Origin of the sequence: Barrientosiimonas endolithica (genome assembly GCF_030296655.1) — a bacterium.
GTDB classification, from domain to species: domain Bacteria; phylum Actinomycetota; class Actinomycetes; order Actinomycetales; family Dermatophilaceae; genus Barrientosiimonas; species Barrientosiimonas humi.
Window position 1 is genome coordinate 2878039 of the sequence record NZ_AP027735.1, and the last position, 56966, is coordinate 2935004.

Genomic DNA, 56966 nt, shown 5'->3' on the forward strand with positions numbered 1-56966 from the left:
CGCGGTGGTGACGCCGGCGTACGGCCTGATCGTGCTGCGCCCCGGACCCGGCGCGGACGTGCTGCGAAGATAGGCCGCACCGCCCGCACGCGAGAGGAGACCGGCCATGCCCACACTCGCCGCGGCCACCTCCGTGGGCATCACCGACCGGCTCACCACGCTGCTGCTCATCGGTTCGGTGGTGCTGCTGCTCGGCGTGGCGGCGGTGCGGCTGGCCAACCGGTCGGGGCTGCCGACGCTGCTGCTCTACCTCGGCATCGGCATGGCGCTCGGCAGCAGCGGCCTGGGCATCTCCTTCGACGACGAGGCGATGGCGCAGGCGCTCGGCTACGCCGCGCTCGTGCTGATCCTCGCCGAGGGCGGGCTCACCACCGACTGGTCGGCGATCCGCGGGTCGGTGGGGGCCGCGGCGATGCTCTCGACCGTCGGCGTCGTGGTGTCGGTGCTGGTCGTCGGCGTCGCGGCGAACCTGCTGCTCGGGGTGCCGTGGAACGTCGCGCTGCTCGTCGGCGCGGTGCTCAGCTCGACCGACGCCGCCGCGGTGTTCTCGGTGCTGCGCCGGGTGCCGCTGCCGGCCCGGCTGAGCGGCGTGCTCGAGGCCGAGTCGGGCTTCAACGACGCGCCCGTCGTGCTGCTCGTCGTGGCGCTCGCGGCGCAGGCGACCCCGGGTTCGAGCAGCACAGCTGGGCCTTCGTCGCCGGCGAGGCGATCCTGGAGCTGGCCGGCGGCGCGCTCATCGGGTTCGTGCTCGGCCAGCTCATCGGCCGGCTGCTGCGCTGGGGCGCCCCGGGCTCCTCAGGCCTGTTCTCGATCGCCGTGGTGGGCGTGACCGTGCTGGCGTACGCCGTCGCGGACCTGGTCTCCACCAGCGGCTTCATCGCGACCTACGTCTGCGCGCTGGTGCTCGGCAACCTGCGCCTGCCGCACCGGCAGGCCGTGCGCGGCATCGCCCAGGCGTTCGGCTGGCTGGCCCAGATCGGGCTGTTCGTCATGCTCGGCCTGCTCGCCTTCCCCGAGCGGCTGCTCGCCCAGGTGGTGCCGGCGCTGGTGCTCGGCACGGTGCTGCTGCTGGTCGCGCGGCCGCTGTCGGTCGTCGCGAGCGTCGCGGCCTTCGGCTACTCCTGGCGCGAGCAGGTGTTCCTGTCCTGGGCCGGCCTGCGCGGCGCCGTGCCCATCGTGCTCGCGACCGTCCCGCTGATGCTCGGCACGCCCGGCACCGAGTGGATCTTCGACATGATCTTCGTGCTGGTCATCGTCTTCACGATCGTGCAGGCCCCGACGCTGCCGTGGATCACCCGGCGGCTCGGGCTCGCGCAGGCGGCACCGACGTACGACGTCGAGGTCGAGGCCACCCCGCTGGAAGACCTCGACGCCAACCTGCTGCAGGTCACGATCGGGCAGGAGTCGCGGCTGCACGGGGTCGAGGTGTTCGAGCTGCGGCTGCCGCCCGGCGCCGACATGACCCTCGTGGTGCGCGACGGCACCTCGTTCGTGCCGCACCGGCGCACCGTGCTGCGGCACGGCGACCAGGTGCTCGTCGTCGCGACCGCCGAGGCGCGCGGCGCGGTGGTGGAGCGCATCCAGGCGGTCAGTCGCGCGGGGCGCCTGGCCGGCTGGAACGCCGCCGACGCGGGCTGAGCCGCGGGGTAACCTGGGCCCGCGCCGGTGCCGTCGCCCCGGCACCGTTGCTCCTCGAGCGCCTCGCGCGCACGTCCCACGAAGGTCGAGATGCCCACCTACCCCTACGCCTGCACCGAGTGCGGCCACCAGTTCGAGAAGTACCAGTCGTTCCACGACGACCCGCTCACCGAGTGCCCCGAGTGCGGCGGCAAGCTGCGCAAGGTCTGGGGTTCGGTCGGCGTGGTGTTCAAGGGGTCGGGGTTCTACCGCAACGACAGCCGGTCGGGGTCGGGATCCTCGGGCTCGTCGTCGGGGTCGGGGTCGTCGTCGTCCGACGGTGGCTCGGGGTCGGGCGAGAAGTCCGGGTCCGGCGAGAAGTCGGGCACCAAGAAGGCCGAGGGCAAGAGCGACTCCGGGTCGAGCTCGACCACCTCGTCGGGGTCGTCCGGCTCCGGGGCTGCCTGAGCGGGGCCGTCCTTTCCACAGGGCTGCGCGCGCGGCGCGGGATGCACAGGGGCGGGGCGCGGCCTGCTGGGCGCGGTGCCGCCTCGGTAGTTTCGCCGCATGAGCGCTGCTGCAGCCCCGACGCGTGAGCCGCTCGCCGACATCGGCGTGATCGGCGGCTCCGGTTTCTACTCCTTCCTGTCCTCCCCCGAGCGGCACCGGGTCGAGACGCCGTTCGGCGACCCCAGCGACGAGATCGCGGTGGGCGAGGTCGACGGGCGGCGGGTGGCGTTCCTCGCGCGGCACGGTCAGGGGCACGTGTTCCCGCCGCACCAGGTCAACTACCGGGCGAACCTGTGGGCGCTGCGCAGCCTCGGGGTGCGCCAGGTGCTCGCGCCGTGCGCGGTGGGGTCGCTGCGGCCCGAGCACGGCCCGGGCACGCTCGTCGTGCCCGACCAGGTCGTCGACCGCACGTGGGGGCGGGCGCACACGGTCTACGACGAGCCGGGGCCGGTGGTGCACGTCGCGTTCGCCGACCCCTACTGCCCGCGCGGGCGCGCGGCGGTGCTGGGGGCGAGCGCGGGGTCGCGGCTCGACGCGGTCGACGGCGGCACCCTGGTCGTGATCAACGGGCCGCGCTTCTCCAGCCGCGCCGAGTCGCAGTGGCACCGGGCCGCCGGCTGGTCGGTCGTCGGCATGACCGCGATGCCCGAGGCGAGCGTCGCCCGCGAGCTGGCGATGTGCTACTCCAACGCCTGTCTGGTCACCGATCACGACGCCGGCGTCGAGGGGCAGGAGGCGGTCACGCACGAGGCGGTGCTGCAGCAGTTCGCGCGCTCGATCGACGACCTGAAGGGCCTGCTGCGCGAGGCGATCGCGCGGCTGCCCGAGCCGGAGCCCGACGACACCGCCCGCTGCGCCTGCCGCCGCTCGCTCGACGGCTTGACCCTGCCGTTCGAGCTGCCATGAGCGCTCGAAGCAGGTCGAGTAGGCCCGCGAGGGACGAGCGGGCCGTATCGAGACCCCGCGCCCAAGCCGGTCGAGCCCAAGCCGGTCGAGTAGGTCGCGCCCAAGCCGGTCGAGCAGGTCGCGCCCAAGCCGGTCGAGTAGGTCGCGAGGAACGAGCGACCGTATCGAGACCGCTGGACAGGTCGAGCAGACCCTCCCGCCGCGAGGCCACCCGCCGCCTCCGGCTGCGCCGCGTGCTCACCGCCGCCCTGGCAGCGCTGGCCGTCACGGTGGGGCTGACGGCGATGCGGCCGGCCCCCGAGCCGACCCGTCCGGTGCCGGTGGCGGCGCGCGACCTCCCGGCCGGTCACCTGCTGCGGGCCGACGACGTCGAGACGGTGCAGTGGCCGGCGCGGCTGGTCGAGCAGGTGGCGGGCGAGGGTCAGCCGACCGCGGCCTCGCTCGCCGGTCGCCGCGTGGTGGGTCCGGTCCGCGGCGGCGAGCCGGTGACCACCGCCCGGCTGCTGACACCGGCCACCCTGCCCGGCACGTCCGCCGGCGACGTGGTGCTGAGCCTGCCGTCCGACGACGCCGCCCTCACCGAGATGCTGCGCCCCGGCGACCGGGTCGACGTCTTCGACCAGCAGGGCACCCCGGCCGCGCGCGGCGTGCGGGTGCTGGCCGTGGTGCCCGCCGGCGACGAGGCCGGACCACGGGCCGCGGCGTCGGTGCTGGTGGCGGTGCCGCGGACGTACGTCGGGGCGGTGGCGAGCGCCCGCAGCGGCGGGCCGGGCGGCACCGCGCCGGTCGTCCTGGCGCTGGACGCCGGATGATTGGCCCGCCAATAGCACAGACACGCCGCAGATGCGCAGGGTTTGGTCATACCCGGGGGCTGAAATATCGCTACAGTCGCGGGCGATCACCCCCTAGACCAAAGGAATCACCCCATGAAGGGCTTCAAGGAGTTCCTCTTCCGCGGCAACGTGGTCGAGCTCGCCGTCGCGGTCGTCATCGGCTCCGCGTTCGCGGCCGTCGTCGACAAGTTCGTCTCCTCGATCATCACCCCGCTGCTGAACTCGTTCGGCGGTGCGAACACGCAGGGCCTCGGTTTCCGCATCAAGTCGGGTCAGGCCAACACGTTCGTCGACCTGTCGGCGATCATCAACGCCCTCATCGTGTTCCTGCTGACCGCCGCGGTCGTCTACTTCCTGCTGATCCTGCCGATGAACAAGCTGCAGGAGCGCCGCAAGGCCGGCGTCGAGGACCCGATCGAGCCGACCGAGCTCGAGCTGCTCGCCGAGATCCGCGACGAGCTGCGCGCCCGCCGCTGACCGACCTGCTGCACCGCTGACGAACGGCGGCTCCCTCACCGAGGGAGCCGCCGTTCGTAGTTTTGACGGGCCTAGCGCCCCCAGTGCGGCGGACGCTGCTCGCGCAGCCAGCGGGTGCGCTCGTCGTCGCGCTCGCCGCCCCGTTCGGGCTCCACGTCGTCGCTGGTCTGGTCGGGCCGGCCGCCGCGCTGCTCGACGCCGCCGGTGGCCTCGCGGGTCGCGCGGCGGTGGCGACGCGCGGGGCGCGCGCCGCTCACGACGTACGCCCTCGTCGCCGGGCCTGGGCTCGCTCCAGCGACACCCGCTGCACCGTGTTCTGGATGCGGGCGACGTCGCGGGCCGGGTCGCGGAAGACGTCGACGGTCCAGACCCGCTCGTAGGCCCAGCCGAAGCGGCGCAGCAGGTCGGGGCGCAGCCGGTCGCGGTCGCGCACGCCGGAGATCGAGGCATAACCGGGCCCGTCGGTCTCGACGGCCACGATCGGCTCGTCCGGGTGCGCGGGGTCGTGCACCACCAGGTCGATGGGCAGGATCGACCGGCCGTAGCCGGTGCTGACGACGAGTCCCTTGTCGCGCAGGCGTTTCGCGAGGTCGGAGACGACCGGTGACACCGGACGCTGCGCGGGTCGCGGCGCCACCTGCTGGTCGACCACGCTGCCGGTCGAGGCGACCCTGCGGCGGCGACCGCCGATGCGCGCGACGCCGCGCGGCACCTCCTGGTCCTGCGGCTGCTGGTCGCCGCCGACCGAGGCGAGCAGGCTGCGCAGCAGCTGGGCTCCCTTGGAGCGCAACCGGTTCGGGGCGAGGTCACCGGCCGTCACGGTCGACACGACGGTGAGCCGGCGGCGGGCGCGGGTGGTCGCCACGGCGAGCAACCGTTCGCCGCCGGGCGCACCCAGCCCGGCGACGTCGTACGTCACGGCGCCGTCGGCGCCCCGGCCGAAGCCGACGGTGAGGATCACCGCGTCCCACTCCTCGCCCTGAGCGTCGGTGACGTCGCGCACCGACACCGCCGCAGCGACGGCCGGATCGAGCGCCGCCCGCAGCGCCGCGTCGACCTGCTCGGCGTGCGGGGCGCTGAGCGAGACGACGCCGACCGACTCCTCGGCGTGCTCGCGCAGCTGGGCGAGCACCAGGTCGACGACGCGCTGCACCTCGGCGGGGCTGGTCGTGCCGTCGCCGTGCGCGCCGTCGACGCGCTCGAAGCCCACGACCTCCTCGGCCCCGGGCGAGGGCAGCGTGACGAGGGTGCCGCCGTAGACCTCGGCGTTCGCGAACGAGACCAGCCGCTCGTCGGCGGAGCGGTAGTGCCAGGTCAGCGGCTGCTGCGGCAGCAGCGGGCCGAGCACGTCGATCACCGAGTCGCCGGTGCCGACCGCGGCGGGGCGCTGGTCGTCGGCGGTGACCGTGAACGGCTGCGGCCGCAGCTGCTGCGGGTCGCCGCTGAGCACGACCTGCTCGCCGCGGGCGATGGCCGACACGGCCTGGGCGGGACTCACGAGCGAGGCCTCGTCGATCACGACCACGTCGAACCACAGGCCCGGCGGCACGTGCTCGGCGACGGTCAGCGGGCTCATCGCCCAGCACGGCCGGACCGAGGTCATCAGCTCCGGCGCGGCCGCCAGCAGCTCGCGCCACGGCATCGCCTGGTCGCCGCGCGCCGCCTGCTCGCGCAGCAGCTGCACCTGGTCGGGGAAGTCCTGGGCGACCCGGCGCACCTGGCGGTCGAAATCGGCGCGCGCCCGCCGCCGCGACCGCTCCAGCTGGGCCTGGTCGTCGTCGGCGAACTGCTCGGCGGCGCGGCGCAGCTCCTCGCCGTCGTGCCGGGCGTACGCCTCGTCGCGGGTCTTGATCTCGTCGAGCACCGAGCTCCACCAGACGAAGTCGAGCTCTTCGGGCACCCGCTCGACCGGCAGGTGGCGCGCCGCGAAGTCGTCGACGAGCGGGCCGAGGTGCTCGCGGCGCAGCTCGTCCACGCGGGTGACGGTCGCGGCCGTGGCGGTCAGCCGGTCGTCGTGGGCGGCCAGGTCGTCGAGCCGGGCCTGCAGGTCGTCCAGGTCGAGCCGGACCAGGTCGCCGCCGTCGCGCGTCGGCTCCAGCCGGGCGCCGAGCCACTCCAGCTCCTCGCGGAAGGTCTCCTGCTCGCGCTCGACCTCGGGCACCTCGACCGGTGCGCTGGGGCGCGAGCCGGGGCCGCTCTGCTCGTTCCACTGCGCCTTCTGCGCGGCGGCGAGCACGAGCACGCCGTGCAGGTCCTTGGGCGGCGGGCCGGGCCGCAGCAGCTCGCGGGCCTGGCTGCGCAGCCGGCGACGCTCCAGCAGACCGACGTCGTCGCCGCGCTCCTGCTCGGCCCGCTCGCGGCGGGAGGCCGTGGCGCGCACGAGCTGGTCGAGCGGTGCCTCGAAGATCTCGGGGCGGAAGATCTCCAGCGTCGAGAAGACCCGGCCCATGAGGTCCAGCTGCTCGTCGGCCTCGAGCACCGTGCGCGGGCGGCGCAGACCGACCTGGGCGGCGAGATCGCCCACGCGAGAACGGTATTCGGCCAGCCCCCACCCGACAGGCGCTGCACCAGCTCGCGCGTGCGTCGGGTCTGGTCCTCGCCGACGACGCGGGCGGCGTACCACGGGTCGGGGCCGGGCTCGCTGGACCAGGCGCCGGCGCGGGCCAGCTCGACCAGCCGCTCCGACACCTCGCCGCGACGCTCGTCGGGGATGCGGTGCAACCGGCTGCCCACGAGGCGTACGCGCGAGTGCGGCGGGTGCTCCAGCGCGGCCAGCTCGGCGATGCGGGTCTGCGCCTCGTCGGCCGACACGCCCCACGGCTCGCGGGCCTCGTGCATGGCGCGGCGGTGCTCGGCCAGGCGGTCGCGGGCGGCGCTCAGCGTGGAGCCGGAGCTCTCCGCGCCCGAGGCGGCGTCGGACGGGGCGGTGTCCGACTCGGCGTCCGCAGCGTCCGGGGCGGTCTCCGGCTGGGCGAGCGCCCGGTCGATGGTGGCGACCAGGTCGGCGGGTGTCGCGCGGTCCACGTCGAGCACGAGCTCGGCGAGGCCGTGCTCCCCCAGTCGGGCGCGGACGTCCTGCAGCGCGCTGCGCTTGGGCGAGGTGAGCAGCACGCGGCGGCCGCGCGAGGACAGCGTGGCGATGAGGTCGACGATCGTCTGGGTCTTGCCCGTGCCGGGCGGACCGTTCAGCAGCAGGTGCGAGCCGGCCTCGACGGCGTCGATCGCGGCGCGCTGGCTGGCGTCGGCGTCGACGACGATGCGCTCCTGCTCCAGGTCGGGGTCGGCCTCGGCCGGCGGCGCCGTGGCGCCGACGTGGGCGACGGCCTCGGGGTCGCCGATCATCGCCGCGACGGCCGGGTGCGCCGCGAGGGTCATGCCGTTGTTCGCCAGGTCGCCGATCATCGGGGCCTTGGCGGTGGAGAAGGTCGACAGCACCAGGCTCGGGCGCACGTCGAACCCGGGCAGCCCGGCGCACTGCGAGCGCAGCCAGGCGTAGGCGCCCTCGGGCGAACCGTGTCCTCGACCGGCGGCGGCGACCAACCAGTCGGCGGTGATGTCGACGCCGCGCTCGCTGCGCAGGTAGTCCAGCAGCACCGGGTTGGCGACCAGGGAGGAGGCGACGTCGAGCAGCACGTCGCCGCCGCGGGCGTCGGTGGGGCGCAGCGTGACCCGGCGCAGCAGCACGGGGGCGACCGGCCGGCGGGGATAGCTCGGGGGCACGTCCCACGACGCGAGTCCCATGGCGACGTACGTCGTGCGCAGCCCGTGCTCGCGCTCCAACCGGTCGGCGTGCCGCCAGATCGCCCGGACCCGGCGCAGCGACTCGGCGAAGGCGTCGGCCGAGCGCACCAGCTCGGAGAGCCGGACGGGGTTGCCGGCGAGCAGCTTGGCGACGCCGGCGGGGTGGGCGGTGGTCAGGTCGAGCGAGCCCGACGGGGTCGGCTCGAACCACAGCAGCGGGTTGCGCCCGCCGAGCTCGACCAGCTCGCGGCGCCAACCGTCGAGGACGGCGGCGAACCCGTCCTGGGTCTGCGGGCGCATGCCGTCGCTCGAGGGGCTGGTCACGCCGCCGAGGTTAGTCGGCCGGGGTCGGCGAGCGGTGCAGGACCGGTTCCCACCCGATCGCAGGTGTGCCGCGGAGGCGACACGGGGTGAACGAGCACCTCCTGGAGCGCGCGGAGGGCGTACTCCTGGAAGATGGGCGCAACCTGATCGGGAGGTCCCGCATGCCACGCCGCACCGTCGCGCAGCAGACCGACTCGCCGCCCACCCGCGCCGCCGTCATCGGCGACGGCGTGAAGTGGACGGCGAGCTGGGCGCTGCGCATCGCCGTCATCCTGCTCTCGCTGTGGGTGCTGATGAAGGCACTCGCCCCGCTGTGGATCGCGATCCTGCCGATCCTGCTCGGACTGGTGATCGCCACCGTGCTGTGGCCGCCGGTGCGCTGGCTGCGCAGCAAGGGGTGCCCCGGCGCTCGCCGCGGCGCTGTCGCTGCTGCTGGGCTTCCTCATCATCTTCACAACCGGGGCCATGATCGGCCGCTCCGTGGCCTCGCAGGCGCCGGAGCTGGCGAGCCAGGCGAGCGCCGGTGTGACGCGCGTGCAGGACTGGCTGGAGGGCCCCCGCTGAACATCCGCCCGCAGGACATCGACTCCGGCGTGCAGGCCGTCACCGGCAAGCTGACCGAGAGCGGCAGCCAGATCGCGAGCGGCGTGCTCGGCGGCGTCTCCTCCACCGTGTCGGTGCTGGTGAGCCTGGTGCTGGCGCTGATCCTGGCGTTCTTCATGGTCAAGGACGGCCCGAAGTTCCTGCCGTGGACCCGCCGGGTGTGCGGCGAGCGCGCCGGCGGCCACCTCACCGAGCTGCTGTCGCGCATGTGGAAGACCCTCGGTGGCTTCATCCGCGCGCAGGCGCTGGTGTCGCTGGTCGACGCGGTCTTCATCGGCCTGGGGCTGTTCTTCCTCGGCATCCCGCTGTGGCTGCCGCTGGCCGTGATCACCTTCTTCGGCGGCTTCATCCCGATCGTCGGTGCCACGGTCGCCGGCGCCCTGGCCGTGCTGGTGGCACTGGTCTCGACCTCGCTGACCAAGGCGCTGCTGGTGCTGCTGCTGGTGCTCGCGGTGCAGCAGATCGAGGGCAACGTGCTGCAGCCGATCCTGCAGTCGCGCACCATGTCGCTGCACCCCGGCCTGGTGATCCTCAGCGTGACCGTCGGCTCGAGCATGCGCGGCGTCATCGGCGCCTTCCTCGCGGTGCCGGCCGCGGCGCTGCTGGTCGTGCTGCTGCGCTACCTGCAGGAGCAGATCGACCTGCGCAGCGGCGAGAAACGCGCCGACGAGCTGGACTACCTGACCGAGGAGGGCCAACAGGTCGCCCAGGTGCAGCAGTCGAACGCGGTGGCGTCGCAGGGTTGAGGCCACGGCGCCCGCGCGGGCGGTCGAGCGCACGGGCGGTCGAGCGCGCTGCCGGTCCTCGGCGGCGGCTTTACTCTGGGGCGCCTGGTGCGCCACCGCCCGCCCGGCCAGGCGACGGGCTGCATCGGTGACTCGGATCGGTGACCAACCGTGCGCTCTGCCGCACGTTTCCTCACCGATGCAGGTCACCTATCCAGCCGGCGAGGGCGTACGTCGGCGCAGCCACTCCCCCGCCCTCACCTAGACTCGTGCCGCCCCGCCCTCGTAGCTCAGGGGATAGAGCACCGCTCTCCTAAAGCGGGTGTCGGCAGTTCGAATCTGCCCGAGGGCACCACGCAGGACTCCCCGGCCCACGGACCCTCAACCGGCCTCGGACGGCGCTCCGTTCCTGCGCTGCCACCAGTGACGAACGGCGTCGGGGACGAACCAGAACATCAGCGCCGCGGCGGCCGTGATCGCCCCCACCATGACGGCGAAGGGGAGGAGGTCACCGCCGCTCGGAGGGTCCACCGCCACGTCTGTCCCGCCATCTCCCTGCCGCGCCAGGAGCACCGACTCCCCGCGGACGTAGTTGTCGGGACAGCTGCGGACCTCCACGGTCGATGGCAGACCGGGGCGAGGAGATTCCACCCGCAGCGTGGCGACCTCTTCGTCAGTGCTGTCGAACAGATCGCGCCCGCATGACGTTTGCTGACCGCTGAGCTCCACCGCGACGACCTCGGCGCGTTCCCGCGGGACGTCCCGCGCGGCGGCGTAGTCGATCCCGATGAGGACCAGACCGAGCAACGCCCCGAAGACGAAGAAACCGGCGCTCTTGAGCAGGCCACTGAACCACCAGGGTTCTTCGTCGTCCGAGTTCGGCTCCGCGTCGCGCGGGACCCAGCGTTGCGCCTCCTCCACGCGCTGACTGTATGCGTGTGGGCCGCGGCGCAGCGCCGAGTAGACCCCCACCGAGCCAGAATCGGCCCCGCCCGGAAGGTGGAGACCGCCGGAAGCCTCGGGGAAGCCCCGGGGCCGGCCCGTCCCCTGTGGTTGCATATTGAGGTGGCCACGTCCATCCGCGCTGCAACGGCAGACGACATCGACTCGCTCGTAAATCTGGAGTCTCGACTCTTTGAGTCGGACGCAGGCGTCCACGATCCCGCCGTCGACAAGACGTGGCCGCAGCGAAAGGGGCGGGCCGACTTCGAGAATCTCCTGTCAGAGACCAAGTCGCTAGTCCTAGTCGCCTCAGACGGACCTGACGTATACGGCCACCTTGTCGGCTGGGTCAGCAAGAGCAGCGATGTACGGCGCGGACAGGTCATCGGCTATGTGCGCAGCCTGTTCGTGGATGAACACTTACGACGCCGCCATCTGGCTCACGACTTACTAGATTAGTTCATGAAGTGGTCAAAGCGGGAGCACGGAGCCGCGTCAATATCAGTGACCGCCTACGCAGGAAATCACGCCGCCCGGGCGTTCTACGCCGCCCTTGGTTTCAAGACCCTCAACGTCGTCCTGACAAACGAAGAACAGCACGGGCCCCAGACCGTGGACACGCCGCGTGCCTAGTACGCGCGCGGCTCCGAGTCACGCGGCCAGCGCGACGGATCTGAACAGATCCGGGAGCAGCATTTCGCAGAACTTCGCCCTACCGTCCGGCGGTTTCGAAGAAGGTGGTGCACGCCCGGGCGATCGCGCCGCCTGCTGGGACACCGCGGCTCCACTGTGACGCACGCCTCACCAGCCAGCGAGGGGCCACCACGGACCACGAACCCGCAGGTCAGAGGCCCTTCTCACCGCCCGCCCACACCGCCTGTGAGCACCCCGTCACCTCGGTGAAACACGAGGCGGCGGCGGGCGAAACACGGCGTTCCTAACGTCCCCGCATCCGCTCACCGCACGGGTGGGCCGAAGCGGAAGGCGCCACGCCATGACCTCTGAGCTGGCAGCGCGCAGCGCGATCACGCTCGACCGCCCCGTCGAGACCCCGACCGGCATCGCCGAACGACCGGGCCGCTGGATCGACGGGTGGAACCCCGAGGACCGCGAGCAGTGGACGACGTACGGCTCGCGGGTCGCCCGGCGCAACCTCGTCGTCTCCGTCTTCGCCGAGTTCCTCGGCTTCGGCGTCTTCGCGCTGTGGAGCATCGTGGTGCCGCAGCTCAATGCGGCCGGGTTCTCCCTCACCCTGAACCAGCAGTTCTGGCTCGTCTCGATCCCGGTGCTGGTGGGCGCGACGCTGCGCGTGCCGTACAGCCTGGCCGTGCCGCGCTTCGGCGGGCGCAACTTCACCATCGCCTCGGCCCTGCTCCTCCTGCTCCCCGCGCTCGGTCTCGCATGGGCGGTCTCCGACCCGCAGACACCCTTCGGCGTGCTGCTGCTGGTCGCCTCGCTCGCCGGGCTCGGCGGGGGCAACTTCGCCTCGTCGATGACCAACATCTCCTTCTTCTACCCCAACGCGGAGAAGGGAAAAGCGTTGGGGCTCAACGCTGCTGGCGGCAACCTCGGCACCGCCGCCGTGCAGCTCGCCGTGCCGCTGGTCATCACCGCAGGTGCCGGCCTCGCCCTCGACCGCGCCGGTCTGATGTTCGTCCCGCTCGTCGTCCTCGCCGCCGTGCTGGCCTGGCGGCTGATGGACAACCTGTCGGCCGCGACCAGCAACCGCGAGAGCTTCACCGCCGCGCTGCGGATGCGCCACACGTGGGTGCTGTCGTTCGTCTACCTCGGCACGTTCGGCTCGTTCATCGGATTCAGCGGCGCCTTCCCGACCCTGCTGAAGTCGCAGTTCCCCGACGTCTCGCTGTCCCTGGCCTTCCTCGGCGCCCTGGTCGGCTCGCTCAGTCGTCCCGCCGGCGGCTGGTTCGCCGACCGCGTCGGCGGCGCCCGCGTCACGGTCGTGGCGCTCGGCGCGATGGCGGCCGGTGCGCTCGGGGCGATCGCCGGGCTGCAGCAGGGCAGCCTGCCGATCTTCTTCGGCTCGTTCCTGCTGCTGTTCGTGTTCACCGGCGTCGGCAACGGCTCGGTCTATCGGATGATCCCCGTCGTCTTCCACCTCACGGCCGCTGACCGCAGCCCCGCCGGCATCGCGGCGGCGCGTGCCGTCGCGGGCGGCGCCATCGGCATCGTCGGCGCGATCGGGGCGTACGGCGGCTTCCTCATCCCCCGCGGTTTCGCCGTCTCGCAGAGCGCGACCGGCGGGCTGGCCGCCGCCCTGCTCGTCATCGTGGGTGCGTACGTCGTCATGGCCGGCGTCACCTGGCTCGCCTACGGCCGCAGCAGCAGCGAGCTCGGACGGGCCCGGGTCTGATGAGCGAGCGCACCGAGACGCACTGCCCCTACTGCGCGCTGCAGTGCGGCATACAGCTCACCCCCGCCGACGGCACCGTCTCGGCGGAGCCCCGCGACTTCCCGACCAACCGGGGCGGCCTCTGCCAGAAGGGATGGACCGCCCCCGCGCTGCTGCGCGCGACCGACCGGATCACCACCCCGTTGGTGCGCGACGCGTCCGGTGAGCTGCGCCCCACGAGCTGGGAGCAGGCGTACGGCCGGATCGTCGACGGGGTCCGGGCCGCCCAGGCCCGGCGTGGTCCGGACGCTGTTGCGGTGTTCGGAGGCGGCGGCCTGACCAACGAAAAGGCTTACAGCTTGGGCAAGTTCGCTCGCATCGCGCTCGGCACCCGGCTCATCGACTACAACGGCAGATTCTGTATGTCGTCGGCGGCTGCGGCCGGCAACCGCGCCTTCGGGCTCGACCGGGGTCTGCCGTTCCCGCTCACCGACCTCGACGGGGCCGACGCCGTGCTGCTCGTCGGGAGCAACCTCGCCGAGACGATGCCGCCGTCCGTGCAGCACCTGTCCGGGCCGCGCTCCCGCGGCGGTCTCGTCGTCATCGACCCGCGGCACACACCCACCGCCGCGCTGACCGACGACGGCGCCGGGCTGCACCTGCAGGCCCTCCCCGGCACCGACCTGGTCGTGCTCCTGGGCCTGCTGCACCTGGCGATCCAGGGCGAGGCCGTCGACGCCCGCTATCTCCGGGATCGCGTCACCGGCTGGGACGGGGTCGCCCGGGCCGCCGTGCAGTGGTGGCCCGAGCGCGTCGAGCGGGCCACCGGCGTGCCGGTCGAGCAGCTTCGGCGGGCCGCCGAGATCCTTTGCGCCGCAACGCCGTCAGCCGGAGGACGCGGTGCCTACGTGCTGACCGGACGCGGCGCCGAGCAGCACGCCCACGGGACCGACACGGTCACCGCTGCCATCAACCTCTCGCTGGCGCTCGGCCTCTGCGGACGCGAGGGCAGCGGATACGGGTGCATCACCGGGCAGGGCAACGGCCAGGGCGGTCGCGAGCACGGTCAGAAGGCCGACCAGCTTCCGGGGTACCGCCGCATCGACGACCCCGACGCGCGGGAGCACGTCGCGCAGGTGTGGGGCGTCGACGCCAGCTCGATCCCCGGCCCCGGCGTCCCCGCTGTCGAGCTGCTGCGCAGCCTCGGCACCACGAGCGGGCCCAGCGTCCTGCTCGTCCACGGCGCCAACCCCGCCGTGAGCGCACCCGACCTCACCGCGGTGCAGGAGCGGCTGCGGTCGCTCGACCTGCTCGTCGTCTGCGACTTCGTCCCGTCGGAGACCGCACAGCTCGCGGACGTGGTGCTCCCCACCACCCAGTGGGCCGAGGAGAGCGGCACGATGACCAACCTCGAGGGCCGGATCCTGATGCGGCGCAGGGCAGTTCGACCGCCGGACGGTGTCCGCGACGAGCTGCGCATCTGGCACGACCTGGCGGCCCGGCTCGGCTGCGCGGCGACCTTCGCGACCGACCCGGCGCAGGTGCTCGACGAGCTCGCCCGCGCCAGCGCCGGCGGCATCGCGGACTACGGCGGCGTCAGCTGGGAGCGGCTGCAGGCCGGCGAGGCGATCCACTGGCCCTGCCCCCGCCCGGACCACCCCGGCACCCCGCGCCTGTTCCTCGACTCCTTCGCCACGGCGGACGGCCGCGCCCGGATGGTCCCGGTCGACGCCGCGCCCGTCGATGACGACCTGCGCCCCGGGGCCCCGCTCTACCTGATCACCGGCCGGCTGCTGCAGCACTACCAGTCCGGCGCCCAGACCCGCAGGATCGGCCAGCTCACCCGTGGCGCGACCCAGGCGTTCGTCCAGCTCCACCCGATCACAGCCCAACGGCTCGGTGTCGAGGAAGGCACCGACGTCACCGTGACCTCCGCCCGCGGCTCGGCCACCGCGCCGGCGCGGCTGTCGCGGACCCTGCGACCCGAGGTGGTGTTCATGCCGTTCCACTTCGCCGGGACCCAGGCGGCCAACAACCTGACCAACCCGGCCACCGACCCGATCAGCGGCATGCCCGAGTTCAAGGTGTGCGCCGTGGATGTCGTTGCCGCTCGGTCGATCCCGCTGACGGAGGAGGCGTCGTGACCGCCGCGCACCGCGTCGTCGTCGTCGGCCACGGGATGGTCGCCGCGCGGTTCGTCGACCTGCTCCTGACGTACGCCGACCGCACCGGCACTGCCGTCTGCGCCACCGTGCTCGGGGACGAACCGCACGAGCCCTACAACCGCCTGATGCTGTCCGAGGTGATCGCCGGGCGGGCCTCGCTCGGCGGGCTCGCCCTCCCCCGGCACGACGAGCGGGTCACCGTGCTCACCGGTGTGACCGGCACCGTGCTGCACCGCGCCCGGCGTCGCCTCACGACCGACCAGGGTCACGAGATCCCTTACGACACAGTGGTGCTCGCCACGGGCGCCGAGCCGGCCTTCCCCGGCCCGGCACTGACTCCCGGTGGTGGTGTCCGCTCGCTGCGCACGCTCGACGACTGCCGCGACCTGCTGGCCGTCGTCAGCCGACGGGCGCACGTGACGGTGGTCGGCGGGGGCTGCTGGGCCTGGAGCTCGCGTGCGGCCTGCGCACGCGAGGGGCCGAGGTGGCGCTGGTGCACCTGGCCCCCACCGTCCTCGAGCGCCAGCTCGACACGAACGCCGGCCACACCGCCGGGCAGGTCGTGCGTGATCTCGGCATCGCGCTGCACACCGGCACCCAGGTCGAGCAGGTGCGCCACCGCGACGGGCACGTCGCCGGCCTCACGCTCGCCGACGGCACGACGCTGGCGACCGACCTGGTCGTCGTCTGCGCGGGCGTACGCCCTCGTGCCGGGATCGCCGCCGCCGCAGGCCTTCTCGTCGACCGAGGGGTCGTGGTGGGCGACGACCTGCGCAGCCCGTCCGACGCGACCGTGGCCGCGATCGGCGACTGCGCGCAGCCTTCCGAGGGCTGGACCGGCCTGCTCGCCCCCGGTTGGGCGCAGGCGGACCGCCTCGCCCGCGACCTCGCCGGCCTGCCGGCCGCCGAAGCACCGACGGCCGGTGAGGTCGTCAAGCTCAAGGCCGTCGGGCTCGAGGTCACCACCATGGGTCAGGCAGCGCCGGCGGATCCCTACGCCGACCCGGCGCTGCGTGTGCTGACCCTCCACGATCCCGCCCGGCGTCGACACGTCCAGGCAGTGCTCCGCGAAGGTCGGGTCGTCGGGGCCTCCTGCGTCGGCGCCGGGCGGACCGCCGCAGACCTGACCCAGGCCTTCGAGCGCGAGACCCCGGTGCCGGCCGACCCGGCGGCACTGCTCCTGCCCTATCCCGACCACACCCCCGCGGCCGGCGCCGACGACCCGACCAGGCTGCCCGACGCGACCACGGTCTGCCGCTGCAACGGGGTGACGAAACGCGACGTCGTGCAGGCCCATCTGGACGGCGACCGCACGGTCGAGCAGGTCGCCGCTCGCACCCGCGCGACCACCGGCTGCGGCGGCTGCCGCGGCCAGGTCCTGGGGCTCCTGGAGTGGATGTCGCGGTCCGAGCCTGCCGCCGACGACACCGCCCCCGCGGAGCAGAGAAGTTTTCACGCCCGAAACACGGCGGCGCAGCCGGAGAAACACGCGCTGCCTAGCGTCACGTCTACCGAAGCCCGAGGAGCAGTGTCATGAGCGAGCCCCAGCACGTCGTCGTCGTGGGAGGCGGCATGGTCGCGCACCGCTTCGTGGAGGCTCTGCGCGAGCGCGACACCGACGGCCGGTGGCGGGTCACCGTTCTCGCCGAGGAGCCGCGCCCGCCGTACGACCGGGTCGCCCTGACGACGTACTTCACCGGCCGCGACCCCGAGGACCTCAACCTCGGCGAGGCCCACCTGTGGGCCGACCCGCTGGTGCGGCTGCGCAAGGGCGTGGCCGCGACGTCGATCAACAAGGACAGCAAGCAGATTCGGCTGTCGACCGGCGAGACGCTCGCCTACGACCACCTGGTGCTCGCGACCGGTTCGTTCGCCGCCGTGCCGCCCGTGCGCGGCACCGACCACCGCGGCTGCTTCGTCTATCGCACCATCGACGACGTCGCCGACCTGCGCGGCTACGTCGAGCAGCTGCGCGCGGACCGGCCCGACCACGTCGTCCGCGGCCTCGTCGTCGGGGGCGGACTGCTCGGGCTCGAGGCCGCTGGCGCCCTTCAGGCGCTCGGTGCCGAGTCGACCGTCGTGGAGTTCGCGCCGCGCCTCATGCCGCTGCAGGTCGACCCGGCCGGCGGCGAGGCGCTCGCCCGGCTCATCGGACGGCTCGGGGTGGACGTGCGCGTCGGCGCCGCCACCGAGGCCGTGCTGGCCAAGCAGGGGGCCGTCAGCGGCGTACGGCTGGCCGGCGGGGAGCGGATCGCGACCGACGTGGTCGTCTTCGCCACCGGCGTACGCCCTCGCGACGAGCTCGCGAGGGAGGCCGGTCTCCCGGTGGGCGAGCGCGGCGGTGTCGTCATCGACGGCGCTTGTGCCACAGACGATCCCGCGATCTCAGCCATCGGTGAGGTCGCCTGCGTCGAGGGTGCGGTCTGGGGGCTCGTCGCACCCGGTTATGCCATGGCCGAGGTCACCGTCGACCGGCTGCTGGGCGGGTCGGGCACCTTCCCCGGCGCCGACGCCTCGACCAAGCTCAAGCTGCTCGGGGTCGACGTCGCAAGTTTCGGCGACGCCTTCGCCACGGCTCCGGGGGCGCTGGAGGTCGTGTGGTCCGACTCGGTCGCCGGCGTCTACAAGAAGCTCGTCGTGTCCGACGACGCCCAGACCCTGCTCGGCGGCATCCTCGTCGGCGACGCGGCGGCGTATGCGGCCCTGCGCCCGATGGTGGGGCGCCTCCTGCCGGGCGACCCGTCGTCGTACATCGCTCCGGAAAGCACCGGCGCACAGGTCGATTCGGCCGACCTGCCCGACGACGTCGGCGTGTGCTCGTGCAACAACGTCACCGCCGGTGCCGTGCGCGCCGCGGTCGCCGAGCAGGGCTGCTGCAGCCTCACGGAGGTCAAGGCGTGCACGAAGGCCGGCACCAGCTGCGGCTCGTGCCTGCCCCTGGTCAAGAAGCTCGTCGAGACCGAGCAGCGCAGGGCCGGCATCGAGGTCAGCACCGCGCTCTGCGAGCACTTCGCGCTGAGCCGCGCCGAGCTGTTCGACGCCGTGCGGGTGACCGGCCTGACCTCGTTCACCGACATCGTGGATCGGCACGGCGTCGGCGGAAACGGTTGCGACATCTGCAAACCCGTCGTCGCCTCGATCCTCGCGAGCCTCGGCTCCGGGCACATCCTCGCCGGCGAGCAGGCTGCGCTGCAGGACACCAACGACCACCTGCTCGCCAACCTGCAGAAGGACGGCACCTACTCCGTCGTGCCACGGGTGCCCGGCGGGGAGATCACCCCCGACGGCCTCATCGTCATCGGCGAGGTCGCGCGCGACTTCGGCCTCTACACCAAGATCACCGGCGGCCAGCGCATCGACATGTTCGGTGCCCGCGTCGACCAGCTCCCGCTGATCTGGCGCCGCCTCGTCGACGCCGGCTTCGAGTCCGGCCACGCCTACGGCAAGTCGCTGCGCACCGTGAAGTCGTGCGTCGGCCAGACCTGGTGCCGTTACGGCGTGCAGGACTCGGTCGCCATGGCGGTGCTGCTGGAGCTGCGCTATCGCGGCCTGCGCTCGCCGCACAAGCTCAAGCTCGGCGTCTCCGGCTGTGCCCGCGAGTGCGCCGAGGCGCGCGGCAAGGACGTCGGGGTGATCGCGACCGAGAACGGCTGGAACCTGTACGTCGGTGGCAACGGCGGATTCACCCTCGCCACGCCGACCTGCTGGCCGAGGACCTCGACGACGACACCTTGGTGCGCACGATCGACCGGTTCTTCATGTACTACGTGCGCACCGCCGACCGCCTGCAGCGCACCGCGGCCTGGCTGGCCGACCTCGACGGCGGTGTCGAGCAGCTGCGCCGGGTGGTGCTCGACGACGCGCTCGGCATCGCGGCCGACCTCGACGCGGCGATGGAGGCCCACGTGTCCACCTATTCCGACGAGTGGCGCGACGTGCTCGAGGACCCCGAGAAGCTCGCTCGCTTCAGCTCGTTCGTCAACGCGCAGGAGACGAGCGACCCCTCGTTGCAGTACGTCCTCGAGCGCGGTCAGGCGCGCCCGGCCACGGCCGACGAGCGGGTCGCGGCTGCCCGCGGCGAGGTCGAGCTGGTCGACTCCGAGCGACGGCCCGTGGTCATCGCCGGCGACCGGATCCCGGTGCGGTCATGAGCTTCTCGCGCGTCTGCGCGCTGACGCAGCTGACCCCCGGCCGGGCCGTCGCCGCGCTCGTGCACGGCGCCCAGGTGGCGGTCGTGCGGGTGGCGGCCGACGAGGTCTACGCCGTCGGCCACCACGACCCGTTCAGCGGCGCCAACGTGATGGCCCGCGGGATCGTCGGCAGCACCACCGTCGACGGCGAGCCCGTGCCGACCATCGCCTCCCCGATGTTCAAGCAGGCCTTCGACCTGCGCACCGGGGTCTGCCTCAGCGACCGCACGGTCTCGCTCGGCTCCTGGCCGGTGCGCGTCGTCGACGGGCAGGTCGAGATCGGGCCGGCGCACGAGGTCCCCAGGACCACCGACGAGGAGGCATCGTGAGCCACCCGACGTCCATCACCCCACCGCGCCCCCGCGGCGAAGGCGCCTCCACCGGCCGGGTCGTCCTGGTCGGCGGCGGCCCCGGGGCCGAGGACCTGCTCACCGTCCGCGCCCACCGCCACCTGGCGCGGGCCACCGTCGTCGTCACCGACCGGCTGGCCCCGCGCGGCGTGCTGCGCGACCTCGGCCCGCACGTCGAGATCGTCGACGTGGGCAAGACGCCCTACCACCACCCCGTCCCGCAGCACGAGATCAACCGGCTCCTGGTGGAGCGAGCCCGGGCAGGTGACTACGTCGTACGTCTGAAGGGCGGAGACCCCTACGTCTTCGGCCGCGGCGGGGAGGAGCTGGCCCACTGCCGCGCAGCGGGCATCGAGTGCGAGGTGGTGCCCGGGGTCACCAGCGCGTTCGCGGCTCCCGCAGCCGCCGACATCCCGGTGACCCACCGCGGGGTCTCCACGGGTGTGCTGCTGGTCAGCGGGCACGACGAGCTGTCGCCGCAGGTGCTCGCGGACTGGCCGCACACTGTCGTGGTACTCATGGGCATGGGCAGGTTGCGAGAGCTGTGCGCCGCGCTGGTCGCCGCGGGACGCCCCGCCAGCACGCGGGTCGCCGTGGTGCAGCAGGCCTGGACACCCGACGAGCGCACCGTGCGCGGAGACCTCGCGAGCATCGCCGATCTCGTTCTCGCAGAACGGATCACGAATCCCGCGACGATCGTCGTCGGCCCCGTGGTCGACGCCCTCCCGCTGGGCGACGCGCACGCCGCCCACGCCGTCCCGGTGAGCGTCTGAGCTCCCATGGCTGGTTCGCAGGAGCTCTCCGGTTGCCACATCGTCCTGACCGCTCAGCGCCGCGCGGCGGAGCTCGGTGCGGCCCTGGAGCGGCGCGGCGCCGAGGTGACCCACGCCCCGACCCTGTCGATCGTCCCGCACGTCGACGACCCCGAGCTCGTCGCGCGCACCGAGCTGCTGATCGCCGACCCGCCCGACACCGTCGTGGTCACGACCGGTGTCGGGCTCACCGGCTGGCTCGAGGCCGCCGACGCCGCGGGGCTCGCGGTCGACCTGCTCGACCTGCTCCGCGACGCGCGCGTGGTCGCCCGCGGCCCCAAGGCGCGCGGGGCGCTGCAGGCGGCCGGGCTCACCGCCGACTGGGTCGCCGAGTCCGAGACCAACGCCGAGATCCGCGACCTGCTGCTGCGCGAGGGCGTGGCGGGCCGTCGGATCGCGGTGCAGCACCACGGCGCCGGGTCGGACGGGCTGGACGAGGCGTTCCGCGCCGCCGGGGCTCAGGTGGACTCCCTGGTCGTCTACCGCTGGGGCCCGGCACCCGACCCCGAGGCCGTCGCCGCGAGCGTGCGCGCGGTCGCCGACCGGGCCTGCGACGCGGTGGTGTTCACCTCGGCACCCGGCGCGGCCGCCTTCCTCGACGCCTGCGGCTCGGCCGACCTGCTGACCAAGGTCGTCGAGGCCTGCTCGGACACCGACCACGGGGTGCTGGCGGCCGCGGTCGGCGACACCACCGCCGCTCCCCTGCGCGACCTGGGCATCGAACCGCTGGTGCCCGACCGGTTCCGCCTCGGGGCCCTCGTGCGCGCGCTGGTGCGCGAGCTGGCCGAGCGGCGCGGTCTGCGGGTCGAGCTGGCCGACGGAGAGCTGCGCGTGCTGCGCTCGGCCGCGGTGCTCGACGGCAGGATCCTCGCGCTGTCCCCCGCCAGCCTCGCGGTGCTGCGGCGCCTCGCGGTGGCCGACGGCGACGTCGTCTCCCGCGAGGAGATCCTGCAGGTGCTGCCCGGTGCGTCCACCGACCTGCACGCTGCGGAGGTCGCGGTCGCACGGCTGCGCGAGGGCATCGGTCGACCGGGCGTGGTGGCCACCGTCGTCAAGCGCGGATATCGCCTCGCGGTCACCTCAGCCTGATCCCAGCCGCCCCCGGCAGGATCGCCCCATGGCAGACACCACCGCCCTCGTGCTGTGCGCGCACGGGACCGCCGACCCCCGGGGCCAGCAGACGGTGCTCGACCTCGCCGACGCCGTACGCCAGCAGCGGCCCACCACGACCGTCGCCGTGGCCTACGTCGACGTCCAGGAACCCTCCGTCGACGAGGTCGTGGAATCCCTTGTCACGCAAGGATTTTCGGTCATCGTCGTCCCCCTGCTGCTGTCCGGCGGCTACCACGTGCAGGTCGACATCGCCCGCGCGGTCGCGCCGCACCCGGGCCGCGCGTCGGCGACCGCGGCGCTCGGCCCGCACCCCGACCTCGGCGAGCTGCTGCTCACCCGCCTGCGCGAGGCGGGGGCCGCGCCCGACGCGGGGGTCGTGGTGGCCGCCGCCGGCTCCAGCCGTCCCGACGCGTCGCGCGACGTCGAGGAGGTGAGCGATGTCGTACGCCAGGGCTGGGCCGGTCCGGTCGTCACCGGCTACGGCTCGGCCGCTGCCCCGGACGTCCCGACCGCGGTCGCGCAGCTGCGCGAGCAGGGCGCGCGCGAGGTCGCGATCGCGGCCTATCTGCTCGGCCAGGGTCACTTCCACACCCGGCTCGAGGCCGCCGGCGCCGACCTGGTGACCGCGCCGCTCGGTGCCGACCCGGTCGTCGTGCGCCGCATCCTCGACCGCGCCGAGACCCCCACCCCGGATAACGCCGAGCCCCCACCCCGGGCATGAAACCGGGTTACGTTCGTCTGACCTCAATGCATCAGGGTCAAACGCACGTAACCCGGTTTCATGCGTGGGAGCGGGGCCGGGACCGACCAATGTGACGAACCTCTCGCGCATCCGCTTACGACACAGTAAGTTGGCTCGGCATGAAGATCGAGCTGAGCTGGTCCCTGAAGTCCACCCCCGAGCAGGTCTACGAGGACGCGATCGACACCGACTACCAGGACGACAAGTGCCGGGCGGCCGGTGCGTTGGAGTTCTCCAGCCGCGTCGAGCCCACGGCTGAGGGTCACAAGGTCGTCGTCCAGCGGCTCATGCCGTCGGGGTCGGTGCCCGAGCTGGTGAAGAAGGTCGTCGGCAACAAGGTCGACGTCACCGAGACGATCGACTGGGGCCCCGCGCAGGCCGACGGCTCGCGCACCGGGCAGCTCGACGTCGCGATGAAGGGTCAGCCCATCACGATGAAGGGCATCACCTACATCCGGCCCGAGGGCGGCGGCACCCGCGTCGGCGTCGAGGCCGACCTCAAGGCCAAGATCCCGGTCGTCGGCGGCAAGATCGAGAAGCTCGGCTCGCCCGAGATCATCAAGGCCATCGAGGCCGAGGAGCGCACCGCCCACGAGTGGGACGACCGCCGCCAGGCCGGCGGCTGACCTCACCGCCTCCGCGGCGACGAGCCAGCAGCTGCCGGAGGAGGAGCCGCGGCAGAAGGACCGATCCGCTTCAGCGCCTCCCGTCGCGACAGGGGTGACAACCGCCCCTCGCGCTCGGCCACGAACGCCCGCACCCAGTCCGGCGCGGTGGTCGACAGGTCGCGCAGCGCCCACCCGATCGCCTTGCGCACGAAGAAGTCCGGGTCGCCCAGGTTGGCGTCGACGACGTCGCGCAGCAGGTCGGCGTCGGTGCGGTCCTTGGCCCGCAGCTGACCGATGATCGCCGCCCGGCGCAGCCACCGGTCGGGGTCGCGCGCCCACTCCCGCAGCCGGGCCGCCTCCCCGACCGGGTCGCGCAGCCGCACCTCGGCGACCACGTGCGCGGCGTCGTCGACCAGGTCCCACCAGGCGCCCGTCACCACCAGGTGGCGCACCAGCGGCATCACGCCGGGGTCGCGCCAGGCGCGGTACGCCCGGTGCCGCAGCAGGCCCAGCGCGGCGTAACGCTCCTCGCGGAACCGGGCACCGTCGTACAGCAGCCGCACCGCGCGCTCCCACTCCGCCCGGTCCCCGACCGGCACCGCGAGCGCCGGCCGCAGCAGAGTGCGCAGCTGCGGGGAGGTGATCCCCCGGAACGGCATCGACGAGCGCATGTACGCCTGCTGCGCCGCCGCGCGCTCGGCGTCGCCGGCGGCGCGCACGAGCCCGCGCACCTGCGCCACGACCTGCGGATCGCCCACCACCCCACGGTAGGTGCGCGCGACCTCGCGGAGCATCACGACTAGCGTGACGACCGAGGCCGAGCGGAAGGAATCGTATGGACCTGCAGCACCAGGTGGTCTGGGTCGTCGGCGCCTCCACCGGCATCGGCGCGGCGCTCGCCCGCGAGCTGCAGGCGCGCGGCGCGAAGGTCGCCATCACCGCCCGCTCCGAGCAGCGGCTGCAGGAGGTGTCCGGCGGCGCGATGCTCAGCCTCGCGGCCGACGTCACCGACCCGGCCGCCCTCGACCGGGTGGCCGAGCGGATCACCGCCGAGCTCGGCCCGGTCGACATCCTGCTGATGACCGCCGCCGACCCGCGCCCGATGGACGTCACCCGCTGGGACCGCGACGCGTTCGCCGAGGTGGTGAACGTGTCGCTGGTCGGCGCGAGCAACGCGATCGGGGCGGTGCTGCCCGACATGCTGCGCCGCCGCGCGGGCACGATCGTGGGGTTCATCGCGCCGGTGGCCTATCGCGGCTTCCCGGCGCAGGAGGCCTACGGCGCGGCCAAGGCCGGGCTGCGCAACCTGCTCGAGGCGCTGGACGTCGACGCCCGCCCGCACGGCATCCGGGTCACGACCGTCTCGCCGGTGGGGGTGCGCTCGTTCGCCGGGCGCAGCCTGCCCGGCATCCCGCAGACCATCGACCCCGACACCGCGGCCCGCGCGGTCTGCGACGGGCTCGAGCGCGAGCGCGGCGAGATCGCCTTCCCCGGCCGGCTCGCGACCCCGGTCAAGCTCACCCGGCTGGCGCCGCGGGCGTTGTGGCCGGTGCTGGCGCAGCGGATCAGCCGCCGCCCCTGACCCGGGGCCCGCCCCCGCGGTCGACGTACGCCCACCCCACCCGACGCACGACACCTCACCCGACGCACGAGGGCCACCGACCCGGCATGGGTCGGTGGCCCTCGGTGGCCTACGGCTGGATCACATGACCCGGCCGTAGCTGATGTTCGAACCCCACATCTTGTGCACCTGGACCGTCTTGCCGGGGCTCGGCGAGTCGATCACGAGGCCGTTGCCCACGTAGATCATCACGTGGGTCGCGGGGTAGTTGTAGAACACCAGGTCGCCCGGACGGGGGCTCGAGGTGCGGGTCGCGAACGCCTGCTGGGCGCGCGCGGTGCGGGGCAGCTCGATGCCGATCTGGCGGTAGACGTAGCTGGTGAAGCCCGAGCAGTCGAAGCCGCTCGGGGTCGAGCCGCCGTAGACGTACGGCGTGCCGATGTAGCGCTTGGCGATCTCGACGACCTGCGCGCCCTTGGACGAGGCCGGAGCGGTCGGCGCGGGCGCCGGCTCGGTCTTCGGCGCCTCCGGACGCTCGGTGGAGCGGCTCGTCGTGCGGGTCGGAGCCTCGTCGCGGTCGGTCGTGGTGCGCCGCTCGGGGGTGCTGGTCGCGTGCGAGTGCTCGGTGCGCTCGCGCTTCTTGCGCTCGGTGCGCTGCGGCTGGGCCGAGCGCTCGGAGCGGAACTCGCGCTTGGGCTCGCTCTTGGTCTCGCTCTTGCGCGCCTTCTTGACGATGATCAGGTCGTCGGCGAACTCGATGCGGGGCAGCGTGACGCGGCCGTGAGCGATCGCGCCGGACGCGGCGACGGAGCCGACGGGCGGGGCGGCGACGGGAGCAACCGGGGCAGCCGGAGCGGCGACGGGAGCGGCCGGAGCGGCGCCCGGGACGACGGTGCCGACCGCGGTGGCGGCGTCGGCAGGTGCGGCGACCGCAGCCACCAGACCGCCGGAGACGGCCACGGCCGCCGAGACGCGCGCGGTCGAGGAGACGGCGGATGACAGACGGCTGGGAGCGCGGTGACGACCGCGCGGGGTGTGCTGAGACACGGGTGAACCTCTCGGGCGCCTACGAGGTGAGCTGTCGGGTTCGGGTGGGAGGAAATCACCCGGCCAGCGCTGCTGGCTTCACCCCGAGGACGACCGTGGTCGACCAGAAGTGGGTCCCCCGCTCCTGCCTTGCGGATCTCTCACTCCCGGGCGGCTGGCAGGACTCGGCGATGCCACCCAGGGGCCCTCCCTTTGAGAGCCGTGACCACGGTACACACCGGGTTGGGGTATGTCACACGAAGGTCACAAATGCCCGCGACCGGGAACTTCCGCGCGCTGCCGGGCCTCGCGCCAGCCGCGGAACGGCGTGCGCGGAACGGCATGGGCGCACTCGCGTACGCCCGCGCCGGCCGTCCCCGCTCGACCCGGCCCGGTCCGGCTCAGCCCTGGGCCACGAACACGTGCGCCGCCATGTCCTTGGGCAGCGACGCGCCGTCGGCCTCGGGCCGGTCCTTGGCGACCACGAGCACCCGCTCGCCGTCGGTGCGCAGCAGCACGGTGACCCCCGGGCGCACCCCGGCGCCGGTGAGCACCGCGAGCGCGTCGGAGTCGGCCTGGGCCGGCTCGCCGATGCGACGCACCAACGCCTCGCGCGGCTCGGCGGTGGCGATCTCGGTGAGCGCCACCACCCCGGCGCGGAAGTCCTCAGGCTCCTCGTCGTCACCCAGCTCGTCGAGGCCGGGGATCGGGTTGCCGTACGGCGAGAGCTTGTGCTCCTCCAGCAGGCCCAGGATCTTGCGCTCGACCCGCTCGCTCATGACGTGCTCCCAGCGGCACGCCTCGTCGTGGACGAACTGCAGCTCCAGCCCGATGACGTCGACCAGCAGCCGCTCGGCCAGGCGGTGCTTGCGCATCACCCGGGTCGCGAGCGAGCGCCCCTTCTCGCTGAGCTCGATGTGCCGGTCGCCGGCGAGGGTGAGCAGGCCGTCGCGCTCCATGCGGGCGACCGTCTGGCTGACCGTGGGCCCGGAGTGCCCCAGACGCTCCGCGATGCGCGCGCGCAGCGGCACGATGCCCTCTTCCTCGAGGTCGTAGATCGTGCGGAGGTACATCTCGGTGGTGTCGATCAGGTCGCTCACAGGCACCAGCCTGCCACCTCACCCCGACACCGCGCCGACCAGTGCCAGGTAACCCTCACCCCGCTTGCCAGGTCGGCGCGTCATAATGCGGCTGCCCGACAGCCTCAGCGATCAGGGACCTTCATGACTGACGACGACAGCACCACCACGCGCGACCACGAGCGCGACGACGAGGTGGTCTCCTCCCGGGCGAGCGCCCAGGACCGGCTCGCCAAGGTGCAGCGCCAGCAGCGCCGCAGCTCGCACAAGGGCACGGTCATCGGCGTGGTGGCGGCACTGTTCGTGGTGGCCGCGCTCGGCGGTGGGGCGTTCTGGCTGATCAAGCGTGAGCGCGACGCCCAGCAGGCCGCCGCCGGCAACGTGACGGTCGGCGAGGTGAAGACGTACAACAACCTCTCGCGCGAGCACATCACCAGCGGCTACAACTACCCGCAGACCCCGCCCGTCGGCGGCAACCACAACGCGGTGTGGGCCAACTGCGGGGTGTACGACCGCGAGGTCCCCCGCAGTACGCCGTCCACTCCCTCGAGCACGGCGCCGTCTGGATCACCTACAAGGACTCGCTGCCCGAGGGCCAGGTCAACCTGCTGCGCAGCAAGGCCGGCCAGCAGCAGGGCTACATGCTTGTGTCGCAGCAGAACGACCAGGCCACGCCGATCGTGCTCACCGCCTGGGGCAAGCAGCTGCACCTCAACAGCGCGAGCGACCCCAAGATCGACACCTTCATCCGCGACTTCCTGCAGGGTCCGCAGACGCCTGAGAAGGGCGCGTCGTGCTCGGGCGGCTACGACCCGAACACCGGCCAGATCGCGGGCGGCATGTGAGTCGGGACGACCTGACCCACGAACCGACCGACCCGACCGTCGACGACCGCAGCGCCGACGCGGACGGGCCCGCCGACGACACCGTCCGCGCCGAGCGCAGCAGCGGACCCGGCCTGCGCCGGGTGCTCCTCGGGGTCGGCGCGCTGCTCGCCGCCGCGCTGCTGTTCGTCGCCGGCTGGTTCGTCGGCCGCCCGTCGTGGCCCGACGACACCAGCGCCGACGCCGGGTTCGCCCGCGACATGCAGGTGCACCACGCGCAGGCGGTCAACATGTCCCTGACCGTGCGCTCGGCCGGCGTGGGCTCCGACGTCCAGACGCTGGCGTACGACATCGCCACCACCCAGGAGAACCAGCGCGGCCAGATGCGTGGCTGGCTGGAGACCTGGGGGCTGCCCGTGGCGCGCAGCGAGGCCCCGATGGCCTGGATGGAGCGCGCGGGTCACGGGCACAGCAACGGCGAGCCGATGCTGATGCCCGACGGGCGGATGCCCGGCATGGCCAGCAAGGCCCAGCTGGACCGGCTGAGCTCGCTGCGCGGCGACCCCGCCGAGGTGCTGTTCCTGCAGCTGATGATCACCCACCACCGCTCCGGCGTCACGATGGCGCAGGCCTGCGTGAGCTCCTGCCAGCAGCCCGACGTGGTCGCGCTCGCGCGCACCATGGTCGAGGGGCAGCAGTCGGAGATCCGGCTGATGACCGGCATGCTCCGCGAGCGTGACGCGCCGGTGCCGTCGGCCTGATTCCGGGCATGAGACAACCCGTGGGTTCCGCTGGCGGGGCCAACGGGCGCACGATGGACGAGTCGTGCTCCCACGGGTTGCGGTGACCGGCTGGGATTGCCGGCGCCGTCCTAGGTCGGGCACCGGAGGTGCCGACGGATGGTCAGCGCTAGCGCGCGGCCACCTCACGCGTCCTTGAAGAATTCACTCCTGGACCACCTCCTCTCTCGTGTGCCTGCACGGTAAGTCGCTCGCCCCCGCCGACTCAAGAGGTTTAACCGCCCCACACCGACCACCACCCGCGACACGAACTTTTTCCACCCCTGAAGCGGTCGAAGGAACACCCCGGGTAGCGCTAGCGTTGTGCAGGTAGCGGCGGTTTCCTCCCCCTGAGATCCGCCGCCCGCCCCAAACCCCCTGTTGGGGCGCAGCGCCTTCGGGCGCAGGCCGGTTGGCGCGTTCCCCCTGTCCGCGCCAACCGGCCGTCTCATGTCCTCTTGTTCGGCTCCTCGCCGGTTCCACCTCGCGAGCTCGGTGGTCCCGGGTCGTCGCCGAACTTCCGTCCACGTTCCGGTGCTCCACCGTCGAGACGGGACCACCGCCGCGCTACGGCTGGAGGCGGGAGAGCTCCCAGCTGGTGGGGTCGGCGAGGTCGCCGTCGCCGACGCGCACGTAGCGGAAGCGGTCGTGCAGGCGGCTGCGGCGCCCGCCCCACAGCTCCACCTCGTCGCAGTGGATGAGGTAGCCGCCCCAGAAGTCCGGCACCGGCACGTCGTCGGGGTTGCCGTGGTCGGGCCACTTCTCGGCGTACGCCGCGTAGGCCTGCTCCAGCGCCGCCCGGTCCTCGACCGGCTGGGACTGCGCCGAGGTCCACGCGCTGATCCGCGACCCCCACGGCCGGCTGCGGAAGTACGCCTCGACCGTCTCGCGCGGCAGCTGCTCGGCGCGCCCGAACACCCGGATCGCCCGGAACATCGCGGGCCAGGTGAGCGAGGCGGCCACCGCGGCGTTCTCCGCGAGGTCGCGCCCTTGCGCGAGCCGAGGTTGGTGAAGAAACCGAACCCGTCGGGCCCCAGGTGGCGCAGCAGCACGGTGCGCACCCGCGGCCGCCCCGACGCATCGGCCGTCGCCACCGAGAGCGCGTCCGGCTCGGGCACGTCCGCGCGCTCGCGCGCGGCCTCGCGCGCCTCGGTGACCCACTCCTCGACGAACGGCCAGGGCGCGGGCGGCATCACCCCGTCCTCGAGCCCGTGTCCGTCGTAGTCGGTGCGCAGGACCTCGTTCACGAGCGCCAGCGTACGTCGGCCCCGGCCCCGCCGGGCCGGTCACCGGACCTCTTGCCCGGCCGGATCTATATTGCTAGCATTCCGGCATGGTCGAACCCGCGAGCAGCACCAAGGCGCAGTTCAACGTCTATCTGCCGAAGCCGCTGATCACCCGCATCAAGCACCTCGCGATCGACGAGGAGCACAGCCTCAGCGCGCTGGTCGAGAAGGCGCTGACCGAGTACGCCGACCGACAGGAGCAGAAGAAGTGACCTCCGCACTCACGATCGCAGGCATCCGGTTCTCCGACGACGTGCCGGCCATGCGGCGCTACCTCGAGGCGATCGGCCTGGCGACCACGACCACCCGCGGCGAGGACTGGGCGGTGCTGCGCGCCGGCGCCGGACAGGTCTGGCTGCACTCGGCCGCGTCCAGCGACATCGGCGCCCCGCCCGGGTCGACCGGGTTCAGCGGCCAGATCGACGACGTCGAGGCGCTGGCCGCCGCCGCGGTCGCGGCCGGCTTCCCCGCGAGCGTCGTCGACGAGGCCTTCGGCCGGTCGGTCGAGATCACCGACCCACTCGGGGCGCGAGTGACCGTGCACGACCACTCCGACGACTACGGCTACCAGCAGCACGACGCCCGGCCCGACCCCGGCATCACCGTCTCGCTGTGCCGGTTCACCGACCCGCAGGGGGCGTACGCCGGTTTCGCCGAGGCGCTCGGGCTGCGGCGCGAGGGCGAGCCGAACGCGTTCTACGTCCCCTACTCCGCGGGCGCCGGCATCCTCGGCCTGCACCACGACGACGGGTCGGCGCGGCTGGCCCCGACGCCGGAGGCCGAGGTGACGCTCGGGCTCACCGCGACCACCCCGCTGGAGCAGGTCCAGCAGCGGCTGCGCGACGCCGGCTTCGCGCCCGGCGAGATCGTCACCGAGGAGCACGGCGCCCACCTGCCGACCACCGACCCCGACGGCGTCGAGCTGATCGTCCACGCGGCCTGACAGACTCGGTCGGGTGAGCGACCCAGGCACCCTGCGCATCCCGGCCGAGCTGCTGCCCCGCGACGGACGGTTCGGCAGCGGGCCCTCGAAGATCCGCCCCGAGCAGCTGGAGCACCTGGCCGGCCTCGGCCGCAGCGTGCTCGGCACGAGCCACCGGCAGGCGCCGGTGAAGGGCCTCGTCGGCGAGGTGCGCGAGGGGATCGCGCAGCTGTTCGGGCTGCCCGACGGCTACGAGGTCGTCCTCGGCGTCGGGGGCGCCTCGGCGTTCTGGGACATCGCGACGTTCGGCCTGATCGAGCAGCGCGCCCAGCACCTGGTCTTCGGCGAGTTCTCCGCGAAGTTCGCCGCGGCCACCCGCAAGGCGCCCTTCCTCGACGAGCCGCACCTGGTCGACGCCCAGCCCGGCTCGGTCGCGACCCTGTCGGCGCGGGTCGAGGTCGACACCTACGCCTGGCCGCACAACGAGACCTCGACCGGGGCGATGGCTCCGGTGGAGCGGGTGCAGGGGCCGACCCCGACGCGCTGATGCTCGTCGACGCGACCTCGGGCGCGGGCGGCCTGCCGGTCGACCTGACCGAGACCGACGTCTACTACTTCGCCCCGCAGAAGGGCTTCGCCAGCGACGGCGGTCTGTGGCTGGCCACCTTCTCCCCCGCCGCTGTCGAGCGCGCGCTGCGCCTCGCCGACAAGCGCTGGGTCCCGGCGTTCTTCGACCTGCGCACCGCGATCGAGAACTCGCGCAAGGACCAGACGGTCAACACCCCCGCGGTCGCGACCCTCGCGCTGATGGCCGACCAGCTGCGCTGGCTGGAGTCGCTGGGCGGGCTCGAGGGGGCCGTACGCCGGACGACCGACAGCAGCAACCGCCTCTACTCCTGGGCCGAGAAGTCTTCGTTCGCAACGCCGTTCGTCACCGAACCGCGGCACCGCTCGCTCGTGGTCGGCACCATCGACCTCGACGACGCGATCGACTCCACCGCGGTGACCGCCGCGCTGCGGGCCAACGGGGTGGTCGACCTCGAGCCCTACCGCAGCCTGGGTCGCAACCAGCTGCGCGTCGGGATGTACCCCGCGGTCGACCCCGACGACATCGAGGCCCTTACTCGCTGCGTCGATTTCGTCGTCGAGCGCCTCGCCTGACGATCCGCGCGCGAGGCACCCGGGCCGGGTGGTTGACTGGCTCACCGTGACCTCCACCGCGAACCTGACCCGTGAGGAGTGCGCCCAGCGCGCCGCCGCCGTCGAGCCCGAGGCCTACCGGCTGCACCTCGACCTGAGCACCGCGCCCGACGCCACCGCCGAGACGTTCACCAGCACGAGCACCATCGTGTTCGCCGCCACCGGGGACCAGACCTGGGTCGACGTGATCGCCGACGAGATCGAGCGCGCCACGCTCAACGGCGAGGACCTCGACGTCAGCACCTACGACGGCGCCCGGCTCCCCGTGCCCGGACTCCAGGAGCGCAACGAGCTCGAGGTCGTCGCGCGCTGCCGCTTCAGCCGCACCGGCGAGGGGCTGCACCGGTTCACCGACGCCGAGGACGAGAACACTTATCTCTACACGCATTTCGAGCCCACCGACGCGCGGCGCATGTTCGCCTGCTTCGAGCAGCCCGACCTCAAGGCCCGCTTCACCGTCCGGGTCACCGCGCCGGCCGAGTGGGTCGTGCGCTCCGGCCAGGCCGAGGTCGAGCGCGACGAGACCTACCTCGCCTCCGGCTCGACCGCGACGGTCACCTTCGGCCCCACCCCGCCCCAGTCGACCTACCTCGTCGCGCTGGCCGCCGGTCCGTACCACGTCGCCGAGGACGAGTGGAGCGTCAGCCGCGACGACGGCACCGAGCAGATCGTGCCGCTCACCCTGCTGTGCCGGCAGGCGATGGCCAAGCACCTCGACGCCGACGACATCTTCGAGGTCACCAAGCAGGGGCTGACGTTCTTCGACGAGACGTTCGGGTTCCCCTACCCGTGGGGCAAGTACGACCAGGTCTTCGTCCCGGAGTACAACCTCGGCGCGATGGAGAACCCGGGGCTGGTCACCTTCACCGAGGACTTCCTGCACCGCGGTCGCTCGACGGCGCAGCAGCGCGAGGCGCGCGCCGAGGTGATCATGCACGAGATGTCGCACATGTGGTTCGGCGACCTCGCGACGATGCGCTGGTGGGACGGGCTGTGGCTCAAGGAGTCCTTCGCCGACCTGATGGGATACCACGTCGCGTCCGCCGCCACCCGCTACACCGACGCCTGGACCGCGTTCGTCGCACGCAAGTCGTGGGCCTACCGCGCCGACCAGCTGCCGAGCACGCACCCGATCGTCGCCACCATCGACGACCTCGAGGCGGCGCGGCAGAACTTCGACGGGATCACCTATGCCAAGGGGGCGTCGGTGATCAAGCAGCTGATGGCGTACGCCGGTGCGGACGCGTTCTTCGCCGGCGCCCGGGAGTACTTCGCCCGGCACGCGTTCGGCAGCACCGAGCTGGACGACCTGCTGGTCTGCCTCGAGGAGGCCTCCGGCCGCGACCTGCAGACGTGGTCGCGGCTGTGGCTGCAGACCGCGGGCATCTCGACGCTGCGACCCGAGGTGACCCGCGACGAGTCCGGGGCGATCACCCGGCTGGTCGTGCGCCAGGACTCGACCGACCCCACCACGGGCGAGCAGGTGCTGCGGCCGCACCGCATCCGCATCGGGCTCTACTCCCCCGCCGGCGACGGCCTGGAGCGCACCGGCCTGCTCGAGGTCGACGTCGACGGCGCCGAGACCGAGGTGCCCGAGGCGGTCGGGTCGACCGCCCCGCTGCTCGTGCTCAACGACGACGACCTGACCTTCGCGAAGGTGCAGCTCGACGAGGGGTCGCTGGCGGTGCTGCGCGAGCGGCTGTCGGCGCTGCCGGAGACGCTCACCCGCGCGCTGGTCTGGTCGGACGTCTGGAACGCCACGCGCGACGCCGCCCTGCCCGCCGCCGACTTCCTCGACCTGGTGATCGCCCAGGCGCCGCGCGAGCCCGAGGGTGCGCTGCTGCGCACGGTGCTCGAGCGGGCGCTGGTGGCGCTGCGCGACTACCTCCCGGCCGACCGTCGCCCGGCCGCCGCCGAGCGGCTGGTCACCGCGCTCGACGCCGGGATGCGCGCGGCCGAGCCGGGCTCGGACCTGCAGCTGATCTGGGCGCGGGCCCTCGCCGGCGCCGCCGGCGACACCCCGGCGGGCTCCCCGCTCGCGCGGGCGCTGCTCGACGGGGGCGCCCCGGAGGGGCTGGAGATCGACGACGACCTGCGCTGGGCGCTGTGGACCGCACTGACCGCGCAGGACGCGGCGACCACGGACGAGCTCGAGGAGCAGCTGCGGCGCGACCGCTCGATGAGCGGGCGGACGGCGTACGTCCGGGCCACGGCCAGCCGCCCGACCGCCGAGGCCAAGCAGTGGGCCTGGCAGCGGATCACCACCGACGAGAAGCTGACCAACGACGAGCTGCGCTCGCTGATCCTGGGGTTCATCGCCCCGTCCGGCGCCGCCGAGACCACCCGGTTCGCGGACGACTACTACGCCTCGCTGGTCGACTGGTGGCGCGCGCGCACCCAGACGATGGCGCTGATCCTGGCCGTCGGGCTGTTCCCGAAGCAGCCGCTGCAGGCCGGCCAGGCGCCGGAGGACAACCCGGCCGCCGCGGCCGCGAGCGCCTGGCTGGAGGCCAACGCCGACGCGCCGGCCGGCCTGCGGCGCAGCGTGCTGGAGAGCCGCGACGACCTGCTGCGGGCGCTGCGCGCCCAGGAAGCGGGGGCGACGACCACCGGCACCCCCGGCGCTGAAGGCGACCCTGCGCGGATCAGGGCAGGATCGAGGTCAGCGCACCCAGGACGCTCACGCCGACCAGGGCCACCAGGGCGACGATGACGATCCACCGCCGGAAGCGCGGCGACATCACGCGACCTGCTCCGGGGTGACGGCCTCGGCGGCCTCGCCGCGGCGCATCACCTGCAGGTGCGGCCGCTCGTGCAGGCGGTAGCGGACTCGAAGGTCGTCGGTGCGCATGACGTACATCGTCGCAGCCACCACCGCGACGGCCGTCGCCACACTGCCGATGCCGATGGTCCAGCGGGCGCCGTACTCCGCGCCGATCCAGCCGATCAGCGGCGCACCGATCGGGGTGCCGCCGAGGAAGATCGCCATGTAGAGCGCCATGACGCGCCCGCGCAGGTGCGGCGCGACGCTCAGCTGCACCATCGTGTTGGCGGTCGGCAGCACGGTGAGCGCGGTCAGCCCGACCGGGATGAGCCACAGCGCGAACAGCTCGTACGTCGGCGCGGTCGCCGCGCCCGCGCTCGCCACGACGAACCCGGCCAGCGCCCCGAGCAGCACCCGCAGCCGGGGCTGGCTGCGCCGGGCCGACAGCAGCGCCGCGCTCAGCGACCCGATCGCCATGATCGAGCCGAGCAGGCCGAACTCCGTGGCGCCCTTGTGGAACACGGTCGTGGCCATCAGGGCGGTGGTGATCTGGAAGTTCATCCCGAACGTGCCGAGCATGAAGACGATGGCCATGATCAGCATCAGGTCGGGCCGGTGCCGGACGTAGGCGAGGCCCTCGCGCAGGCCGCCGCGCCCTTGCCGCGCGGCGCCGGGTGCAGCTCGTTGCCGCGCATCATCTGCAGCGCCACGAGCACGGCGACGAACGAGAACGTGTTGACCACCAGCGTCCACCCGGTGCCGACCCAGGCGATGAGCAGGCCGGCGACGGCGGGGCCGATCAGCCGCGCCGCGTTGAAGCTGGCGCTGTTCAGGCCGACGGCGTTGCCGAGCCGCTCGGGCGGCACCATCTCCGACACGAACGCCTGCCGCGCCGGGTTGTCGGCGGCGGTGAAGAAGCCCTGCAGCGCCGCGAGCAGGTAGACCTGCCACAGCTGCACGACGCCGGTCAGCGTGAGCAGCGCGAGCAGCGCCGCCGTCACCGCGAGACCGGTCTGGGTGATCGCGAGCACGCGCCGCTTGCGGAAGCGGTCGGCCAGGGTGCCGGCGACCGGGGCGAGCAGCACGACGGGCGCGAACTGCAGCGCGGTGACGATGCCGAGCGCGGTGGAGTCGTGGTCGGTGAGCTCGACCAGCACCAGCCAGTCCTGGGCGACCCGGCCCATCCAGGTGCCGACGTTGGACAGCAGCGCCCCGGTGAAGTAGATGCGGTAGTTGCGGATCGACAGCGACGCGAACGTGGGGCTCACCGGGCCGCCACCCGGGTGAGGATCTCGCGCGCCTCGTCGAGCACGCGCAGCTCCTCGTCGGTCAGGTCCTCGATGCGGCTGATCATCCACGCGTCGCGTGAGCGGCGGACCGTGCGTAGCACCTCGCGGCCGGCGTCGGTCAGGCTGAGGATCGCGGCGCGCCCGTCCTCGGGGTCGGGCGCGCGGTCGACGTATCCCCGTCGACCAGCGAGCTCACCGTGCGGGTCATCGACGGGGCGCTCACGCACTCGGCCCGCGCGAGCGCGCCCGGCCGGTCGATCCCCTTCTCCAGCTGGTTGAGCACGGAGAACTGGTGCGGCGCCAGCTCCTGGGTGTTCTCGAACCGGGCGCGACGGCTGATCCGCATGCACACGTGGCGCAGATCGGTCGCGAGCCGGCGACGGGCGGCCGGGCTCATCCGGCGGGGCGGGGCGGTCATGGTCTCCTGCGAGGACGTACGATCACGAATAGTTAGCCAGAGTAATAAGCATACCTCAGGATCGGGCCGGCGCCGCTCGCTCGCGGGCGCGGCGGACGTACGAGATCAGCCAGTTCCCAGGAAACGTCCAGCGATCCGTCGCACAGTGGTTCCATGACCACCACCAGTCCCGAGGCTCGCCTGCTCGTCGTCGAGGACGAGACCAACATCCGCGAGCTGCTGGCCACGAGCCTGAAGTTCGCCGGGTTCGAGGTGCACGCGGCGGCCGACGGGCAGCAGGCGCTCAGCCTCGCCGAGCAGAACCCCCTCGACCTCGCGGTCATGGACGTGATGCTCCCCGACATGGACGGCTTCACCGTGACCCGGCGGCTGCGCGGCAACGGCCACGACATGCCCATCGTCTTCCTCACCGCGCGCGACTCGGTCGACGACAAGGTCAAGGGGCTGACGGTCGGCGGCGACGACTACGTCACGAAGCCGTTCAGCCTCGAGGAGGTCGTCGCCCGCATCCGCGCGGTGCTGCGCCGCACCCAGTCGCTGCAGGACGAGGTGGGCGCGGCCCTGGTCGTCGCCGACCTCGAGCTCGACGAGGACTCCCACGAGGTGCGCCGCGGCGGCAAGGTCATCGACGTCTCGCCGACCGAGTTCAAGCTGCTGCGCTACCTCATGCTCAACTCCGGGCGCGTGCTGTCCAAGGCGCAGATCCTCGACCACGTCTGGGACTACGACTTCCGCGGCGAGGCCGGCATCGTCGAGTCCTACATCTCCTACCTGCGGCGCAAGATCGACACCCAGGGCGAGCCGCTGATCCACACCAAGCGCGGGGTCGGCTACGTCCTGCGCGAGCCGAGGAGTGAGCGCGGCCCATCCGTTGCGCGGCCCCGTCAGCGACGCGCTGCACGAGGTCCCGCTGCGGCTGCGACTCGTCGCGGTCACCGTCGGTCTGCTGATCACCGCCCTGTCGGTGGCCGGCCTCGCCGCGTCCTACCGGCTCGACTCGTTCGTCGTCAGCCAGAAGTCCGACGAGCTGCACGCCGCCGCCCCGCAGGTCCTCGACGAGGTCTACTCCAGCCTGCTGCAGATGCCGACCGAGCCCGCGACGGTGCCCTACAACGTCTACGTCGTGACGATCATGCCGGGCGGCAGCGCGCCCGAGGCCGGCAGCCCGAGCCAGCCGGCGATCCCCTCGATCGCCCGCGACCACCCGTACGTCGCCACGCACCAGTCCTTCATCGTCAACTCCTACGACGGCAGGTCGCGCTGGATCGCCGCCGCCTATCCGGGGCCGACCTCGAGCTCGACGGTGACCGTGGCGATCTCGCTGTCGGCCGCCGACGAGACGGTCGAGCGGATGCGCTGGTCGACGGTCGTGATCAGCATCATCGCCGCGGTCGTGTCGGCGGTGCTCGGCTGGTTCCTGATCCGGCGCGCGTTCCGGCCGCTGACCCAGATCGAGGACACCGCGCAGGCCATCGCCGAGGGCGACCTGACCCGGCGCGTGCCCGACACCACCACCCGCGACGAGATCTCCAGCCTGGCCTCCTCGCTCAACGTCATGCTCAGCCGCATCGAGCAGAGCTTCGCGGTGCGCACCGCCTCGGAGGACCGGATGCGCCGGTTCGTCGCCGACGCCTCGCACGAGCTGCGCACCCCGCTCGCGACGGTGCGCGGCTATGCCGAGCTGTACCGCCAGGGCGCGGTCACCGACCCCGACGACATCGGCGCCGCGATGCGCCGCATCGAGGGCGAGGCGGTGCGCATGAGCGCCCTGGTCGACAACCTGCTGCTGCTCACCCGGCTCGACCGCAGCGACCGCGAGCCCGACGACAAGCCCGCCGTGCGCGAGCCGGTCGACCTCACCGTGCTGGCCGCCGACGCGGTGCAGGACGCCCAGGCCCGCGACCGGACCCGGCCGATGCGGCTGCAGGGCTGGGACGACCAGGCGGTCGAGCCCACGACCGTCGTCGGCGACGAGGCCCAGCTGCGCCAGGTGCTCACCAACCTGCTCGCGAACGCGCTGCGCTACACCCCCGAGGGATCGCCGGTCGAGGTGCTCGTCGGCTCCGGCCCGCAGGGGGCGCTGCTGGCCGTGCGCGACCACGGGCCGGGCATCCCGGCCGAGCAGCGGCACAAGGTGTTCGAGCGCTTCTACCGCGGCGATTCCTCGCGCAACACCGCGCTCGGCGGCAGCGGTCTCGGGCTCGCGATCGTGCAGGCGATCGTGGGGGCCATGGGCGGCGACGTCTCGGTCGAGGAGACTGCTGGTGGAGGTGCGACGTTCGTCGTCCGGCTCCCACAGCCACCGCACAGGTCCGCGCCAGAGGATCGCCAGTCCGACCCGGTCAACTGATCATCAACGGCGCGACACCGCACCGTCACGACCAAGGAGCACCGATGAGCGACCACGACGACACACCGGACCAGACCTCCCCGGTGCCTCGCGTCGACGAGACGCGTCCCATCACCCCGGCGCGCCCCGAGTCGTCGCAGGACCAGGGCTCCCCTGGCAGCAGCCGGGTTCGGCGCAGGCGCAGGCGGGTCCGGCGCAGCCGGGTCAGGCGCAGCAGCCGGGGCAGGCGCCCCACCCGCAGCCGGGTGCCGCTCAGCCGCAGCCGGGCCAGGCACAGCCCGGCCAGGGCGCCCCGCAGACGTACGGCCAGGGCGCGCAGGCGCAGCCGGCGTACGGGCAGAGCGGGCAGCCGGCGTACGGCCAGCCGGGCCAAGGCGGCCAGGGGCAGCCGACGTACGCGCAGCAGGGGCAGCCGGGCGCCCAGCACCGGCTCCCGCAGGCGCCGACGTGGACCACCGCGGGTGCGGCGGGCGCGCACGGTGCGACCCCGGTCGCGACCGGTCCCCGCCCGGCGCGGGCCAACCGGTTCGCCGTGCCGCTGGCCGCGCTGCTGGCGGCGGTGCTGGCGAGCACGGGCACGTACGCCCTCACCCGAGACGACACGCAGAACGCCGCGGCGGGCGGCGCGACCACCGTGGTGCAGGCCAACCCGGCGGACTTCGCCGAGGCCGGCTCGATCAACTGGTCGGCCACCGCCTCGAAGGTCACGCCGAGCGTCGTCGCGATCACCGCGCGGTCGGGCGCCAGCGGCGGCGGCGCCGGGTCGGGTGTCGTGCTCGACAAGCAGGGCAACATCGCGACCAACAACCACGTGGTGGCCGGGTCGGACCAGCTGCAGGTCACGCTCGCGAACAACCGGACGTACACCGCCAAGGTCGTCGGCACCGACCCCTCGACCGACCTCGCGGTGATCAAGCTGGAGAACCCGCCCGCGGACCTCAAGCCCGCGACGCTCGGCGACGACAGCAAGCTCGTCGTGGGGCAGCCGGTCATGGCCATCGGCAACCCGCTCGGGCTCGCCGGCACCGTGACCACCGGCATCGTGAGCGCCCTCAACCGGCCGGTCAGCACCCAGAGCCAGGAGCAGCCGAGCCCCGACCAGGGTCCGGGTCAGCCCGGTCAGCCGGGGCAACCGGGTCAGCCGGGCGCCCAGGAGTCCACCGAGGTCGTCACCAACGCCATCCAGACCAGCGCCGCGATCAACCCCGGAAACAGCGGTGGCGCACTGGTCAACGGCAGCGGACAACTCATCGGGATCAACAGCTCGATCGCCACCCTCAGCGGATCTTCAGGTTCTTCGCAGAGCGGAAACATCGGAATCGGTTTCGCTATCCCTGTGACCGTCGTCAAGAACATCACCGGGCAGCTCATCGCCAAGGGCAGCGCGCAGCACGCGCGCCTCGGCGTGACCGCCCGCACGGGCAACGTCGAGATCGACGGCGCCCAGGTCAGTGGTGCTCAGGTGGCCAGCGTCGAGCAGGGCAGCAGCGCTGCCTCGGCCGGCCTCCGGGAGGGCGACGTGATCATCTCGATCGACGGCGACGCCGTCGATTCCTCGACCTCGCTGGTCGGTCAGGTGCGTGAGCGCAAGGTCGGTCAGCGAGTCGCGCTCGTCGTCGTGCGGGACGGCAAGCGCGTGAACGTCACGGTGACGCTGGGAGCTGCTCCCTCGACGTCGTGACACATCCGGCGGTGCTGAACCCTCCCTTCCTCTAAACAGCACCGCCCGGACGGGGAAAGGGAACCGGGGCTTGTGACGGGGCCCCGGGTCCCACGGGGGCTGCGCTGTGCGGGCGCAGCCCCCGTTCCGTTCCTGGTTCGTCTCCTCCTCCAGCCGCCCGTCGCTCCGCTCCGGGCGGCTGGCATCGTCGGCGAACCCTTGTTCGCTGTGGCGACCGGGGTCGCACGCCCCGATACCGGGGGACGTGACGTGCCCCCGCCAGCCCGCGACGACGTACCGGCCGATGTCGGGGGAAATGACACCTCAGGCCCCGCGCACGACGTCACAAGCCCCGACACCGGGGGACGTGACGTACCCCCTGCCAGCCAGCGACGACGTACCGGCCGATGTCGGGGGAAATGACACCTCAAGCCCCAGCCGCGACGTCACAAGCCCCAACACCGGGGGACGTGACGTACCCCGCCAGCCCGCGACGACGTACCGGCCGATACCGGGGGAAATAACACCTCAGGCCCCAGCCGCGACGTCACAAAGCCCGACACCGGGGGACGTGACGTGCCCCCGCCAGCCGGCGACGACGTACCGGCCGATACCGGGGGACATGACACCTCAAGCCCCGGGCACGGCGTCACAAGCCCCAACACCGGGGGACGTGACGTACCCCGCCAGCCCGCGACGACGTACCGGCCGATGTCGGGGGACGTTCTGGGCGAAGCGCGGGTCGTGGGGGCGGGGATGGCGTAGCGTGGCTCCTCCCCCACCACGCCGCCCGAGAGGCACTCATCGGTCATGCCTGCGCCCGCACACCCACCGGATACCGACTCGACCGCGACCCTTGACTCCGAGCTCGGCCGGGAGCAGGGCTACCTCGACCACGCCCGCGCCGAGCTCGCGCGGATGCGCGCCTCGGTCGAGCGGCTCGACGCCGCGAAGGCCAGCGACGCCGACTCTGCTGCCGCCCTCGGCGAGGCGCTGGCCCGCCGGCTCGCCGCGCTCCAGGACGACCCGCGCAGCACGCTGTTCTTCGGCCGCATCGACCTGCGCACCGACGCCGAGCGGTGGTACGTCGGTCGTCGCCACGTCGCCGACGCCGACGGCGAGCCCGTGGTCGTCGACTGGCGGGCGCCGGTGTCGACCGCGTTCTACCGCGCATCGCACGCCGAGCCGATGGACGTGCTGCTGCGCCGCCGCTTCGGCGTCGACCGCGGCGTGCTCACCGCCATCGAGGACGAGCACCTCAGCGACCCCGGCGAGGCTGACGCCGGCTCGCAGATCCTCGCCGCCGAGATCGAGCGCCCGCGCACCGGGCCCATGCGCGACATCGTCTCCACCATCCAGCCCGAGCAGGACGTCATCGTCCGCTCCGACGTCGAGACCACCATCTGCGTGCAGGGGGCGCCGGGCACCGGCAAGACCGCGGTCGGGCTGCACCGCGCCGCGTGGCTGCTCTACTCCTTCCGCGAGCGGCTCGACCGCACCGGCGTGCTCGTCGTCGGACCCAACGCCGCGTTCCTCGACCACATCGGCGCGGTGCTCCCCGCCCTCGGCGAGGTGCGTGTGGGCCACGCGAGCGTCGAGACGCTGCTCGACCACGGCCGCGTCCGCACCGTCGACCCCGCGAAAATCGCTGTGCTCAAGGGGATCCGCGCATGGCCGAGGTGCTGCGCAGGGCGGTCTGGAGCCACGTGCGGCCCGCGACCGAGGCGTGCGTCATCCCGCGCGGCGTACGCCGGTGGCGGGTGCCGGCGTACGACGTCCAGGAGATCCTCGACGAGCTCGCCGCCCGCGGCGTGCGCTACGAGGCGGCCCGCGCGATGCTCCCGCAGCGGCTGGCGCACGCGGTGCTGCTGCAGATGGAGCGCGCCGGCGAGTCGCCCGACGACCGGGTGCAGGAGGCGGTGGCGCGCTCGGCGCCGATGAAGACCTTCGCCGCGAGCCTGTGGCCCAAGATCGACCCGGCGCAGGTGCTCTTCGAGCTGTGGTCCTCCCCCGACGCGCTCGGCCGCGCCGCCGCCGGGCTGCTCGACAACGAGGAGCAGGCGATGCTGCTGTGGGACACCGTGCCGCGCAGCAAGGGCTCGGCCCGGTGGTCGGCCGCCGACATGCCGCTGCTCGACGAGCTGACCGACCTGCTCGCCCGCACCCCGAGCCTCGGCCACGTCGTGCTCGACGAGGCGCAGGACCTCTCGCCCATGCAGCTGCGCGCGGTCGGCCGGCGCTGCTCGACCGGGTCGGCCACCGTGCTCGGCGACATCGCGCAGGGCACCACCCCGTGGGCCACCCGGTCGTGGGAGGAGTCGATGGCCCACCTGGGCAAACCCGCTCACCACCTCGAGGTGCTCGACCGCGGCTTCCGGGTGCCCGCGAAGGTCATCGACTTCGCCGCGCGGCTGCTGCCCGCGATGGCCCCCGGACTCGGTGCGCCCGTCTCCGTGCGCGACAACCCGGGAGAGCTGGAGCTGGTGGAGGTGACGGCCAAGGAGGTGCCCGGCGAGGTCGTACGGCGCGTGGCGGGGTTGTCCGAGCGCCCCGGCTCGCTCGGGGTGATCGCCCCCGACGCTTCCGTCGAGCGGTTCTCGAAAGCGTTGCAGGACAACGGGATCGAGCACGGCCGCCTGGATCGTGAGCATGGTGACGAGGAGGACCACCAGGTCCAGCTGGTGCCCGCAACCGTCGCCAAGGGCCTGGAGTTCGACACCGTCCTGGTCGTCGAGCCCGCCGAGATCGCAGCCGCCGAGCCGGACGAGCGCACCGGCCTGCGTCGGCTGTACGTCGTCCTCACCCGAGCGGTCTCGTCGCTGACCGTGCTGCACAGCGCCCCGCTCCCCGCCCCCTCTCGCCCTGATCCCCGCCCGGCACGCCCCTGCCCTCCGCATGAAACCGGGTTACGGTCGTTTGACCCTGATCAATTGGGGTCAAACGGCCGTAACCCGGTTTCATGCCCGGTAGGGGCCGGGCGGGGCGGGGAGAGCCGTCACTCGGTCGCGATGGCCTTCAGCACGTCGAGGCGGGCGGCGCGGCGGGCCGGGAACCACGCAGCCAGCACCCCGACCACCGCGGCGAGCACCACGAACAGCCCCAGCCGGCCCCACGGGATCGCCAGCTGCGCGATGCCCTGGGACTCCTGCGAGCGCTGCAGCACCACCCCGAACCCGATGCCGAGCGCGACCCCGAGCAGCGCGCCGACGACCGCGATGGTCACCGACTCCAGGCGCACCATCCGCCGCAGCTGGCGCCGGCTCAGCCCCACCGCGCGCAGCAGCCCGATCTCGCGGGTGCGCTCGATGACCGACAGCGCCAGCGTGTTGACGATGCCGAGGATCGCGATGATCACCGCCAGCCCGAGCAGCGCGTAGATCAGCATGAGCAGCTGGTCGATGGGCTCGCGCTGCTCGGCCTTGAACTCGTCCTGGTCCTTCAGCGTGACCGTGGGCAGCGCCTCGACCTGCCGCTCGAGCCCGGCGCGCACGGTCGCGGGGTCGGACCCGGCGGCGCGGTCGATGAACACGTAGTTGTCCTGGTCGGGGCCGCCCGCCCGCTGGAAGCCGGCGAGCGTCGTGACCACCGGCGCCACCGCCGGGTTGTCCTTGACGACCGCCGCGACCCGCAGCGTGGTGGTGCGGCCGGCGAGCGCGACGCGTATGTCGTCGCCGGGCTGCACGCCGAGCTCCTCGGCCTTGCTCTCGTTGACGACGGCCGATGCGGCGCCCAGTCCGTCGAGCGAGCCCGACACCGCTTCGATCGTCGTGATCCGTTGCAGCGCAACGAGATCCGTGCCACCGAGCGCCTGTCGCGCCTTGCCGTCGATCTGCGCGGGGGCGAACCTGACCCGCGCGACGGCGTCGACCCCGGGCACCCGCTCGAGCCCGTCGGCGACGGTGCTGGAGAACGGCATCCCGAAGTTGCCGGACACGGTGTAGTCGCCCTGGAAGTTCTCCTCGATCAGGGTGTCCACGCTCTTTGTCGCCGACGCCCCGAAGACCGACATCATCGACACCAGGGCCAGGCCGATCATCAGCGCGGAGGCCGTGGCGGCCGTACGTCGGGGTTGGCGCAGTGCGTTCTGCTCGGCGAGGTTGCCGACCGTGCCGAACACCCGGCGGAAGGCCGCGCCGAGGCCGCGGATGATCGGTCGCCCGACCACCGGCGACGCCAGCACCGCGCCCGCCACCACCAAGAACAGCCCGGCGCCGAGAAGCGTTGTCTCCTGGGCGCGTTCGCCGGTCAGGACCCAGAGCTCGAGGCCGACCCCGAGCAGCACGAGAAGCCCTCCGAGCAGCGCCCGGCGCAGCACGATCCCCTCGGGCATCGCCACCTCGTCGCGCAGCGCCGCGACCGGCGCCACCTGTGCGGCGCGTCGCGCGGGCAGATAGGCCGCGAGCCCGGTGACGACCATGCCGACGGCGTACGCCGCGACCACTGCGGTCGGCGTGAGCTGCAACGGGGTGCCGCTCAGGTCGAGCCCGAACTGGGCGAACAGCACCTGGATGCCGGCCGCGAGCAGCAGCCCCAGCGCGAGACCCAGGGTCGACCCGACGAGCCCCACCACCACCGCCTCGAACAGCACCGACCAGGTCACCTGCCGGCGCGAGGCGCCCAGCGCCCGCAGCAGGGCCAGCTCGCGGGCGCGCTGCGCCACGAGGATCGAGAAGGTGTTGATGATCAGGAACGACCCGACGACCAGCGCCACCCCGGCGAAGATCAGCAGGAACGTCGTGATGAACGACAGCGCCTCCTTGATCTCGCTGCTCGCCTCGTCCGCGGCCCGGTCGCCGGTCTGCGCCTCGACGCCGGCGGGCAGCACCTTCGCGACGGCGTCGCGCACCTCCTGCTGCGTGCGGTCCTGGTCGATGACGACCCACAGGTCGGAGTACGTCCCCGGCTGGGTCTGGTAGAGCGACTGCCCGGTGCGCAGGTCCCACGCCACGAGGCTCGCGCCCGCGAGACCGCTGCCGTCGGCGAACGACACCAGGCCGACCAGGGTGGCCCGCACCCGCGGCTGCTTGCCGGCGGTGACCAGGTCGACCTTGTCGCCGACGCGATAACCTGCACGCTCCGCGGTGCGCGGATCGATAGCAACCTCAGTGGAATTCGTCGGCGCCCGCCCCTCGCTCATCCGCAGCCCGGGGATGCCGTGCGCGGCCGGCGCGTCGTGATACGTCGTCGCGATGCCGGGCGCCCCTGGCCGCCGACGAGCTTGCCGTCGCTGCCGACGACGTACGTCGAGAACGAGGTGACCTCGGGCTCGACCCGCTCGACGCCAGGGACCGCCCGCACCCGCTCCAGCGTGCTGGCCGGGATGCCGCGGCCGGGCGCCGCCCCGTCGTCACCGCTGCTTCCGACCGGCCGCACCACGACGTCGCTGACGGAACCGGTCATGATGCTCTGGAAGGCTCGATCGAGCGTCGCGGTGAAGACCAGCGAGCCCGCCACGAAGGCCACACCGAGCACGATGGCGAAGGTGCTCAGGAGAAGCCGAATCTTGCGTGACCACAACGACTTCCACGTCGCGCGCAGCACGGCTCAGACCTCGCCCCGCGCGGCGTGGCGCGCGTCGAACTGCTTCATCCGGTCGAGGATCCGGTCGGCGCTGGGCTCGCGCATCTCGTCGACCACCCGCCCGTCGGCGAGGAAGACGATCCGGTCGGTGCCGCCGGCCGCAGCCGGGTCGTGGGTGACCATGACGATGGTCTGGCCGAGCTCGTCGACGCTGTAGCGCAGGAAGCGCAGGACCTCCTCGCCGGAGGCGGAGTCGAGGTTGCCGGTGGGCTCGTCGGCGAAGACCACGTCGGGCCGGCTGACCAGGGCGCGGGCGCACGCGACCCGCTGCTGCTGCCCGCCCGACAGCTCGCTCGGCCGGTGCGAGAGGCGGTCGCGCAGGCCGACGGTCTCGATCACCTGGTCGAACCAGTCGGGGTCGGGCCGCCGCCCGGCGATCGCGAGCGGCAGCAGGATGTTCTCCTGCGCGGTCAGGGTCGGCACCAGGTTGAACGACTGGAAGACGAAGCCGATCCGGTCGCGGCGCAGCTCGGTGAGCTTCTTGTCGTTCAGCCGCGACAGCGCCTGGTCACCGAGGAAGACCTCCCCGAGGTCGGCGTGTCCAGTGCCGCGAGGCAGTGCATCAGGGTGCTCTTGCCGGAGCCGGACGGACCCATGATCGCGGTGAACTCACCGCGTCCGAGGTCGACGTCGACGCCGTCGAGCGCGGTGACCGCCGCGGCCCCGCTGCCGTAGGACTTGGTGAGGTTCGCCGCCCGGGCGGCCGTCTCGATCATGACCATCACGCTATGCGGGCGCCGGGCCCCTCGCCCTCGGGACCAACCCTGAGGTCACCCCGAACGGCCCCTGAGCGTCGGGGCCGCGGCGCGGCCGGCGTACGCCCCGGGCCAGCCCCTGTGGATAACTTTCGGGGCGGTCCCCCGATCCTGCGTAGCGTGCGGGAGCAACACCTCCCGACCGTCGGGAGGGTGGCACGAGAGGGGACGGACATGGCGAATCCGCAGGGCGGTGGCGGGGGCGGCAGCTTCACCGTCGACGCCGACGCGATCGGCACGCACGGCGGCACCGTCGGCGACGTCGCGCGCGACATCCAGGAGAAGATGGGGCTGATGCAGCGCAAGCTGCAGGCGCTGCAGGGTCAGTGGAAGGGGTCGGGGGCCAACCAGTTCTCGATCCTCTACGGCGACTGGGAGCGCCAGCAGCGCAACGTCAAGGACTCGCTGCGCAACATCAGCCTGGCGCTCGGCCAGTCGGCGACCGACTACCGCACGACCGAGCAGGCGGTGACCCGGCGCTTCACGACGCCGGGCTGAACCGACGCCGGGCTGAACCGGCACCGGGCCGGCCGCGGCGGAGTCGTCACAGCGCCGCGGCCAGCTCGGTCGCCTGCTTGATCGCGCGCTTCGCGTCGAGCTCGGCGGCCACGTCGGCGCCACCGATCACGGCCCTCCCGTCGGCCACCAGGTCGCGCACCGACTCCTGCCCGGCGCAGACCACGATCGTGTCGACCTCGAGCAGCCGCGGCTGCGGCTCACCGTCGCCTGCGCGCACCGTCAGGTGCAGCCCGGCGTCGTCGATGCGCTCGTAGGTCACGCCCCCGATCAGCTCGACGCGCGCGTCCTTGAGCGTCTGGCGGTGCACCCAGCCGGTGGTGCGGCCGAGGTCCTTGCCGAGCCGGGAGGTCTTGCGCTGCAGCAGGAAGACCTCGCGGCGCAGCTCCTCGGTGACCTTGTCGGTGAGCCCGCCGGGCACGTCGACGGCGTCGGTGACGCCCCAGCGCGCCTGCCAGTGCTCGAGCTTCTCGTGCGGGTCGTGCAGCAGGAACTCCGAGACGTCGAAGCCGATGCCGCCGGCGCCGATCACCGCGACGCGCCGCCCGGCCTCGACCTCGCCGCGCAGCAGCGCGTCGTAGGTGACGACGCTCGGGTGGTCGATGCCGGGGATCTGCGGGACGCGCGGCTGCACGCCCGTGGCCACGACCACCTCGTCGTACGCCGTCAGCGCCTCTGCCTCGGCACGCTCGCCCAGGCGCACGTCGACCCCGAGCACCTCCAGCCGCCGGGTGTAGTAGCGCAGCGTCTCGGCGAACTCCTCCTTGCCGGGGATCGCCATGGCGAGCCGGAACTGGCCGCCGATGTCGCGCCGCGCCTCGAACAGGGTGACCGCGTGCCCGCGCTCGGCGAGCGACACCGCCGCCGCGAGCCCGGCCGGCCCGGCACCGACGACCGCGACCTGCTTGCGCCGCGCGGTCGGCACCGGCAGCAGCACCAGCGAGGTCTCGCGGCCGGCCCGCGGGTTGACCAGGCAGGTGGCGCGCTTGTTCGCGAACGTGTGGTCCAGGCACGCCTGGTTGCAGGCGATGCAGGTGTTGATCTCGTCGGTGCGGCCGGTCGCGACCTTGGCGCCGAAGTCGGGGTCGGCGAGCAGCGGCCGCGCCATCGAGACCAGGTCGGCCGTGCCGTCGGCGATCAGCCCCTCGGCGACCTCGGGGGTGTTGATCCGGTTGGACGCCATGACGGGCACGCCGACGCTCTCGCGCAGCCGCCGGGTCCAGTCGGCGAACGCCGCGCGCGGCACGGAGGTGACGATCGTCGGCACCCGCGCCTCGTGCCAGCCGATGCCGGTGTTGAACATCGAGGCCCCGACCTGCTCGAGCCGCTGCGCGAGCTCGACGACCTCCTCCCACGTCTGCCCGTGCTCGACGAGGTCGACCAGGGAGATGCGGTAGTCGATGACGAAGTCGCCGCCGACCGCCTCGCGCACCCGGCGCACGATCTCCACCGGGAAGCGCATCCGCTTCTCGGCGGTGCCCCCCAGGCGTCGGTGCGGTCGTTGGTGCGCGCGGCGAGGAACTGGTTGATGAGGTAGCCCTCGGACCCCATGATCTCGACCCCGTCGTACCCCGCGCGCTGCGCGAGCCGGGCCGTGCGGACGTACGCCTCCACCGTGCGATCGACCCCGCGGGCCGACATCGCGCGCGGCCGGAACGGCGTGATCGGCGACTTGCGACCGCTCGCCGAGCGGATCATCGGGTGGTAGCCGTAACGCCCGGAATGCAGGATCTGCAACAGGATTCGGCTGTCGTGCTCGTGCACGGCGTCGGTGACCAGACGGTGCTTGTCGGCCGCGCGGGCGGTGCGCAGCATCGACCCGGCCGGCAGCAGCCACCCCTCGACGTTGGGGGCATAGCCGCCGGTGATCAGCATCCCGGTGCCGCCCCGCGCGCGCTCGGCGAAGTAGGCCGCGAGCTCGGGCAGGTGCTTGCTGCGGTCCTCGAGGCCGGTGTGCATCGAGCCCATCACCAGGCGGTTGCGCAGCGTCACCCCGCCGATCGTGATGGGGGACAGCAGGTGGTCGTACGTCATCGGTCGCCTTCCGGGTCGAGCGCGGCGAGCATCTCGTCGCACCAGTCGATGAGCGCCTGCTCGGCGCGGATCCCGCCGCGCAGGACGAGGTAGACCGGGAGCTCCTCGTCGGACAGGCGCTGCGGGTCGGGGTAGTTCTTGGCGGCGTTGCGCTCGTAGTAGGCCAGCTGGGTGACGTGCTGGTCGCGCTGTCGCCGGATGTCGGCGAGCACCGCCGCGGCGTCGCCGTGGGCCATGCCGCGCACCTTCACGGCGAAGGCGCTGCGCGGCCGCTCCGGCGGCGACGGCTCGCGGGTCCAGGCGGTGAGCTCGGCGCGCCCGGCGGCCGTGAGCCCGTAGACCTTGCGGTCGGGCGCTCCCTCCCCGGCTCGACCGTGGCCGACACCAGCTCGAGCTCCTCCATGCGCGCGAGCGTGCGATAGATCTGCTGGTGGCTGGCCGACCAGAAGAACCCCAGCGACCGGTCGAACCGCCGGGTCAGCTCGTAGCCCGACGCCGACTGCTCGGCGAGGGACACACAGATCGCGTGCTGCAACGACACGCCCGTCAGTCTCTATGCACCTTGTTGCATAGTCAACCGCGCGGCGAGTCCGCGTCGCGCGCGCGGCCCGGCGAGGGCGTACCGACCGGGCGGCAGCCGCATTTCGTTCACCGGTGCACGAAATCCCGGAGGCCCCCGGAGATTCCAGGGGTGCCCCACCTCAGATCGTTCACCGGTGCACGAAATGCCAGAAGGCAACGGGCGCCGCCGGCAGCGCCGTCGCCAAGGCGGTGCAGGCGATGAACGCGGCGATCATGACCGCCGTCATCATTCCCGTCGTCGTCAGCGGCTCGAGCTGACCCGGCCCAGGACGTACGACAGCGGCCCCTCCTGAGATCGGGAGGGGCCGCTGCTTCGTGCGGGTGGCGCTATGCGCTGATCAGAAGCCCATACCGCCCATGTCGCCCATGCCCGCGTCGGCACCGCCGCCGGCCGGAGCCTTCTCCGGCTTGTCGGCGATGACGGCCTCGGTGGTGAGGAACAGCGCGGCGATCGACGCGGCGTTCTGCAGCGCCGAACGGGTCACCTTGGTCGGGTCCGGGATGCCCATCTTGAGCATGTCGCCGTACTCGCCCGTGGCCGCGTTGAGGCCCTCGCCGACCGGCAGGTCCTTGACCTTGGCGGCGACGACGCCCGGCTCGAGGCCGGCGTTCTGCGCGATCTGCTTCAGCGGAGCCTCGGTCGCGAGCACCACCAGGTTGGCACCGGTGGCCTCGTCGCCCTCGAGCTTGACCTTGCCCGAGGCGTCCTTGCCGGCCTGCAGCAGGGCGACGCCGCCACCGGCGACGACACCCTCCTCGACCGACGCCTTGGCGGCGCGGACGGCGTCCTCGATGCGGTGCTTGCGCTCCTTGAGCTCGACCTCGGTGGCCGCGCCGACCTTGATGACCGCAACACCGCCGGCCAGCTTGGCCAGGCGCTCCTGCAGCTTCTCGCGGTCGTAGTCGGAGTCGCTGTTCTCGATCTCGGCGCGGATCTGGTTGACGCGACCGGCGATCTGGTCGGCGTCGCCCGAACCCTCGACGATGGTGGTCTCGTCCTTGGTGACGACGACCTTGCGGGCCTTGCCGAGCATGTCGAGCTCGGCGGTCTCCAGCTTGAGGCCGACCTCCTCGGAGATGACCTGGCCACCGGTGAGGATCGAGATGTCGCCCAGCATCGCCTTGCGACGGTCACCGAAGCCGGGGGCCTTGACGGCGACCGACTTGAAGGTACCGCGGATCTTGTTGACGACCAGGGTCGACAGGGCCTCGCCCTCGACGTCCTCGGCGATGATCACCAGCGGCTTGCCCGACTGCATGACCTTCTCCAGCAGCGGCAGCAGGTCCTTGATCGAGGAGATCTTGGAGTTGACGACCAGGATGTAGGGGTCGTCGAGGACGGCCTCCATGCTCTCGGTGTCGGTGACGAAGTAGCCGGAGATGTAGCCCTTGTCGAAGCGCATGCCCTCGGTGAGCTCGAGCTCGAGCCCGAAGGTGTTGCTCTCCTCGACGGTGATGACACCTTCCTTGCCGACCTTGTCCATCGACTCGGCGATGATGTCGCCGACGTTCTCGTCGCCACCGGCCGAGATCGCCGCGACGGCAGCGATCTGGTCCTTGGTGTCGACCTCCTTGGACGCCGACTTCAGCTCGTCGGAGACGGCCACGACGGCCTTCTCGATGCCGCGCTTGATCGCCATCGGGTTGGCGCCGGCCGCGACGTTGCGCAGACCCTCGCGCACCATCGCCTGGGCCAGCACGGTCGCGGTGGTGGTGCCGTCACCCGCGACGTCGTCGGTCTTCTTCGCGACCTCCTTGACCAGCTCGGCGCCGATCTTCTCGTACGGCTCGTCGAGCTCGATGTCCTTGGCGATGCTCACACCATCGTTGGTGATGGTGGGGGCGCCCCACTTCTTCTCGAGCACGACGTTGCGGCCCTTGGGGCCCAGCGTCACCTTCACGGCGTCGGCGAGGGTGTTCATACCCTTCTCGAGACCGCGGCGCGCCTCCTCGTCGAAGGCAATGGTCTTGGCCATTTGCGGTGGTTCCTCCCACACGTCAGCGAATCGGCCGCAGGTCGCCCGCGACGGACGAGGCCGGTCTCCGGGCTCACGTCGCCCGTCGCTCGACCCCTCGACACCACGGCCAGGTCTGTCACTCTCACCAGGAGAGTGCTAAAGCCATGATTAGCACTCGGAGGGGCCGAGTGCAAATGGAGGGCGGCGGACGCACGGCCCGGAACGCGCCGGGCGGCAGCCCCTACGGCAGCAGCGAGCGCAGCGCCTCGATCTGGGCGATCCGGCCGGAGGCGTCGCCCGCGAGGGGGTGCACCGCGAGCGTGGTCACGCCCGCGTCGGCGTACGCCTTGACCCGGCCGCGCACGAAGTCCTCGGTCCCGATGAGCGAGGTCTGGCGTACGAGCTCGTCGGGCACGGCCTTGGCGGCCTCGTCCTTGCGCCCGGCCAGGTAGTGCTCCTGGATGCGGGCGGCGTCGTCGGCGAAGCCGTAGCGCTCGGCGAGGGAGTAGTAGAAGTTCTTGCCGCGGGCGCCCATGCCGCCGATGTAGAGCGCGAGCTGCAGGCGCGGCAGCTCGAGCAGCTCGTCGGTGTCGTCGCCGATCGCGAGCGGCGGCCCGACGCACACGTCGAGGTCGCCGAGCGCGGGGTCGCGCTTGGCGCGGCCCTTGGCCAGCGGCCCGCCCCAGACCGACTCGGCCTTCTCGGGGTAGAAGAAGATCGGCTGCCAGCCCTCGGCGATCTCGGCGGTCATCTCGACGTTCTTCGGGCCGAGCGCGGCGATGAGGATCGGGATGCGGTCGCGCACCGGGTGGTTGATGAGCTTCAGCGGCTTGCCGAGGCCGGTGCCCTCCTCGGCCGGCAGCGGGATGCGGTAGTGGCGCCCGTCGTGCTCGACCTTCTCGCGCCGCCACACCTGGTGGCAGATGTCGACGATCTCGCGGGTGCGGCCGAGCGGCGCGTCGTAGGGGACGCCGTGGAAACCCTCGATGACCTGCGGCCCCGAGGCGCCGATGCCGAGCACGAACCGGCCGCCGGAGACGTAGTCGAGACCCGCCGCGGTCATCGCGGTGAGGGTGGGCGTGCGGGTGAAGATCTGCAGGATGCCCGAGGCGAGCTGGATGCGCTCGGTGCGCGCGGCGAGGAAGCCGAGCTGGCTCACCGCGTCGAAGCTGTACGCCTCGGGCACGAAGACGATGTCGACGCCGACCCGCTCGAGCTCCCCGACCTCGTCGGCGACCTCGGAGAAGCCACCTGCATATCCCAACGGCATTCCGATGCGCATGGGCTCACCCTGGCAGACCGGCGTGCGGCGGTGGCCGGCTCGGTCGGGCCGTTCCGGATCGTGGAGCGGCTCAGGTGTCGAAGCCGAGGCGGCGCGCCGAGCGCTGCTTCATGCGCGAGGCGCGCAGTCGGCGCAGCCGCTTGACCAGCATCGGGTCGTGCTCGAGCGCGGCCGGGGTGTCGATCAGGGCGTTGAGCACCTGGTAGTAGCGGGTGGAGCCCATGTCGAACCGCTCGCGGATCATCTGCTCCTTGGAGCCGGGGAACTTCCACCACTGCCGCTCGAAGGCGAGGATGTCGCGGTCGCGGTCGCTCAGGGAGCCGGTCTGCGGCTGCTGCTGGGACTGCTCGGCGGCGCTCATCGGTGGGGATCTCCAAGCGTGCGGTCGGGACTGCTTGGCCCCGATCGTACGGCGGAACTACAGCGCTGTCATTCCCACCACGACCAGCCGGTACGCCTGTGGCGGCTGTGACGAGTGAGTCGCCGAGAGCAGCGCCCGGGGGCCGCGCGCTCAGGCCATCGAGTCCAGCAGCACCCGGATGTCGTCCTCGGTCGTCTTGGGGTTGACGATCGCGAACCGCGCGAGCGTCTCCCCTCGTGCGAGGTCGGCACCACGAAGCCGACCTGGTCGGCGAGCAGCTTGTCGGACCAGGCGTAGTAGTCCTCGGTGCTCCAGCCCAGCCGGCGGAACACCAGGACGGTGAGGTCGGCGTCGCGCACGACCTCGACGTACGGCCGGCGCTCGACCTCGCGCTGGGCGAACCGCGCGACGGACAGGGTGTGCTCGATCGCGGCGGTGTAGGCGTCGGTGCCGTTGGCGACGAGGGAGAACCAGAACGGCAGGCCGCGGGCGCGCCGCGTGAGGCCGACGGAGTAGTCGGTCGGGTTCCACTCGGGGGCGTCGTTGAGCACGTCGAGGTACGTGGCGTGCTGGGTGTGCGCGACCCGCGCGAGCGCCGGCTCGCGATAGATCAGCGCGCAGCAGTCGAACGGCGCGAACAGCCACTTGTGCGGGTCGACGATGAAGCTGTCGGCGCGCTCGATCCCGGCGTACTTCGCCCGGATCGACGGTGCGGCCAGGCCGGCACCGCCGTACGCGCCGTCGACGTGGAACCAGATCCCGAACTCCGCGCAGACCTCGGCGACCGACGCCAGGTCGTCGACGATGCCGAAGTTGGTGCTGCCGGCGGTCGCGACGACCGCGAAGAACGTCTCGGGCCCGTGCTCGAGCAGGACCTCGCGCAGCCCCTCGCCGGTGAGCTGCATGCGGTCGTTGACCGGCACCTGCACCTGCTCGGCGTCCATCACGCGGCAGGCGGTGGCGATCGAGGAGTGCGAGCCGACGGTGGCCGCGATGCGATACGGCCGTACGCCCTCGGCGGCCTGCTCCCGCGCGGTCGCGCGGGCGGTCACGAGCGCGGAGAGGTTGCCGATCGTGCCGCCCTGCACGAACGAGCCGCCCGCCTGCTCGGGGAAGCCGGCGAGGTCGGCGATCCAGCGCAGCGCCTGGTTCTCGGCGTAGACGGCGCCGGCGCCCTCGAGCCAGGAACCGGCGTAGATCGAGGACGCGCCGACGACCAGGTCGAACATCGCGGCCTCGCGCGTGGGCGCGCACGGGATGAACGACAGGTATCGCGGGTGGTCGATCGACAGGCACGCGGGCGCGAGCTTCTCGGCGAACAGGTCCAGGGCCTGCACCCCGCCACGGCCCTGCGGCGTGATCGCTCCCCCGGCGATCTCGTCGAGCTGGTCCTTGGTGAGCGGCGCGTCGAGCGGCACCGGATCCATCCGCAGCCGCTCCTCGGCGTAACGCAGGATGTCGGCGGCCAGCGCCCGGGTCTGGTCGGTGTACTCGTGCACGGATGTCGAGTCTAGGGGCGAGCGGCCGCTCGTTAGATTGGCCGCCATGGTCGCTCGCCCGCTCGAGGAACTCGTCCACGAAAGCTGGGTGCCCGCGCTGTCGCCGGCGCGCGAGCACCTCACGGAGGCAGGCGAGTTCCTGCGGGCCGAGCTGCAGGAGGGCCGCGGCTACCTCCCGGCCGCCGAGAACGTCCTGCGCGCCTTCCAGCGCCCGTTCGAGGAGGTGCGGGTGCTCATCGTCGGGCAGGACCCCTACCCGACCCCGGGGCACGCGGTCGGGCTGTGCTTCTCGGTGGCCCCGGACGTACGCCCGGTGCCGCGCAGCCTGCAGAACATCTACACCGAGCTGGAGAGCGACCTCGGCCTTCCCCGTCCCGCCAACGGTGACCTCACGCCGTGGACCGAGCACGGCGTGCTGCTGCTCAACCGGGTGCTGACCGTGCGCCCAGGCACCCCCGGCAGCCACCGCGGCCGGGGCTGGGAGCACGTCACCGCGGCGGCGATCAACGCGCTCGTCGCCCGCGACGAGCCGCTCGTCGCGATCCTGTGGGGCCGCGACGCGCGCAACCTGGCCCCGCACCTGGGCTCGGTCCCCTACGTCGAGAGCGCCCACCCCTCGCCGCTCTCCGCGCGGTCCGGCTTCTTCGGGTCGCGTCCGTTCAGCCGCGCGAACGCCCTGCTCGAGCAGCAGGGCGCCGCCCCGATCGATTGGCAGCTGGCATGAACCCCACCGCCTCGCCCACCGGACGCCGGTGGGAGCGATACGTCGCCATCGGCGACTCCTTCACCGAGGGCATGAGCGACCGGTCACCCGACGACCCGGAGGTGTACGTCGGTTGGGCCGACCGCCTCGCGGCATACCTCGGTGCGCGAAACGCCAGCGAGGACAAGCCTTTCGGCTATGCGAACCTCGCGATCCGCGGTCGCCTCGTCGGTGACGTCACCGGCCCGCAGACCGACGCCGCGCTGGAGCTGTCGCCCGACCTGGTGAGCGTCGTCGGCGGCGCGAACGACGCCCTGCGGCCCAAGGTCGACCTCGACGCGGTCGCCGCGCGGCTCGAGGGTGCCGTCCAGCGGCTGCGGGCGTCCGGCGCCGACGTGCTGCTCGCCACGACGGCCGACCCGGGCTGGGCGCCGGTGCTCAAGCACGTGCGTCCGCGGCTGGCGGTGCACAGCGCCAACGTCTGGGGCATCGCGCAGCGCAACGGCTGCTCCGTGCTCGACGTGTGGTCGATGCGCGTGCTGCGCCACCCCGACATGTGGTCCGAGGACCGCATCCACCTGTCGACCGTCGGGCACGAGCGGGTCGCCGCGCAGGCCGCCTGGACGCTCGGTCTGGAGCCGGGGCTGGACTGGACCTCGCCGCTGAGTCCCGCTGAGCCGCTTGGTCGCTGGGCCACCGCGCAGAGCCACGCGGCGTGGGTGCGCACGCACCTGTCGCCGTGGGTGCAGCGTCGGGTGCAGGGCCGCAGCTCCGGCGACACCGTGCAGCCCAAGCGACCCACCGTCGCCCCGCTCGACCCCGCCCTCGAGGAGACGTCATGACCCACCCCACGCCCGCGCGCCCGGAGCAGGTCTTCACCTACGGCGCGCCGCAGCTGAAGTTCGGCCCGGGGTCCAGCGACGAGATCGGTTACGACCTCAGCACGACCGGCGCCACGCGCGCGCTGGTCGTCACGGATTCGGGCATCGCGGCGTCCGGCGGGCCGCGCAAGGTCGCCGACCAGATGTCCGAGTTCGGTGTGGACTCAGTGATTTTCGACGGCAGCCACGTCGAGCCGACCGACCGGAGCATGGCCGAGGCCGTGGCGTTCGCCCGCGAGAACGGGCCGTTCGACGCGATCGTCGCGGTGGGCGGCGGCTCCAGCATCGACACCGCCAAGGCGGTCAACCTGATGCTCACCAACGACGGCGACCTGCTCGACTACGTCAACGCCCCGGTCGGCGGCGGGAAGGCCCCGACGTCGCCGCTGCTGCCGCTCATCGCCGTGCCGACCACGACCGGCACCGGCGCCGAGAGCACCACGGTGTGCGTGCTCGACGTGCTCGACCAGCACGTCAAGAGCGGCATCAGCCACGCCCGGCTGCGCCCGATGATGGCGGTGATCGACCCCGAGCTCACCGTGTCGCAGCCGCCGATGGTGACCGCCAGCGCGGGCATGGACATCCTGTGCCACGCGCTGGAGAGCTACACGGCCCGGCCCTACACGACGTACGAGCACAAGGCGCCCGA

General features: G+C 72.8%; 50 protein-coding genes, 1 tRNA gene, 7 pseudogenes and 1 riboswitch (2 of these 59 only partly in view). Of the genes and pseudogenes, 35 read left to right on the plus strand and 23 right to left on the minus strand.

What is annotated here, in order from left to right; genetic code table 11:
* The 7 genes from QUE40_RS14605 to mscL form a co-directional block, all read left to right on the plus strand.
* Positions 1 to 73, plus strand: the end of a protein-coding gene (locus tag QUE40_RS14605) for a 5-formyltetrahydrofolate cyclo-ligase (protein WP_289231404.1). 536 nt of this gene lie to the left of the window's left edge; 73 of the gene's 609 nt are visible here — the last part of the coding sequence; the start codon falls outside the window, past its left edge; it ends in the stop codon at positions 71 to 73.
* A gap of 33 nt (positions 74 to 106) precedes the next feature.
* Positions 107 to 829, plus strand: a complete 723-nt coding sequence (locus QUE40_RS14610; protein WP_289231405.1) for a cation:proton antiporter domain-containing protein — start codon at positions 107 to 109, stop codon at positions 827 to 829.
* Positions 736 to 1638 (plus strand): cation:proton antiporter domain-containing protein, encoded by a 903-nt coding sequence (locus tag QUE40_RS14615; protein ID WP_289233097.1) that lies wholly within the window; start codon positions 736 to 738, stop codon positions 1636 to 1638. Before QUE40_RS14610 ends, QUE40_RS14615 begins: the two co-directional genes overlap by 94 nt.
* A 90-nt stretch (positions 1639 to 1728) precedes the next feature.
* Positions 1729 to 2085, plus strand: a complete 357-nt coding sequence (locus tag QUE40_RS14620) for an FmdB family zinc ribbon protein (protein ID WP_289231406.1) — start codon at positions 1729 to 1731, stop codon at positions 2083 to 2085.
* 99 nt (positions 2086 to 2184) lie between these two features.
* A complete protein-coding gene (locus tag QUE40_RS14625) occupies positions 2185 to 3033 on the plus strand; it encodes an S-methyl-5'-thioadenosine phosphorylase (protein WP_289231407.1) in 849 nt (282 codons plus the stop codon).
* Positions 3034 to 3266: 233 nt separating this feature from the next.
* Positions 3267 to 3845, plus strand: coding sequence for an SAF domain-containing protein (locus QUE40_RS14630; RefSeq protein WP_289231408.1), 579 nt, complete (start codon positions 3267 to 3269; stop codon positions 3843 to 3845).
* A gap of 114 nt (positions 3846 to 3959) precedes the next feature.
* On the plus strand, positions 3960 to 4343 hold the full coding sequence (gene mscL, locus QUE40_RS14635; RefSeq protein WP_289231409.1) for a large conductance mechanosensitive channel protein MscL: 384 nt from the start codon (positions 3960 to 3962) through the stop codon (positions 4341 to 4343).
* A 71-nt stretch (positions 4344 to 4414) separates the two neighbouring features.
* Here the strand turns inward: mscL and QUE40_RS14640 are convergent, their stop codons facing one another.
* From QUE40_RS14640 to QUE40_RS14650, 3 genes are read right to left on the minus strand one after another with little or no spacing between them, the layout of a single operon-like run.
* Positions 4415 to 4600, minus strand: a complete 186-nt coding sequence (locus tag QUE40_RS14640) for a hypothetical protein (RefSeq protein ID WP_289231410.1) — start codon at positions 4598 to 4600, stop codon at positions 4415 to 4417.
* On the minus strand, positions 4597 to 6318 hold the full coding sequence (locus QUE40_RS14645) for an AAA domain-containing protein (protein WP_289233098.1): 1722 nt from the start codon (positions 6316 to 6318) through the stop codon (positions 4597 to 4599). Before QUE40_RS14645 ends, QUE40_RS14640 begins: the two co-directional genes overlap by 4 nt.
* A 26-nt stretch (positions 6319 to 6344) precedes the next feature.
* Positions 6345 to 8408 carry an AAA domain-containing protein gene (locus QUE40_RS14650; protein WP_289231411.1) on the minus strand — a complete coding sequence of 688 codons (2064 nt, stop codon included), beginning with the start codon at positions 8406 to 8408 and terminating at the stop codon, positions 6345 to 6347.
* Positions 8409 to 8569: 161 nt separating this feature from the next.
* On the opposite strand from QUE40_RS14650, the gene QUE40_RS14655 reads away from it, so the two are divergent.
* On the plus strand, positions 8570 to 9757 hold the full coding sequence (locus QUE40_RS14655) for an AI-2E family transporter (protein ID WP_289231412.1): 1188 nt from the start codon (positions 8570 to 8572) through the stop codon (positions 9755 to 9757).
* 258 nt (positions 9758 to 10015) lie between these two features.
* Positions 10016 to 10091: transfer RNA gene (locus QUE40_RS14660), tRNA-Arg, on the plus strand.
* 26 nt (positions 10092 to 10117) lie between these two features.
* Here the strand turns inward: QUE40_RS14660 and QUE40_RS14665 are convergent.
* Positions 10118 to 10657, minus strand: a complete 540-nt coding sequence (locus QUE40_RS14665; protein ID WP_289231413.1) for a hypothetical protein — start codon at positions 10655 to 10657, stop codon at positions 10118 to 10120.
* Between the two features lie 144 nt (positions 10658 to 10801).
* Between QUE40_RS14665 and QUE40_RS14670 the strand changes: the two genes are divergently transcribed.
* The 11 genes and pseudogenes from QUE40_RS14670 (at position 10802) to QUE40_RS14720 (ending at position 23026) form a co-directional block, all read left to right on the plus strand.
* Complete coding sequence (locus QUE40_RS14670) at positions 10802 to 11137, plus strand: GNAT family N-acetyltransferase (protein ID WP_289231414.1); 336 nt, start codon at positions 10802 to 10804, stop codon at positions 11135 to 11137.
* 535 nt (positions 11138 to 11672) lie between these two features.
* Positions 11673 to 13049, plus strand: coding sequence for an MFS transporter (locus tag QUE40_RS14675; protein ID WP_289231415.1), 1377 nt, complete (start codon positions 11673 to 11675; stop codon positions 13047 to 13049).
* A complete protein-coding gene (locus QUE40_RS14680; RefSeq protein WP_289231416.1) occupies positions 13049 to 15172 on the plus strand; it encodes a molybdopterin oxidoreductase family protein in 2124 nt (707 codons plus the stop codon). Before QUE40_RS14675 ends, QUE40_RS14680 begins: the two co-directional genes overlap by 1 nt.
* A gap of 35 nt (positions 15173 to 15207) precedes the next feature.
* Positions 15208 to 15953 (plus strand): annotated as a pseudogene (locus QUE40_RS14685) (FAD-dependent oxidoreductase); the annotation flags it as partial.
* 207 nt (positions 15954 to 16160) lie between these two features.
* Complete coding sequence (locus QUE40_RS14690; RefSeq protein ID WP_289233099.1) at positions 16161 to 16730, plus strand: (2Fe-2S)-binding protein; 570 nt, start codon at positions 16161 to 16163, stop codon at positions 16728 to 16730.
* Positions 16727 to 19344, plus strand: a pseudogene (gene nirB / locus QUE40_RS14695) (nitrite reductase large subunit NirB). Before QUE40_RS14690 ends, nirB begins: the two are co-directional and overlap by 4 nt.
* Positions 19341 to 19712 (plus strand): nitrite reductase small subunit NirD, encoded by a 372-nt coding sequence (gene nirD / locus QUE40_RS14700; RefSeq protein ID WP_289231417.1) that lies wholly within the window; start codon positions 19341 to 19343, stop codon positions 19710 to 19712. Before nirB ends, nirD begins: the two are co-directional and overlap by 4 nt.
* On the plus strand, positions 19709 to 20506 hold the full coding sequence (gene cobA, locus QUE40_RS14705; RefSeq protein WP_289231418.1) for a uroporphyrinogen-III C-methyltransferase: 798 nt from the start codon (positions 19709 to 19711) through the stop codon (positions 20504 to 20506). The genes nirD and cobA overlap by 4 nt, the downstream gene beginning before the upstream one ends.
* 6 nt (positions 20507 to 20512) lie before the next feature.
* Entirely contained in the window at positions 20513 to 21634 is a 1122-nt protein-coding gene (locus QUE40_RS14710; RefSeq protein WP_289231419.1) for a uroporphyrinogen-III synthase, read from the plus strand.
* Between the two features lie 28 nt (positions 21635 to 21662).
* Complete coding sequence (locus QUE40_RS14715) at positions 21663 to 22379, plus strand: sirohydrochlorin chelatase (protein WP_289231420.1); 717 nt, start codon at positions 21663 to 21665, stop codon at positions 22377 to 22379.
* Positions 22380 to 22519: 140 nt separating this feature from the next.
* Positions 22520 to 23026, plus strand: a complete 507-nt coding sequence (locus QUE40_RS14720; protein WP_289231421.1) for a DUF2505 domain-containing protein — start codon at positions 22520 to 22522, stop codon at positions 23024 to 23026.
* Positions 23027 to 23028: 2 nt separating this feature from the next.
* On the opposite strand, the gene QUE40_RS14725 is transcribed toward QUE40_RS14720, so the two are convergent.
* A complete protein-coding gene (locus QUE40_RS14725) occupies positions 23029 to 23802 on the minus strand; it encodes a DNA alkylation repair protein (RefSeq protein ID WP_289231422.1) in 774 nt (257 codons plus the stop codon).
* A gap of 41 nt (positions 23803 to 23843) precedes the next feature.
* On the opposite strand from QUE40_RS14725, the gene QUE40_RS14730 reads away from it, so the two are divergent.
* The gene (locus tag QUE40_RS14730) at positions 23844 to 24590 is read left to right on the plus strand and encodes an SDR family NAD(P)-dependent oxidoreductase (RefSeq protein WP_142006536.1); all 747 of its coding nucleotides are present in this window, start codon (positions 23844 to 23846) and stop codon (positions 24588 to 24590) included.
* Between the two features lie 120 nt (positions 24591 to 24710).
* On the opposite strand, the gene QUE40_RS14735 is transcribed toward QUE40_RS14730, so the two are convergent.
* The 3 genes from QUE40_RS14735 to QUE40_RS14745 form a co-directional block, all read right to left on the minus strand.
* Entirely contained in the window at positions 24711 to 25616 is a 906-nt protein-coding gene (locus QUE40_RS14735; RefSeq protein ID WP_142006538.1) for a C40 family peptidase, read from the minus strand.
* A gap of 3 nt (positions 25617 to 25619) precedes the next feature.
* Positions 25620 to 25796, minus strand: a riboswitch (cyclic di-AMP (ydaO/yuaA leader).
* Positions 25797 to 25996: 200 nt separating this feature from the next.
* The gene (locus tag QUE40_RS14740) at positions 25997 to 26695 is read right to left on the minus strand and encodes an iron-dependent transcriptional repressor DtxR (RefSeq protein WP_142006540.1); all 699 of its coding nucleotides are present in this window, start codon (positions 26693 to 26695) and stop codon (positions 25997 to 25999) included.
* A 111-nt stretch (positions 26696 to 26806) separates the two neighbouring features.
* Positions 26807 to 27103 carry a hypothetical protein gene (locus QUE40_RS14745; RefSeq protein WP_289231423.1) on the minus strand — a complete coding sequence of 99 codons (297 nt, stop codon included), beginning with the start codon at positions 27101 to 27103 and terminating at the stop codon, positions 26807 to 26809.
* A 57-nt stretch (positions 27104 to 27160) separates the two neighbouring features.
* On the opposite strand from QUE40_RS14745, the pseudogene QUE40_RS14750 reads away from it, so the two are divergent.
* Positions 27161 to 27519, plus strand: a pseudogene (locus QUE40_RS14750) (thioredoxin-like domain-containing protein).
* Positions 27516 to 28259, plus strand: a complete 744-nt coding sequence (locus QUE40_RS14755; RefSeq protein WP_289231425.1) for a DUF305 domain-containing protein — start codon at positions 27516 to 27518, stop codon at positions 28257 to 28259. Before QUE40_RS14750 ends, QUE40_RS14755 begins: the two are co-directional and overlap by 4 nt.
* 585 nt (positions 28260 to 28844) lie before the next feature.
* On the opposite strand, the gene QUE40_RS19870 is transcribed toward QUE40_RS14755, so the two are convergent.
* The gene (locus QUE40_RS19870) at positions 28845 to 29567 is read right to left on the minus strand and encodes a pyridoxal 5'-phosphate synthase (RefSeq protein ID WP_491018184.1); all 723 of its coding nucleotides are present in this window, start codon (positions 29565 to 29567) and stop codon (positions 28845 to 28847) included.
* Between the two features lie 43 nt (positions 29568 to 29610).
* On the opposite strand from QUE40_RS19870, the gene QUE40_RS14765 reads away from it, so the two are divergent.
* The 4 genes and pseudogenes from QUE40_RS14765 to pepN all read left to right on the plus strand — a co-directional run bounded on the left by QUE40_RS14765 (position 29611) and on the right by pepN (position 34398).
* Positions 29611 to 29775, plus strand: a complete 165-nt coding sequence (locus tag QUE40_RS14765; RefSeq protein ID WP_142006546.1) for a ribbon-helix-helix protein, CopG family — start codon at positions 29611 to 29613, stop codon at positions 29773 to 29775.
* Complete coding sequence (locus QUE40_RS14770) at positions 29772 to 30506, plus strand: hypothetical protein (RefSeq protein WP_289231426.1); 735 nt, start codon at positions 29772 to 29774, stop codon at positions 30504 to 30506. The genes QUE40_RS14765 and QUE40_RS14770 overlap by 4 nt, the downstream gene beginning before the upstream one ends.
* Positions 30507 to 30519: 13 nt before the next feature.
* A pseudogene (gene serC / locus QUE40_RS14775) lies at positions 30520 to 31646 on the plus strand (phosphoserine transaminase).
* Between the two features lie 46 nt (positions 31647 to 31692).
* The gene (gene pepN / locus QUE40_RS14780; RefSeq protein ID WP_289231427.1) at positions 31693 to 34398 is read left to right on the plus strand and encodes an aminopeptidase N; all 2706 of its coding nucleotides are present in this window, start codon (positions 31693 to 31695) and stop codon (positions 34396 to 34398) included.
* A gap of 27 nt (positions 34399 to 34425) precedes the next feature.
* Here pepN and QUE40_RS19410 read toward each other — a convergent pair whose 3' ends face one another.
* The 3 genes from QUE40_RS19410 to QUE40_RS14790 form a co-directional block, all read right to left on the minus strand.
* A complete protein-coding gene (locus QUE40_RS19410; protein WP_350226983.1) occupies positions 34426 to 35043 on the minus strand; it encodes an MFS transporter in 618 nt (205 codons plus the stop codon).
* A gap of 8 nt (positions 35044 to 35051) precedes the next feature.
* Positions 35052 to 35717, minus strand: a complete 666-nt coding sequence (locus tag QUE40_RS19415) for an MFS transporter (RefSeq protein ID WP_350226984.1) — start codon at positions 35715 to 35717, stop codon at positions 35052 to 35054.
* A 139-nt stretch (positions 35718 to 35856) separates the two neighbouring features.
* Entirely contained in the window at positions 35857 to 36156 is a 300-nt protein-coding gene (locus QUE40_RS14790; RefSeq protein ID WP_289231428.1) for a hypothetical protein, read from the minus strand.
* 153 nt (positions 36157 to 36309) lie between these two features.
* Here QUE40_RS14790 and QUE40_RS14795 point away from each other — a divergent pair.
* A pseudogene (locus QUE40_RS14795) lies at positions 36310 to 37005 on the plus strand (response regulator transcription factor); the annotation flags it as partial.
* A gap of 4 nt (positions 37006 to 37009) precedes the next feature.
* The gene (locus QUE40_RS14800; protein WP_289231429.1) at positions 37010 to 38506 is read left to right on the plus strand and encodes a sensor histidine kinase; all 1497 of its coding nucleotides are present in this window, start codon (positions 37010 to 37012) and stop codon (positions 38504 to 38506) included.
* Between the two features lie 25 nt (positions 38507 to 38531).
* On the opposite strand, the gene QUE40_RS14805 is transcribed toward QUE40_RS14800, so the two are convergent.
* A complete protein-coding gene (locus QUE40_RS14805; RefSeq protein ID WP_289231430.1) occupies positions 38532 to 38984 on the minus strand; it encodes a hypothetical protein in 453 nt (150 codons plus the stop codon).
* A 54-nt stretch (positions 38985 to 39038) separates the two neighbouring features.
* Here QUE40_RS14805 and QUE40_RS14810 point away from each other — a divergent pair, with 54 nt between their 5' ends.
* Both QUE40_RS14810 and QUE40_RS14815 read left to right on the plus strand, forming a co-directional pair.
* Positions 39039 to 40187: a S1C family serine protease gene (locus QUE40_RS14810; protein ID WP_289231431.1), complete on the plus strand. Its 1149-nt coding sequence runs from the start codon at positions 39039 to 39041 to the stop codon at positions 40185 to 40187.
* 789 nt (positions 40188 to 40976) lie between these two features.
* Positions 40977 to 42107, plus strand: coding sequence for a helicase domain-containing protein (locus tag QUE40_RS14815; RefSeq protein WP_289231432.1), 1131 nt, complete (start codon positions 40977 to 40979; stop codon positions 42105 to 42107).
* 1054 nt (positions 42108 to 43161) lie between these two features.
* Here the strand turns inward: QUE40_RS14815 and QUE40_RS14820 are convergent.
* From QUE40_RS14820 to QUE40_RS14830, 3 genes and pseudogenes are all read right to left on the minus strand, one after another.
* Complete coding sequence (locus QUE40_RS14820) at positions 43162 to 45303, minus strand: ABC transporter permease (RefSeq protein ID WP_289231433.1); 2142 nt, start codon at positions 45301 to 45303, stop codon at positions 43162 to 43164.
* Positions 45300 to 45707 (minus strand): ABC transporter permease, encoded by a 408-nt coding sequence (locus QUE40_RS14825; protein WP_289231434.1) that lies wholly within the window; start codon positions 45705 to 45707, stop codon positions 45300 to 45302. The genes QUE40_RS14820 and QUE40_RS14825 overlap by 4 nt, the downstream gene beginning before the upstream one ends.
* A gap of 3 nt (positions 45708 to 45710) precedes the next feature.
* Positions 45711 to 46468, minus strand: a pseudogene (locus QUE40_RS14830) (ABC transporter ATP-binding protein).
* A 207-nt stretch (positions 46469 to 46675) separates the two neighbouring features.
* Here QUE40_RS14830 and QUE40_RS14835 point away from each other — a divergent pair.
* Positions 46676 to 46999, plus strand: coding sequence for a WXG100 family type VII secretion target (locus tag QUE40_RS14835; protein ID WP_170206874.1), 324 nt, complete (start codon positions 46676 to 46678; stop codon positions 46997 to 46999).
* Positions 47000 to 47045: 46 nt separating this feature from the next.
* Here QUE40_RS14835 and QUE40_RS14840 read toward each other — a convergent pair.
* From QUE40_RS14840 to QUE40_RS14870, 7 genes and pseudogenes are all read right to left on the minus strand, one after another.
* Positions 47046 to 49051 (minus strand): annotated as a pseudogene (locus tag QUE40_RS14840) (NADPH-dependent 2,4-dienoyl-CoA reductase).
* Positions 49048 to 49287, minus strand: coding sequence for a virulence activator alpha C-terminal domain-containing protein (locus QUE40_RS14845; RefSeq protein ID WP_289231435.1), 240 nt, complete (start codon positions 49285 to 49287; stop codon positions 49048 to 49050). The pseudogene QUE40_RS14840 and the gene QUE40_RS14845 overlap by 4 nt, the downstream one beginning before the upstream one ends.
* Before the next feature lie 11 nt (positions 49288 to 49298).
* A complete protein-coding gene (locus tag QUE40_RS14850; RefSeq protein WP_289231436.1) occupies positions 49299 to 49592 on the minus strand; it encodes a PadR family transcriptional regulator in 294 nt (97 codons plus the stop codon).
* 379 nt (positions 49593 to 49971) lie between these two features.
* Positions 49972 to 51609: a chaperonin GroEL gene (groL, locus tag QUE40_RS14855; RefSeq protein ID WP_142006573.1), complete on the minus strand. Its 1638-nt coding sequence runs from the start codon at positions 51607 to 51609 to the stop codon at positions 49972 to 49974.
* A 223-nt stretch (positions 51610 to 51832) separates the two neighbouring features.
* A complete protein-coding gene (locus QUE40_RS14860) occupies positions 51833 to 52873 on the minus strand; it encodes an LLM class F420-dependent oxidoreductase (RefSeq protein WP_289231437.1) in 1041 nt (346 codons plus the stop codon).
* Positions 52874 to 52943: 70 nt separating this feature from the next.
* On the minus strand, positions 52944 to 53234 hold the full coding sequence (locus QUE40_RS14865) for a DUF3263 domain-containing protein (protein WP_142006577.1): 291 nt from the start codon (positions 53232 to 53234) through the stop codon (positions 52944 to 52946).
* A gap of 68 nt (positions 53235 to 53302) precedes the next feature.
* Positions 53303 to 54733: a pyridoxal phosphate-dependent decarboxylase family protein gene (locus QUE40_RS14870; protein ID WP_350226986.1), complete on the minus strand. Its 1431-nt coding sequence runs from the start codon at positions 54731 to 54733 to the stop codon at positions 53303 to 53305.
* Positions 54734 to 54779: 46 nt separating this feature from the next.
* On the opposite strand from QUE40_RS14870, the gene QUE40_RS14875 reads away from it, so the two are divergent.
* The 3 genes in view from QUE40_RS14875 to QUE40_RS14885 are tightly spaced (each overlapping or abutting the next) and all read left to right on the plus strand, a layout consistent with a single transcriptional unit that may run on beyond the window.
* Positions 54780 to 55457: a uracil-DNA glycosylase gene (locus QUE40_RS14875; RefSeq protein ID WP_142006581.1), complete on the plus strand. Its 678-nt coding sequence runs from the start codon at positions 54780 to 54782 to the stop codon at positions 55455 to 55457.
* Positions 55454 to 56278, plus strand: coding sequence for an SGNH/GDSL hydrolase family protein (locus QUE40_RS14880; RefSeq protein ID WP_289231438.1), 825 nt, complete (start codon positions 55454 to 55456; stop codon positions 56276 to 56278). The genes QUE40_RS14875 and QUE40_RS14880 overlap by 4 nt, the downstream gene beginning before the upstream one ends.
* Positions 56275 to 56966 carry the 5' portion of a hydroxyacid-oxoacid transhydrogenase gene (locus tag QUE40_RS14885; RefSeq protein WP_289231439.1) on the plus strand. 595 nt of this gene lie beyond the right edge of the window, so only the first 692 of its 1287 coding nucleotides appear in the window; its start codon is at positions 56275 to 56277; its stop codon lies off the right edge, out of view. Before QUE40_RS14880 ends, QUE40_RS14885 begins: the two co-directional genes overlap by 4 nt.

Coding starts and splice junctions, on each gene's coding strand:
- QUE40_RS14835 (WP_170206874.1), top strand. CDS start 46,676: ATGGCGAATCCGCAGGGCGGTGGCGGGGGCGGCAGCTTCACCGTCGAC.
- QUE40_RS14725 (WP_289231422.1), bottom strand. CDS start 23,802: ATGCTCCGCGAGGTCGCGCGCACCTACCGTGGGGTGGTGGGCGATCCG.
- QUE40_RS14655 (WP_289231412.1), top strand. CDS start 8,570: ATGCCACGCCGCACCGTCGCGCAGCAGACCGACTCGCCGCCCACCCGC.
- QUE40_RS14875 (WP_142006581.1), top strand. CDS start 54,780: ATGGTCGCTCGCCCGCTCGAGGAACTCGTCCACGAAAGCTGGGTGCCC.
- QUE40_RS14625 (WP_289231407.1), top strand. CDS start 2,185: ATGAGCGCTGCTGCAGCCCCGACGCGTGAGCCGCTCGCCGACATCGGC.
- groL (WP_142006573.1), bottom strand. CDS start 51,609: ATGGCCAAGACCATTGCCTTCGACGAGGAGGCGCGCCGCGGTCTCGAG.
- QUE40_RS19410 (WP_350226983.1), bottom strand. CDS start 35,043: ATGGCCATCGTCTTCATGCTCGGCACGTTCGGGATGAACTTCCAGATC.
- QUE40_RS14610 (WP_289231405.1), top strand. CDS start 107: ATGCCCACACTCGCCGCGGCCACCTCCGTGGGCATCACCGACCGGCTC.
- QUE40_RS14820 (WP_289231433.1), bottom strand. CDS start 45,303: ATGAGCGAGGGGCGGGCGCCGACGAATTCCACTGAGGTTGCTATCGAT.
- nirD (WP_289231417.1), top strand. CDS start 19,341: ATGAGCTTCTCGCGCGTCTGCGCGCTGACGCAGCTGACCCCCGGCCGG.
- QUE40_RS14860 (WP_289231437.1), bottom strand. CDS start 52,873: ATGCGCATCGGAATGCCGTTGGGATATGCAGGTGGCTTCTCCGAGGTC.
- QUE40_RS14680 (WP_289231416.1), top strand. CDS start 13,049: ATGAGCGAGCGCACCGAGACGCACTGCCCCTACTGCGCGCTGCAGTGC.
- QUE40_RS14720 (WP_289231421.1), top strand. CDS start 22,520: ATGAAGATCGAGCTGAGCTGGTCCCTGAAGTCCACCCCCGAGCAGGTC.
- QUE40_RS14730 (WP_142006536.1), top strand. CDS start 23,844: ATGGACCTGCAGCACCAGGTGGTCTGGGTCGTCGGCGCCTCCACCGGC.
- QUE40_RS14815 (WP_289231432.1), top strand. CDS start 40,977: ATGCCTGCGCCCGCACACCCACCGGATACCGACTCGACCGCGACCCTT.
- QUE40_RS14675 (WP_289231415.1), top strand. CDS start 11,673: ATGACCTCTGAGCTGGCAGCGCGCAGCGCGATCACGCTCGACCGCCCC.
- QUE40_RS14790 (WP_289231428.1), bottom strand. CDS start 36,156: ATGACCGCCCCGCCCCGCCGGATGAGCCCGGCCGCCCGTCGCCGGCTC.
- mscL (WP_289231409.1), top strand. CDS start 3,960: ATGAAGGGCTTCAAGGAGTTCCTCTTCCGCGGCAACGTGGTCGAGCTC.
- QUE40_RS14845 (WP_289231435.1), bottom strand. CDS start 49,287: ATGGCCCACGGCGACGCCGCGGCGGTGCTCGCCGACATCCGGCGACAG.
- QUE40_RS14765 (WP_142006546.1), top strand. CDS start 29,611: ATGGTCGAACCCGCGAGCAGCACCAAGGCGCAGTTCAACGTCTATCTG.
- QUE40_RS14690 (WP_289233099.1), top strand. CDS start 16,161: ATGGGTCAGGCAGCGCCGGCGGATCCCTACGCCGACCCGGCGCTGCGT.
- QUE40_RS14620 (WP_289231406.1), top strand. CDS start 1,729: ATGCCCACCTACCCCTACGCCTGCACCGAGTGCGGCCACCAGTTCGAG.
- QUE40_RS14880 (WP_289231438.1), top strand. CDS start 55,454: ATGAACCCCACCGCCTCGCCCACCGGACGCCGGTGGGAGCGATACGTC.
- QUE40_RS14715 (WP_289231420.1), top strand. CDS start 21,663: ATGGCAGACACCACCGCCCTCGTGCTGTGCGCGCACGGGACCGCCGAC.
- QUE40_RS14865 (WP_142006577.1), bottom strand. CDS start 53,234: ATGAGCGCCGCCGAGCAGTCCCAGCAGCAGCCGCAGACCGGCTCCCTG.
- QUE40_RS14710 (WP_289231419.1), top strand. CDS start 20,513: ATGGCTGGTTCGCAGGAGCTCTCCGGTTGCCACATCGTCCTGACCGCT.